This is a genomic window from Sorangium sp. So ce385, assembly GCF_051474135.1.
Taxonomy (GTDB): domain Bacteria; phylum Myxococcota_A; class Polyangia; order Polyangiales; family Polyangiaceae; genus Sorangium; species Sorangium cellulosum_D.
On the sequence record NZ_CP150337.1, the window covers coordinates 3,282,265 to 3,339,935 of the forward strand.

Genomic DNA, 57,671 nt, shown 5'->3' on the forward strand with positions numbered 1-57,671 from the left:
TCCTCCGATCTACGCGTCTTCGAGGCGGTCGCCCGCGCGGGCGGCATCGGCAAGGCTGCGCTCGAGCTGCGCACCGTGCAGTCCAACGTGACGGCGCGGGTGCGTCACCTCGAGGAGGAGCTCGGCGTCCGGCTCTTCGAGCGGCACCGGCGCGGCGTGATGCTGACGAGCGCGGGGAAGCAGCTCCTGCCGTATGCGCTGCAGATCGGGCGGCTGCTCACCGAGGCGGAGGAGAGGGTCCGGCGCGGCGACGAGCCCGCGGGGACGCTCGCGATCGGCGCGATGGAGACGACGGCGGCGCTGCGCCTCGCGCCCGTCCTCTCCGCGTACCACCGCGCGCATCCGCGGGTCGACATCGCGCTCCGCACGGGCACGACGGCCAGCCTGACCGCGGACGTGCTCGGGCGCCGGCTGGAGGGGGCGCTCGTCGTCGGCCCCGTTCGCCACGAGGAGCTCGTCGAGGAGCGGCTGATCGAGGAGGAGCTCGTCATCGTGGCGCCCGCCGCGTGGCCCACGTGGGTGCCGCGCGAAGGGGGGGCGCGGATCGTCGTGTTCCGGGCGGGGTGCTCGTACCGCCAGCGGCTCGAGGCGCTCCTCGCGGGAAAGGGGCTCGTGGCGACGCGCCTGCTCGAGTTCGGGACGCTGGACGGCATCCTCGGATGCGTGGCGGCCGGCATCGGGATCACGATGCTCCCGCGCGCGGTGGTCGCGCGCAGCGCGCTCGGCGCCGATCTCTCGATTCACGCCCTCCCGGCGAACAAGGGGCGTACGGCGACCGTGTTCATCCGCCGGCGCGACGCGCTCGTGTCCGCGGCGCTCGACGCGTTCCTCGCCCTCGCGCGTGCGATCCACGCGCCGGCGCGGCGCTCGGCGAAGCTTGAAAGAGAGATGGAGTAGCCGCCAAGGCGAAAGGGAGAGAAGAAGATGCGAGAAAAACTCTTCAGGCTCTCCTTCTCTTTTTCTCCTCTTGGCGTCCTTGGCGGTTCAATCTTCTCGGAGGGCCCGGACGCCCCTCAGAACGCGTTGTGCCCCGTGATCGCGTTCCCGAGGATCAGGCAGTGCACCTCGTCGGTGCCCTCGTACGTGTACACGCTCTCCAGGTTGAGCATGTGCCGGACCACCGGATAATCGAGCAGGATCCCGTTCGCGCCGAGCACGCTCCGCGCCGTCCGCGCGATCTTGAGCGCCCAGCCCACGTTGTTCCGCTTGCACAGCGACACCTGCACCGGGCTGATCCCGCCCGCGTCCTTCAGCCGCGCGAAGTGCAGCGCCATGATCTGCCCCTTCGCGATCTCCGTCGCCATCTCCACGAGCTCCGCCTGGATGAGCTGCCGCGACGCGATCGGCTGGCCGAACTGGACGCGCTCGCGCGCGTAGGACACGGCCGTCTCGTAGCAGGCGCGCGCGGCGCCGAGCGCGCCCCACGCGATCCCGAAGCGCGCCTGCGTCAGGCAGCCGAGCGGGCCCCGCAGGCCGACCACGCCCGGCAGCACGTTCTCCTCCGGGACGCGCACCTCGTTCAAGACGATCTCCCCGGTCGGGCTCGCGCGCAGGCTCATCTTGCCGTGGATGAGCGGCGTCTCCAGCCCCTTCATCCCCCGCTCCACCACGAAGCCGCGGATCGACTCGGGGCCTCCGTCATCCACCTTGGCCCACACCACGCAGACGTCCGCGATCGGCGCGCTCGTGATCCACATCTTCGTGCCGGTGAGCACATACGAGCTCCCGTCCTTCCGGGCGCGCGTCTTCATCGAGCTCGGATCCGAGCCGCTGTCGGGCTCCGTCAGGCCGAAGCAGCCGATCAGCTCGGCCGAGGCCATCCTCGGCAGCCAGCGCTGCTTCTGCTCCTCGGAGCCGTACTTCCAGATCGGATACATCGCCAGCGAGCCCTGGACGCTGACGAAGCTGCGCAGGCCGCTGTCGCCGTACTCCAGCTCCTGCAGCGCGAGCCCGTAAGCGACCGAGTTCATGCCGGCGCAGCCGTAGCCGGTCAGCGAGCCCCCGAGCAGGCCGAGCGCGGCGATCTCGGGGATCAGGTCGGTCGCGAACTCCTCCCGCGCGAACAGGTCCGCGGCGCGCGGGAGGTACCGCTCGCGCACGAAGCGGCGGACGGAGTCGCGGACCATGCGCTCCTCGTCGGAGAGCAGCGGATCGATCGCCATGAGCTGATCGAGCGAGACGGGCTCCTGCGTGGCCATGAGGCCAGCGTGTAGCGTGCCTTCGGACCGCGCGGAAGACGGAAGGGCAGAGCGCCGGCGCGCGCCGCCGGATCAGGGGCGGATGGAGACGAGCGTGCCCTTCCGCAGCGAGAGCGCGCCGTGCCAGTCGGCCGGCACCTCGGGGGTCGTCCACTCGAACAGCCAGGCGGCGTCGAGCGGCGAGAGGTTCACGCAGCCGTGGCTGCGCGCGGTGCCGAAATCGTCGTGCCAGTAGGCGGCGTGGAACGCGAAGCCCCCGGTGAAGTACTGGACGAACGGCACGTCGCGGAAATCGAACGGATCCTCTTCCTCCTCGTCGCCATCCATTGTGACCGTGACGTGCTTCGTGTGGATGCGGAACAGCCCCTGGATCGTCGAGCGCGTCGTCTCGGGGTCGCCGAGGCCGTCCGCTCCGGTCGAGACCAGGGTCACGTAGACAGGGCGAGCGCCCTCGTAGGCGACCAGGCTCTGCTGGTTGATCGAGACGTCGATCCATTTGCGCCCGCGCACCGCCCACGCAGGCGTCCTCGGGAGCGGGTCGACGCGCACGACGTCGTCGGCGCGGACGAGCGAGCCGTCCCGGGCCTCGAGGTAGTCGACGCCGGCGACGCGCCGGGAGGCGCCGGACAGCGGGATCGCCTCGCGGAAGCGGAGCGGCGCGCGGGCGAGGCCGCCGCGCTCGCCCGGGACGAGGCGCGCGGCGTGGCGGCGCCGGGCGAAGGCGACGGGCAGGGCGACGCCCTCGGGGAGCGAGAGCCCGGAGAAGGCGCTCGGCCGGATGACGCGGGTGCGATCGAGCGGCAGGACGGCGAGGTCGGTGGTCAGGCCGAAGCGGCGCTCGTCGTGATCGAAGGTCGAGAGCAGCGCGAAGCCGGAGCGCGTGCGGGCGCGGCCGAGGACGAGCGCGTCGGGCGAGCGGCGGTCGCCGGCGAGGCCGGGCGCAGGACGGCCGTAGAGCAGGACCGAAGGGGTCGCGTCGGGGGGCGGCGGGGCGACGAAGTCCGGCGCGCGCGCGGCGGCCGCGGCGCGGAGCAGGTGCGCGCCGAGGTCGGGCTCGGCGCTGCGCTGCTCGTCCTCGCTCGGCAGGCGCGCGTAGAGCGGCGGGGTGGGGGAGCGCGACATCACGTACGTGTAGGGCAGCCCGCCGAGGAGGGCCGCGGGGTCGCGCGCCTCCGGCGCGGCGGGCGCGGACTCGCCGCTGGCCGGCAAAGCGGGCAGAGCGAACCGGCGGACCGGGCGGCGCGACGAGGCCTCGACCGCGAGATCGTGGATGTTCAGCGTCGCGCTGGCGCCGATGCAGACATAGCCGTTCGGCTCGATGCGGTACCAGCCTCCGCCGCACGACTCCCTGCCGGACGGCTCCGGCCGGCGCGCGACCACGGCGCCGGCGCGCAGGTACCCGATGCGCCGGCTGGTCCAGCGCGGCTCGGCGAAGATCCAGGTCTCCCGGGCGATGCTCGCGAGCTCGTGGACCTCCTCGGCCGCCGTCGGCGAGGTGGCCGGGGGCGGATCCAGCTCGGGCAGCCTGTCGGATCCGTCGTCGACCAGCTCCGGCGGCAGCGCCGGCAAGGCGAGCGGGTCGCCGCTCGGCGCCGCGGCGTCAGCGCCCGGCGCCGCCGTGACGCCCGCGCCGGCCGGGGGCTCCGGGGCCTCCGCGGCGGCCGGGGGCTCCGGGGCAGCGACCCGGGGCGCCGCCCCGGCGAGCGGCGCGGTGACGGCGGACGCCGGCGCGGGCGCCGGGGACGCCGCCGTCGGCTCGGAGGCAGGGCGCGGGCAGCTCACGCTGAGCGTCGAGAGCGCCATCGCTGGCAGCAGGAGAAAGCCTCGCACGCGCATGGAGCGCGCGTATCAAGAGGCGCGGGGGAGGGCCAAGTTCGAGGGATTCTCGCGAATGCGCGGGCTCGGAGCGGGCGCCTCGCCGGCCGAGGCGCTCGCCTGGAGCTCCGGGACGGCCGGCGGCGGGGACACCGGCGGAGGCGGGGATATCGGCAGAGGCGAGGGGACCGGCGCGGCGGGCCCCCGCCCGGCGGACGTCAGCTCACAGATCGCGCGCGCACATCGCGGTGACGTAGTAGCGGCGATCGTCGTTCCGGTAGGAGACCTGATAGTCCGTCGTTTGCTTGTACCCGGCGGCCAGGAAGCTGCCGCCGTGCATGAAGCGCGTGGGGGAGCTGTTGTCGAGCCGCGAGCAGTCGTTGCAGGGCACGAGCAGCTGATAGATGGCCGAGCCGTCGCGGGTGGCCTTGTACGCATTGCCGGCCAGGTCCATGTGGCCCCAGCGCCCGGCGCCGTGCGGGAATTTGCCGACCTCGGTGAGGTCCTTCTCGCTGCACGGGTAGAGCGAGGGATACGACGTCTTGCAGGCGCCCGCGACGCTCCCGTCGCCCTGGCAGCACCACGAGGCGTCGTCGAGCGCGATGTCCTCGACGCTCTTGCCGCCCCAGGGATAGATGCGCTGCTCGTTGCCGCCGGCAGACACATAGTTGATCTCCGCCTGGGTCGGCAGCCGGCCGCCGTCCCACGCGCAGAACGCGAAGAGCTCGTACCACGTCGCGCAGACGATCGGCTTCTTCTCCTCGGATCCGGGGGTGTTGGTCCACGACGGCCAGTCCCACTGCTCGCAGATGAGCGCCGTCCGGAGCGCGTCCGAGCTGGTCGTGAGCTTCTCGTTCCACGCCGGATCCCAGCCGCTGTTCGGGATCTTCGGGTGGGCGCCCGCGCCGGCGGGCGGCGGGTTGGCCTGCGTCGGGCCGCCGGTCCGCTCGATGTACTGCCGGAAGCGCCCCACCGTGACCATGTACTTGTCGAGGTAGAAGTCGCTGACCGTCGCGGGGTAGTTCGGATGGTTGAGCCGGTTGAACGCCCCACCCGGGACCGGCAGGGTCGAGCAGCAGTTGTCGCTGCCCTCGAGGCCGCAGTTCGCGCCGGCGCCCGGCGTGTTGCTGCTGCAGCTGATCGGCAGGCCGGGCACGCCGCCCCCGCCTCCGCCGCCGGCACCACCCGCGCCGCCGGCACCACCCGCGCCGCCGGCACCACCCGCGCCGCCGGCACCGCCCGCGCCGCCTGCGCCCCCGGAGCCCGACGTGGAGCTGCTGGTCGTGGAGGAGGTGGTGCTGGACGTCGCCGTGGTGGTGCTGGTCGTGGAGGAGGTGGTGCTGGACGTCGCCGTGGTGGTGCTGGTCGTGGAGGAGGTGGTGCTGGACGTCGCCGTGGTGCTGCTCGTCGAGGAGGTGGCGCTGGACGTCGCGGTGGTGCTGCTCGTCGAGGAGGTGGAGCCCGTCGCGTCGTCATAGCAGACTCGGAGAACCGGCTGCTGTGCCGCATCGATCTCGCTCGTTCTGAGCTGGGTGCGATTCGTGGTCTGCTCGAACATGATGCCGTGGTTCGGGACGCTGCCGTTCACCCAGCTCTGCACGAGCCCCGTGAGGCTCACCGTATACCGGCCGGAGCTCCCGACCATGAAGTAGCCCTCGACCGCGTCTCCCTTGGCCTCAGCATGCGAGCTCCACGTGATCGTGTACTGATTCCAGGGCGCCGTGATCCGGCGCACGCGGACCGTATCGGGAGTCCATGATTTGACGGACAGGGTGAGATCCGCCGAGACGATCGTGGCGCCGGCGGGAATCTGCGAGAGGTTGGCTTCCAGCACAGCATTCTGCACGCTCTGCACGCCGTCTGACACGTGGATGCCGGCATACATGTCCGGCCCCCAGCCATAGTTGGTGGTGGGATTCCCTTGATGCAGGAACGCATCCTTGAAGGCGGCGGTCCCCTGGATCTCGACACACGCGGTCGCCGCCTGCTGCGCTTCGTCGACGAGCTCGTCGTCCGCGCCCGGCGCGCTGACGCACCCGGCGGCCGCCGCGCCGGATGCCGCGGCGAGGTAGGCCAGGAGAAGATGCCGATTCCCTCTCACGAACGTGCGATTCCTCATGATGCTCTCCGATCCGCATCGCCGGGCGAGCCCGCCAGCGAGGCCAACTGTGACGCCGTCGCGCTGGAGCGCAGAGAGCGCCCCCCGCCAAAATCATCCTCTGCCCGCGCGCCGTGAATGATCACCTATGTCAGGCCAACGGTCGGATCGTTCTGGGTTCGATCAGCGCGCGAGGAAAACGATACCGTTGTACGGCTTTAAAAGGAATACGTCAATCGCGAATCGAGATTTGTGATGAGAAACCTTGTGAGAACACGAATTGTGTTGAGACAAAAGGAGACATTATTGCGCTAATCGCTCGCGCTTGTCGAGCCCCCGTTTGCTCGTTTTTGTGGTGCGGCTCACAGGCGCGTGCTTGGCTCGTGAGGGCTTGGCGGAGCGCGCGCGCCGCTGGATTTTTACCGACTGGCCGTGTGTGAGCGGGGGTGCGGGAGCAGGCCTGATTGCCTCTGCCTACCCGCGTGCCTGCACGACCACGTACCTGTTCAGGCCGCCGATTTACGGGTTACGGGACGCCGCCCTGTCCAGGCGCGGAGTCGGGGCCGGCAGCCCGGGAGAGGCCCTCTTCGACCTCGGTGACGATCATCGCCGCGAGGAGATCGAGCAGCGCGCGGCCCTCGTCCTCCGAGGCCTCGCGCGGAGCGCCGGTGTAGGCGGCGTCCATACCCAGATCGCTGAACCGCTTCACCCCTGCCTTGATGCCCTCCGACAGGCTCACCGCGAGATCGGGCAGGCTCCTGGCGATGTCCCTCCGGACGAGCGCGGGGGCCGCGGCGAGGACGAGCGAGGTCTCGTAACGGCCGGCGTGACAGGCGCCGCTCCGGAACTCGGCGGAGAGCGTCCGCGCCCAGCGGCGCGCGAGCGGGCAGGCCACCGAGCCGCGGCCCGGAGGCAGGTCGCCCACGGCGGCGCGCACGGCGCGGTCGTGCTCCGGCTCGAGGTGGTTGTTGATGAAGCAGACGTGCGCCAGGCCCGCCGACAGGTAGGCCTCCGCGACCGCGCGGAGGAAGGCGGTGAGCGCGGGCGCCGGGATCGAGATCGCGCCCGCGAAGCCCGCCGCGAAGTCGGTCACGCCGTAGCCGATGGGCGGCGCGAGGAGCGCGGCGACGCCCCGCTCCCAGAGCCGCCGGCCGGCACGCTCGGCCGCGGCCTCGCCGATGAGCGTGTCCGTCCCGAGCGGCAGGTGCGGGCCGTGCGGCTCCACCGACCCGACCGGCACGAGCGCGACGCACGGCGCGCCGCCCGACAGGAGCGCGGCGAGCTCGGACGTCGTGAGGTCGGCGAGGCGCGGCGCGGCCTGCACGCCTACAGGCCCGCCGGGTTCTCGCCGGCGGCCTCGCGCTGCCGGAGCGCCTTGCGATCGACCTTGCCGCGGTCGTTCCGGGGGACGTCGTCGACGAAGACGACCCACCGCGGGTACTTGTGCTTGCTCAGCCGGTCCTTCACGAACGCCTTGAGCTCCGCGGCGAGCGCGGCCCGCCCTTCCTCGGCGGCGACGCGGCCGCGCGCGTCGTCGCGGACCACGATGAACGCCTTCGGCTTCACGAGGCCCGCCTCCTCGGCGCCGATCACCGCGGCGAGGCTGACGGCGGGGTGCTCGGTCAGGCACTCCTCCACCTCGGTCGGCGCGACCCAGACGCCGCCCACCTTGAGCAGCTCGTCGGCGCGGCCGCTGAACCAGAGATAGCCCTCGGCGTCCATGCGGAAGAGATCCCCGGTGCGGCACCAGTGGCCGTGGAAGGTGCTCCAGCTCTTGTCGCGATCCTGGAAGTAGCCGAGCGCGACCGAGTCGCCCTTCACCCACATCACGCCGGTCTCCCCCGGCGGGAGCTCCGGCGCGCCCGGGCCGACCGCGTCCGAGGGGAGGATCTTGAGCGTGTACCCCTCCACGACGCGGCCGAGCGACCCGGGGCGCACGTCGCCGGGGCGGTTCGTGCAGTAGATGTGGAACATCTCCGCGGAGCCGATGCCGTCGTAGACGTCGGCCTTGAACCGCGCGCGGAAGCGCTCGAGGAGCGCGGGCGGCAGCGCCTCGCCCGCGGAGAGGTGGAAGCGGACGCTGGAGAGGTCGAGGCGCGGCTCGCCGCGCGCGGCGAGGGCGTCGTCGTGGTCGAGCAGCTTGCCCATCATCGTCGGGACGTTCGTGACCACGGTGGGGCGGTAGAGCTCGATGTACCGGGCGAGCGACTCGGGCGTCGGGCGCTCGACGAAGAGGCCGGCGGTCGCGCCGACCGCGAACGGGAACATCAGGTTGGTGCCCGTGGCGTAGCCGAAGAAGAGGCGCGGCACCGAGACGGTGACGTCGTCGCTGCGGTAGCCCACGGTCGCCTTGGCGTAGCGCTCGGTGTTGAAGGCGAAATCGCGGTGCGTGTGGATCGCCGCCTTGCTCCTGCCGGTCGAGCCGGACGTGAACAGCCAGATGGCGACGTCGTCGCGCCGCGTGGGGCGGGGGACGACCGGGGCGCTCCGCGGCACGAGCGCGGCGCGCCCCTGCGCGAGGGCGTCGCGGAGCGAGATGCCCCGCAGCCGATCGAGGGCCGGCGAGAGGGCGAGGTCGGCCTCGAGGTCGCCGCCGGTCGGGACCTCCGGCGCGAGGACGAGCGTCCGGAGGTCCGCGGCGGCGAGCGCGCCCTGGATCGCCTCGGCGACGCGCGGGATCGTGACGACCGCCGCGGCCCGCGTGTACTCGACGAGGTACGCGAGGTCGGCGGCCGGCGCCTCGGGGTTGCCCATCGCCACGACGGCGCCGTGGTGGAGCGCCGCGAAGAAGGCCCAGACGAACGCGGGCGAGTCGTGCAGGACGATGAGCACCCGCTGCTCGCGCGCGACGTCCTCGACCGCGAGGTGCGCGCGGAGCCGGCGGACCTGCTCGGCGACGTCGGCGTAGGTGTGCCGCTGATCGCCGAAGAGCAGGGCGACCTTGTCGCCGAGCCCCTCGCGCAGCCGGTCGAAGAGGTAGTAGTCGGCGAGGTTGAACTCTTCGGGAAATGTCGGTGCGCTCATGGTCACGCCTCCTCTCGCCTCCACCGCGGCGCCGTGAGCCGCCGCTTCCCCCCGTCCGTCGTCGCGACGCCGGGCTCGTCGAGCCCCTCGCGATCCCAGAGCTGGCACGTGACGGGCCGGTGCCGCTGATCGAGCGCCTCGCAGTAGTTGGAGTAGATGCAGCGGCGCACCTCGCCGCCGCGGCCGAGGCGCAGCTTCAGGAACCAGTCGGGATCGGCCAGCGTCTGCCGGGCGGCGCCGATGAGGTCGGCGTCGCCGGCCGCGAGGATCGCCTCGGCCTGCGCGAACGTGCAGATGCCGCCCGCGACCACGACCGGCGTGTCGAAGCCGGCCTCGCGCACGGCCCGCCGGACCCGCGCCTGCTTCGGCACCTGCCGCCCGAACGGGCCGGCCGCGTCCGAGAGCGCCGTCGGCATGCACTCGTACCCGCTCGGGCCGGTGTAGGGATACGCGGCCTCGCCGACCTTGGGCTGCTTCGCGTCCTCGAACTTGCCGCCGGTCGAGAGCGAGAGGAAGTCCATGCCGGCGCGCGCGAAGGCGATCGCGAAGGACGCGGCGTCGTCGACCCGGTTGCCGCCGGCGATGACGTCGTCGCAGAGGAAGCGGCAGCCCACCGTGAAGCGGGAGGACACGGCGGCGCGCACGGCCGCGTAGACCTCGAGCGGGAGGCGCGCGCGGCGCTCGCGGTCGCCGCCGTAGCCGTCCGTCCGGGTGTTCAGCGCGGAGAGGAACGAGGCCATCGTGTAGGCGTGGGCGTAGTGGAGCTCCACCCCGTCGAAGCCCGCCTCGCGCGCCCGCGCGGCGGCCGCGGCGAAGAGGCCCGGCAGCGCGCGCGGCAGGTCGCGGATGTGGGGGAGCGCGACGTCGGTCACGCGCTCCCGCTCGCCGAAGCGCAGCGCCTCGAGCTCGCGCGGCGCGAGCACAGCCTCGAGCCGCGCGTCGTCGAGCGCGAGCAGCCGCTCGCGCACCTCGGGCTCCGGGGCGCCCTCGAGCCGCGCCTCGCCGAGCGCCTCGGCGAGGGCGCGCCGGTGCGCGCCGGTGACCTCCAGGAACTGCCGCAGGAACCTCTCCCTGGTCGGGCGCCTGCGGATGCGGAGAAAATCGATGAGCTGGAGGAACACGCGCGTGCGGCCCGCGCTCCTCGCGCGCACCGTCCGGACGAGCTCCGCGAGCCCCGGGATGAACCGATCGTGGCCGGCGCGGAGCAGCGGCCCGCTCGGCACGTCGCGGATGCCGGTCGCCTCGACCACGAGGGCGCCGGGCTGGCCGTCGGCGAAGCGGCCGTACCAGTCGAGCACGTCCTGCGTGACGAGCCCGTCCTCCGTCGCCCGCCAGGGGACCATCGCCGGCACCCACGAGCGCTCCGCGAGCTCGAGGCCCGAGGCGAGCCGGAGCGGCGAGAAGAGGCGCGCGCGCGCCGCCTCGCCCGCGGTCGGGGGCTCGTCGCGGGGCAGGGCGTGGCGGATCCTCTCCGGCGGCTTCCACATCGCTACCGCGCCTCGCCGCGGGCGGGCTCGCCCGCCGCGAGCTCCGCGGCGGCGCGATCGAGGATCCCCTTCGCGATGATGAGCTTCTGGATCTCGGTCGTCCCCTCGTAGATGCGCAGCGGCCGGATCTCGCGGTACAGGCGCTCGACCTCGGTCCCCTCGATGACCCCGAGGCCGCCGTGGAGCTGGACCGCGCGATCGATGATCCGCTGCGCCGCCTCGGTGGCGAACATCTTCGCCATGGCCGCCTCGGTCGAGACGCGCGCCGCCGCGCCGGCGGTGTCGCGCTTGTGGGCGGCGCGGGCCACGAGCAGGCGCGCCGCGTCGAGCTCGGTCGCCATCTCGGCGAGGTAGGCGCGCACCATCTGCTGCTCGGACAGCGGCGCGCCGAACTGCCTGCGGCGCGTGACGTGCGCGATCGCCTCGCGGAGCGCGCGCGCCGCCATGCCGTTCGCCGCCGCGCCGACCGAGATCCGGAAGGCGTCGAGCGTCTGCATCGCGAGCTTGTAGCCGCCGCCCACCTCCCCGAGGCGCGCGCCGTCCGGCACGCGGCAGCCGTCGAAGCGGAGCCGGCCGATCGGGTGCGGGACCGACATCGGGAGCGGCTCCGCGGCGACGCCCGGCGCGCCGCTGTCGACGAGGAACGCCGTGATCCCGGCGCGCCCGACGCCCTCGCCCGTGCGCGCGAAGACGACCAGGTGGTGCGCGAGCGGGACGTTCGAGATCAGCACCTTCTCCCCGTCGAGGACCCACCCGTCGCCCTCGCGCCGGGCCTCGGTCCGGAGCGAGGCGACGTCGCTGCCCGCCTCGGGCTCGGTCAGGGCGAAGGCGCCGATGCGGCGCCCCGAGAGCACGTCGGGCAGGATCGCGCGGCGCTGCGCGTCGCTGCCGGCGAGCACGATCGGGTACGAGCCGAGCCCCTGCACCGCGAAGATCGCGTCGGCGAGCGGCGAGACCTGGCCGAGCGCCTCGCGGATGAGCACGAGCGATCGCACGTCGACGGCCGCGGGGTCCGCGGCGGGGCCGCCTCCCGCGGGCGCGCCGCCGAGCGCCTCCGGGACGAGGTGCGCGTAGAGCCCGAGCGGCTCGCCCATGCAGCGCGCCACCGCGGCGGGGCCCTGCGCGCCCGCGAGCGGGGCGAGCGCCTCGGGGGTGAGCCGCGCGGCGAGGGCCGCGTGGCGCTCCTCGAAGAAGACCGGGAGATCGGCCGAGGAGAGCGCGAGCCTCGTCATGTGCGGGGCGCCGACGGGCCGGTGGCCCGGGGGGTGGGGGCCGCGTCGTCCTCGGCGGGCGCCGCCGCGGCGTCGCCCAGGGCGGCGCCCTCGAAGCGCGGCGGGCGCTTCGCCTTGTTCGCCTCGTAGGCCTCGCGGAAGTCGGGGTGCGCCATGCAGAGCGCCTGCGCCTGCGCCTCGGCCTCGATCGCGGCGGCGAGGGGCATCGTGCGCTCGCTCTCGAGCATCTGCTTGGTGATCGCGTGCGCGAACGCCGGCCCGTGCGCGAGGCGCTCGGCCCACGCGCGCGCGAGCGGGAGCGCGTCGCCGTCGGGGACGACGCGGTTCACGAGGCCGATGCGGAGCGCCTCGTCGGCGCCGATGAGATCGCCGAAGAAGAGCAGCTCGGCGGCGCGCCCGTGGCCGACGATGCGCGGCAGGAGGTAGGAGGCGCCCATGTCGGCGCCGGACAGGCCGACCTTGGGGAAGATGAAGCCGAAGCGGGCGCTCGCCGCGGCGATGCGCAGGTCGCAGGCGGCGGCGATCACCGCGCCCGCGCCGACGGCGACCCCGTTCACCGCGGCGATGACCGGGCGCCGGAGCTCGCAGATGCTCTGGATGAGCGCGCCGGTGACGCGGGTGAACTCGAGCAGCCCCCGCGCGTCCCGCGCGAACAGCTCGGCGATGATCCCCTCGACGTCGCCGCCCGAGCAGAAGCCGCGCCCCTCGCCGGTGAGCACGACCGCGCGCGCGGCCGAGCGCTCGAGCGAGCGGAACGTGGCCGTGAGCTCGCCGTAGATCTCGAAGGTGAGGGCGTTCAGCCGGTCGGGGCGGCTCAGCGTGATCTCCGCGACGCCGCGGGCGATCTCGAGCTGGAAGGAGCGGGGGGTGAGGGTCATCGGGGCCTCTCGGGTTCGGGTGCGCTGCGCTGGGACGAGGTCTCGCGGTCAGGGCTTGGTCCGCGTGCGCCGCGGCGGGCTGCGGGCGCTGCGATCGGCGTGCGCGCGGGCGCTGCCGGGGCGCGACGGGACGGGCAGGTCCGGCTCGCGGAGCGTGGTGCGCAGCTTGTCGAGCAGCCGCGTCAGGGTCGAGAGCTCGGCCGGGCTCAGCCCGGAGAACACCTTCGCGACGCGCGCCGCGTGGCGCCGCTCGGCGTCGCGGAACGCGCGCTGCCCCTTGGGGGTGAGGTGCACCCGCCAGGCGCGGCGGTCGCTCGGGTCGGCCCGCCGCTCGACCATGCCGTCGCGCGCCGCGCGGTCGACGAGCCCGGTGAGGTTGCCCGCCGTGACCAGCATGCTGCGGGAGAGCGACGCGAGCGTCTGCCCGTCGCTGCGCACGAGGTTCGCGAGGAGGTCGAAGCGCGGGAGGGTCATCTCGTGCTCCAGGTCCTCGCGGATGGCCGCGAGCGCGCGCTTGTGGACCGCGAGGATGCGCACCCAGGCGCGCACGGCGGCCTGATCGCCGCGCGCGCTCTCGGGCGGGGGCGCCACGGCGAGCGGGCGCCTCGCCGGCGCCCCGCGCCTCACGGGCCGCCCTCGTTCCCGCGGGACGCGGAGGCCGCCGCGGCCCCGCCGCGCGCGCGCGGCTCGACGAGCCCCGCGACGGCCTCGATCTCGACGAGCGCGCGCGGCTCGACGAGCCCCGCGACGCCGACGAGGGCCATCGCCGGGAAGTGCTTGCCGAACCGCGCTCGCCACGCGGCGCCGATCGCGGCGCGCGAGCGCCGGTACGCCTCGAGGTCGGTCACGTAGACGGTCATCCGCGCGACGTCGCCCGGCGCGCCGCCGGCGGCCGCGACGACGGCGAGCACGTTGTCGAGCGCGAGCGCGAACTGCTCGGCCAGGTCGTCGCTCGGGATCTGCCCGGACGCGGCGTCCCACCCGATCTGCCCCGCGACGTGCAGCGTCGGGCCGCGCGTCACGACGCCGTTCGCGTACCCGCGTGGCGCGGGCCACCCGGCCGGCTGCACGATCTCGAGGCCGCCCTTCACCGCATCACCTGCCCGCCGTCGACCGGGATCGCCTGGCCGTGGATGCTGCGCGCCTCGTCGCTGCAGAGCATCGCCACGACGAGCGCGACCTCCTCGGGCTCGACCATCCGGCCCTGGGGCGACATCGCCTCGAGCGCCCGTCGCGCCGCGTCCTCGCCGCGCCCGGTCTTCTCGGCGATGCGGGCGATCGCCTCGTCCGCCATCCTCGTGTTCGCCCACCCGGGGCAGACGCAGTTGATGGTGACCGGGGTCCGGGCGATCTCCAGCGCGATGGCGCGGGTCATCCCGACCATGGCGTGCTTCGACGCGCAGTACGCGGTCGAGTAGGCGCAGCCGGCGAGCCCCGCGGTGGAGGCGACGTTGACGACGCGCCCGAACCCGCGCGCGATCATCTTCGGGATCAGGGCGCGGCACAGCGCGAAGGCGCCGGTCACGTTGACCGCGAGCATGCGGTCCCAGAGCGCGTCGGTGGTCCTGTCGAACGGCGCGCTCTCGGCCGCGCCCGCGTTGTTGACGAGCACGTCGACGCGACCGACGTCGGCCTCGAGCGCGGCGAGCGCGGCGAGCGCGCCCTCGCGATCGCCCACGTCGAGCCGGACGGCGACGCCGCCGACGGCCGCGGCCGTCTCGTCGATCTCGGCCTGCGTGCGGCCCGCGACGGCGACGCGCGCGCCGTCCCGCGCGAGCCGCTCGGCGATCGCGCGGCCGATGCCGCGACCCCCACCCGTGACGAGCGCGATCTTGCCTTCCAGGGACATGTGGAGCACCTAAATCATATATATATGAAGCACAGGCCGAAGTCACCCTCGACGCGGCTCGCTGCCGCGCCGCGGCGCGCTGTCCTGCGCGTCGGGCCTGCGCGTCGGGCCTGCGCGTCGGGCCTGCGCGTCGGGCGCGCCGTTTCGGGCGCATCGTTGCTCCGCCCGCACGAGGGGGCGGCTTGCCCGGCTCGCCCGAGTTGTCCGACGCGCCGGCCGGAACGCGGCTGCGCGGAGCGCCTGAAACGCGGACGGCGCGGGCGTGTCGTGCGCTGTGCAACGATCGCGTCCGAGACGCAGGCGATCGCGTCCGAGACGCAGGCGAGCGCGTCCGCGGCGAAGTGAGCCGATCAGCGCGTCGCGCTCCGCTTGTCCGGCTGCTTCGCGCGCGCTACGGCCGTCGATCTCGACGAGCGCGTGCGCCACTATCTCCGCATGCGTGCCTCCTCCGCCGCGGCGACGATCGCGGCATCGTCCCTCGTCGCAGCGCTCGGCTGCGGCGACGCGCGCCCGAGCGTCTCGTCGATCTGGGTCTCGCCGGCGCACCTCGGCGAGCTCCGCGGAGCGCGGTTCTTCGACGCGCCGTGGCCGAGCGATCTGCGCCGCGAGGGCGGCGCGGTGCGGCTCGACGGTTACCCCAACCCGCGGCGGCTCAGGCTCCTCGACGAGTACGTCGGCGAGATGGACGCGGTCCTCGACGGCTTCTCGCCGGCCGCAGCGGGGTACCTGCGCTTCGCCGGGCCGATCGACGTCTCCTCGCTCCCCGAGACGCCCGCGTTCGCCATGAGCCCCGTCGGGTCGGTGCAGCTCATCGACGTCGATCCGGGCTCGCCGGCGCGCGGAGAGCGGCGCCCGATCTCGGTCCAGTTCCGGCGTGAGGCCGGCGTGTACTGGCCGGAGAACACCCTCGCCTTCATGCCCCTGATGGGCTTCCCGCTGCGGCCGCGGACCCGGTACGCGCTCGTCGTGACGGACGCGCTGCGCGGCGAGGGCGGCGGCCGCGTCGAGGCGAGCCCCGAGCTGCGGCAGGCGCTCGGGATCGACCCGGCCAGCGCCGACGTCGAGGCCGCGCGGGCGGCCCTCGCGCCGGCGGTCGACGAGATCGAGGCGGCCGGCGTCGAGCGCGAGCGCGTCGTCCACCTCGCGGTCTTCACCACCTCCGACCCGACCGCGGAGCTCTTCGCGCTGCGCGATCACCTGCGCGCGAGCGTCCCGCCGCCGGAGGCGCGGCCCGAGCTCTGGCGCCTCGTGAAGCGCGCGCCGTCGTGGGACGAGTACGCCGGCGTGTACGGGCCGTCCCCGAGCTACCAGATCGGCCGCGCCCCGTACGCGACCCACGCCGATGGCGGCGGCTTCGCGAGCAAGGCCGGCGAGCCGGTGATCGCCGGCTATTTCGACCTGCGCTTCTCGATCACGGTCCCCGCCGCGAGCCGCTGCCCCATGCCCGAGGCCGGCTACCCCGTCGTGCTCTACGCCCACGGCACGGGCGGCGACTACCGCTCCTACGTCCGCAGCTACACCGGCGCCGCGCTCGCCGAGCGGTGCCTCGCGGTCATGGGCGTCGACCAGATCTTCCACGGCGCGCGCCCGGAGGCGCCCCGGGACGCGGCGCAGGCCGGGCCGCTGTTCTACAACGTGCAGAACGTGTCCGCGGCGCGCACGAACGCGCGCCAGTCGGCGCTCGACGAGGTGCAGCGGGCGCGCCTCTTCACCGAGTCGCGCATGACCGTGCCCGCCGGCGTGTCCAGCACGGGGGAGGAGATCCGGTTCGACCCGTCGAAGATCCTGTTCTTCGGGCACTCCCAGGGCGGGCTGAACGGCCCGCTCTACCTCGCGGCCGACGACTCGGCGCGGGGCGGGGTGCTCTCCGGGGCGTCGGCGGTCATGTCGATCACCCTGCTCGAGAAGACGAACCCGCCCCCGAGCATCGCGGCGCTCGTCAAGTCGGTCTTCCTCGGGCTCACGGGCGACGAGGAGGGGGAGGTGAACGAATTCCACCCCGCGATCTCGCTCGCGCAGTCGATCGTCGACGTGGTCGATCCGATCCACTACGCTGCGCGGCTGTTCGTCGCGCCCCGCGACGGCTTCGCGCCGAAGAGCATCTACATGACGGAGGGCATCAACCCGGACGGCAGCGGCGACACGTACGCGCCGCCGCGCGGCATCGAGGTGCACGCGCTGGCGATGGGCTTGCCGCTGCAGTCGCCCGCGCAGCGCTGGATCCGCGAGTACGGCTTCGGCGGCCCCGCGCCCGTCGAGGTGCCGCCCGAGGGGCTCGCCGGGAACCTCGCCGGCGGCCGCGCCTCGGGGGTGCTCGCGCAATGGCCGGTCGCCGAGGGGAGCGACGGTCACTTCGTGGTCTTCGACGTGCCCGCGGCGGCCGCCCAGGCGCACGGCTTCCTCCAGGGCCTCGCGGACGCGCCGCGCGGGCGGGTGCCGGCGCCGTGAGCGCGGCCTCGGATCTGGCGTCGCGCGTCGCCGCGCTGCTCGCGCACCCCGGCGTGGAGGCGCGGCCCCCGGCGGCGTCCGCGGGCGCGTGGCCGCTCGATCTGGCCGAGCCGCCGGACGTCGCGGCGCTCTACGCGGCGGCGGACGGCCTCGCGCTCCCGGACGGCACGCTGATCCTGCCGCGCGGCGAGCTCGCGCGGGCGACGGCGTGGCTCACGGAGGAGCGCTCGCTCGACTGGGAGAGCGACCTCCTGGTCGTCGGGGAGCGGGAGGATCTCGTGATCGTGCTCGACCTCGACGCGGCGGGCGCGCGCGCCGGGGGCGGGGTGCTGGAGGTGCCGACCGACGGGCTCGCCTCGTTCCAGCGCGTCGCCGGCTCGCTCGTGGGCTACCTGGAGCGGCGCCTCGGCCTCGCGGGGGCCGAGGCCGCGTCGCCCGAGGTGCGGGCGCGCGAGGCCGCGGCGCGCCGCGATCTGCCGGCGCTCGCCGGGGCGCTCGCGGAGGCGATGTACCCGGGCGCGGAGCGGCAGGTCGCGCACGCGGCGCTCACGCTGGGCGTGCTCCTGTCGGAGCGCGGGGATGAGGCGGCGCTCTGCGCCTTCGCGCGCTCGGTCGAGGCGCGGGTCGCGGCGGCGCCCCGCGGCGCGGCGGCGCCGGAGCGGCTCGCGGCGTGGCGCGCCTGCGAGATCGCGGCGCGGGAGGCCGGGGCGGAGGCGATCGCCGCGGCGTGCGCGGCGCGGGGGCGGGGCGCAGGGGAGGGGCGGGGCGGGGGGTAGGGACGAGGGGCGCTTCGCCGCTCAGCGGCCCGCGCTCAACGCCTGCGCCGCTCCCGGAGCATCGCTCGCCACGCGCGCACCACGGCCGTCTGGTCCCCCTGGCGCACCATGAACTCCGTCAGCGCCGTGATATCGAGCCCGGGCAAGAACCGGCTTCGCTCCGCCTCGGCGTAGCCGTCCGGGCCGAGGACGTGAAGGGAGAGCTTCCCCTTCTTCAGGAACCAGACCTCGGGCACGCCGAGCCCCGCATAGACGGAAAGTTTGTTGATCGTCCCGCTCTTCTCGATGACCTCGATCGCGAGCGCCGGGATGTCCCCGTCCTCCACCGTCCCGAGCACGTAACACTCATCCGGCTCGGCCCCTCGCGCCGCGAGCTGATTGCGGACGGTCATGCTGCCGTACCCGCTGAGGGGCAGCTCCGCCTCCTCCGCGTACGCCTCGACGAGACGGGCCAGGATCTTCTTCCGCCCTTCGTGCGGTCCGCCCGGGCTCATCAGCTCCAGCACTCCCTCGCAGTACGTCACCCGCACGCCCGCGCGATCGCCGAGAACCGCGAGGAGGGCCTCGTACTCCTCCCACGAGACGTCATGGACGACGAAGAGCTGGTCTTCCGAGCCGCCTGCCGCGACCGCTTCGGCGCGTTCGGCAGGGGGGGCGAGGAGGGGTGCAGCGGCGGCCATGACAGCGTGCTCTTCCCCAGAGTATCCCCGCGGCGCCGCCGGTTAGCAACCGCCGACCCGAGCGCGCGGGTGCGCCCCTCAGAACACCCGCCCGAGCCCGTCGAGCGCCGCCACCCGGTAGGCCTCGGCCATGGTGGGGTAGTTGAACGTCGTGTTCACGAAATACCGGATCGTGTTGTTCGGCGCCGGCTGCGACATGATCGCCTGCCCGATGTGGATGATCTCCGCGGCGTTCTCGCCGAAGCAGTGGATCCCGAGCAGCGCGAGCGTCTCGCGGTGGAAGATCAGCTTCAGCATCCCGACCTGCTGGCCCGTGATCTGCGCGCGCGCGAGCGTCTTGAACGTCGATTTCCCCACCTCGTAGGGCACCTTCGCCGCCGTGAGCTCGCGCTCGCTCTTGCCGAGCGACGAGATCTCCGGCGTCGTGTAGATGCCCGTGGGGATGTCCCGGACCAGCTTCTCGTCGGCGTCGCCGCAGATGTGGCTGGCCGCGAACCGGCCCTGGTCGTAGCTCGCGCTCGCGAGCGCCGGGAAGCCGACGACGTCGCCGACCGCGTAGATGTGCGGCTGGCTCGTCTGGAAGCTCTCGTTCACCTCGAGCTGACCGCGCTTGTTCGGCGTGATGCCGAGGTTCTCCAGCCCGAGATCGGCCGTGTTGCCCGTCCTCCCGTTCGCCCACAGGAAGACCTCGCTCCGGAGCTTCTTCCCGCTCTTCAGGGAGAGCACGACGCCCTCCTTGGTGGCCTCGACCTTCTCGTGCTCCTCGCCGTTGAGGACGCGGATCCCCTTGTCGCAGAAGTGGTACCCGAGCGCGTCGGTGATCTCGTCGTCGAGGAACTCCAGGAGATGGGCGCGCGTGTTCACGAGGTTCACGGCGATCTGCATGTTGCGCAGCATCGACGCGTACTCGCAGCCGATGACGCCCGCCCCGAAGATCGTGATGCTGCGGGGGGTGTGATCCATGCGCAGCAGCGTGTCGCTGTCGAAGATGCGCGGGTGGCTGAAGTCGATGTCGTCCGGCCGGTACGGCCGCGAGCCGGTCGCGACGACGAAGGTGTCGGCGGTGAAGCGCCGGCGCTGGCCCCCGTCGCCCTCGACCTCGACCGTGTGCGGATCGACGAACCGGGCTTGCCCCGGGATGAGCTGGACGCGGTTCCGATCGTAGAAGCTCTCGCGCAGGTCGACCTGCTCGTCGATGACGTGGTTCGCGGTCGCGAGCAGCTCGGCGAACGGGTACTCCGGGACCACATCCATCCGCTTGTAGATGGGGCTCTGGTTGACCAGGTTCATGTGGTAGATCGCGCGGCGCAGCGCCTTGCTCGGGATCGTCCCCCAGTGGGTGCAGCCCCCGCCCACCCGCGTGTAGCGCTCGATCGCCGCGACCGATTTGCCGTGCTTCGCGGCCGTCATGGCGGCGCCTTCGCCGCCCGGCCCCGTTCCGATGATGATGAGATCGAAGTGCGGGGTGGTCGCCATCGCGTTCCTCCGAGGCGCGTCGCGCGCCCCGGCAGAGGCTACTCGAACTGGAGCGGCTCGTCGTCGTCCCCGACGCCGAGCATCTCGAGGATCTGCCGCACCTCCATCGCGGCCTCGACCTCCGGGCCCGCGTCCAGGAAGCCCTGGAGGTGCTTGCGAGCGAGCGCACGGTTGCCGCGCGCCGCGTAGGCGAGCCCCATCGCGTGCATCGCGTCGCCGTCCTTCGGGAACCGGCGGAGCGCCTCCTTCGCCTGCGCGATCGCCCCGTCGGTGTCGCCGAGGCGCCGGAGCGCGTGCGACAGGGCCACCCGCGCCCCGAGGAAGCTCGGCGCGAGCCGCACGGCGGCGCGGTAGGCGTCGCGCGCCGGCTCGAGCTGGCCGAGCTCGTAGAGCGCGTGCCCGAGCAGGTTGTACGCGTACGGGTTCGACGGCGAGGCCTTGATCACGTCGCGCAGCGCGACGAGCGCCTCCTGGAGCTGCTCCTCCTGAAGGAGCTCGGCCGCCTCCTCGACCGCCTCCCAGTGGGCGGCGTCCACCGATTCATCCACCACAGCCCTGAGCACCATGGCCCGCAGTCTAGCCAGAATTGCCGCCCGGTCCCGGCCCCTTCGTGGTACCGGCCGGGCCGTGAGGCGCGCGCCTTGGATCAGGCTGCTCCTGTGGCACGCGAGCGCCGCCATCCCGGTCCTCGGCGCGGCCGCGGCGTTCTACGGGCCCGCGCTCGAGAGGACGGGCGGCGCCTGGCCGGCGCCGCTCGACGACGTCTACATCCACTTCGGCTTCGCCCGCGCCGCGGCCCTGGGCCACCCGTTCTCGTGGATCCCCGGCAACGGCTACTCGTCGGGCGGGACCAGCCTGATCTACCCCCTCGCCCTCGCGCCCGGGTACCTGCTCGGCTTCCGCGGCGCCTGGCTCGGCCTCTTCGCCGCGCTCCTCGCCTGCGCCGCGCTGCTCGACCTGTGCCGCTCGCTCCGGCGGCTCCTCGAGCCGCGCGGCGGGGCCGGCGCCGCCTCGTCCCGCTGGGTCGCGTGGGTCGCGCCGCTCTTCGTCGTGGCCGTGCCGCTGCTCGACTGGAGCTGGTTCTCCGGCATGGAGGTCGCGCTGCTCGGCGCCGTGCTGGGCCGGGCGCTCGTCGCGGTGCGGCGCGCGGAGCTCGCCCCGCCGGCGCGGCGCCCGGCCGAGCAGCTCCGGGCGGGGCTCCTCGCCGCGCTGCTCGTCGCGACGCGGCCCGAGGCGATCGCGCTTGCGGCGCCGCTCGCCGTCGCCGTCGCCCACGCCGCGGGCTCGCTCGGCGCGGCCGCCTCGCTCGCGCGCGCGTCGCTGCCCACCGCGCTGCTCCTCGGCGCGCACGCCGCCGCCAACCGCGCGCTTACGGGCGAGTGGGGCGCCGCCGGGGCCGTGCGCAAGCTCCTCCTCTCGAACCCGTACCCCACGCCGCTCGAGAAGGCGGTGGAGGTGATCAAGAACCTCGCCGCGCTGCGGGTGCAGGCGCTGGAGAGCGCCCTCGGCGGCCCGTGGCTCTCCCTCGTCCTGCCGGCGCTCGGCGCCGTCGCGGCGCTCGATCGCCGCTCGCGGCGCGTCGCCGTGCCGCTCCTGCTCGGCGCGTACGGCTCGCTGCTGCTCGTCGCGCTCAACGCGACGGCGCGTTACCAGAACCTCCGCTACGCCGCCCCGTCGCTCGCGATGCTGCTCCTCGCCGCGGCGCTCGGGGCCGAGGCGCTCGCGCGACGGGGCCGGCTCGCGGCGGGCGTCGCGGCGGCGCTCGCGGTCGCGGCGCTCGCCGCGCCGTCCGGGGGGTTCGCGCGGCAGATCGATCACTTCGCCCGCGCCTCGGCGAACATCGCCGGCCAGCACGTCGAGGTCGCGCGGCGGCTCGCCGCGCGCGCGCGCCAAACCGGAGCGCCGCGGCGGGTGCTCCTCGGCGACGCGGGCGCGATCCCGTACCTGTCGGGCATCCCCGCCATCGACGGGCTCGGCCTCGGCGGGTACCGGGGGATGCCGTTCGCGCGGGCCTCGGTGCACGGCGTGCCCGCCGTGGTCGAGCTCATCGAGCGGCTCGACCCCGCCGAGCGGCCGGACGTCTTCGCCCTGTACCCCTCCTGGTGGGGCGGCCTCGCGGATGTCTTCGGCCGGCGCGTCGACGCGGTGAAGATCGACGACAACGTCATCTGCGCCGCGGACGAGAAGGTGATCTACGAGGCGGACTGGTCGGCGCTCGCCCCGCCGGGGGAGCGCCGCGCCGGGGTCATCGACGAGGTGGACATCGCCGATCTCGTTGACGAGCGAGCCCACGGCTACGCCTTCCCGTCGCCGCGCGGCGGCTGGGTCATCGGCGCGGTGCTGCCGGGCGGCGGCGACGGCGCGGGCGGCGACGGCGCGGGCGGCGACGGCGCGCCGCGGTTCGACGCTGGCAGGCTCATCCCCGAGGGGCGCGAGCAGTCGTTCACGGTCGGCGCCGCCGCCGCGATCGCCCGAGGGCCTGCCGTGCTCGCGCTGCGCACCGACGGGGGCGGTCCGATCGCGCTCGGCGTCGCGGCCCTGCGCGACGCAGGCGGCGAGGCGCGCGTCGAGGTGCCCGAGCGCCCGGCGGGACGCTGGTTCGAGATCCGCGTGCCGCTGCGCGACGTCGCGCCGGGCGATCGGATCCGGATCCGCTCGCTCCTCGGGACGTTCCGCAGCTTCCACGTCTGGCTGCTGCGGCCGTGATCGGCCGGGACGCAGCGCGTCGGGAGGGCGCGGGGGCGCCGCGCGACGGATCCATGGTAAGAGCCACCACGTGGTGAGGTGGTTCCGTGCGTCGGCCTTCGCGGCGACCGCTGGCAGGGAGGTGGCCTCGTTCGCGCGGCAGGCGGTCCTCCTGCCGTACGACACCCTCGCGCCGGTGCTCCCTGCCGGGACGCGCGACGGCGACGACGTGGTGATCATCCTGCACGGCCTCTTCGCGTCGGCCGGCGTCCTCCGGCCGTTGCGGACGGCGATCGAGCGCCACGCATCCGCGTCGCGGGCGAAAGGCCGGCCAATCCCGGCGCGGGCCGAGCCTCCGTCGGGGGCGGTGCACACCGCGACGATGTCGTACGCGCCGGGGCCTGGCGTCGAGGAGCTGTCGGCGCGCCTCGGGGCCCTCGTCGCGGCGCTGCCGGGCGGGGCGCGCTTGCACCTCGTCGGCCACAGCATGGGCGGCATCGTGTGCCGCTTCTTCGCGCAGGAGGTCGGCGACCCGCGGATCGTGCAGACCATCTCGATGGCGAGCCCGTTCGGCGGCATCCCGCGCGCCGCGCTGCTCGGCTTCGGCGGCGCGCGCGATCTCGACGCCTCGAGCCCGCTCCTCCGGCGCGTCCTCCTCGGGACGGCGCGGTCGAGCGTTCCGCACCTGTCGATCGTCGCGGGGGCCGACACGCTGGTCCGCTCGCCCATCGCGCACGCGCTGCCGGGCTTCGAGGTGCGCGTGATGGAGGCGCGCGGGCACAACACGCTCCTCTTCGACCCCGAGGTGGCCGCGCTCGTGGCGCGGCGGATCGTCGAGCGGCGGGGCGGCGCGCCCTGACCTATCGCCGCTCGGCGCTTCGTGGTAGCTCGCTCGCGTGCGCTCGCCGATCGCCTGCCTCGTCGCCCTCGGGGCGTTGCTCGCCCCGCTCGCCTGGTCCTCGCCCTCGCGCGCGGACGCCTCCGCGTGGACCTTCGTCGGCGCCGGCGCGGTCGGCTGGAAGCAGGGGGACAGCGATCTCGTCCTCGACGGCGCGCTCTCGCTCGACGTCGGCGTCGGGACCACGCCGGACGCGCCGGTCATCGTGGGCGGCCTCGTGCGCGCGACCCCGCTCCTCGACAGCGGGATCGATCTCGCGCTGCTCGCGCGGGTCGCGACGCGCGGCTTCCAGGCCGGCCAGCTCGGCCTCGCCCTCGACGTGGGCGGCTACCAGCGCTTCTGGGGGGCGGGCTCCACCGGCGTGGCCGGCGCGCTCACGCTGGGGGCGCCGCTCGGGATCAGCCTGTCGCTCCAGGGGAGCTACGGGACCGACGACGCGATGGCGTTCGGCGCCATCGCGGGGATCGATCTGCTGCGGCTCACCGTGTACCGACAGGCGCTCCTGCCGGTGTGGCCGAACCCGTTCCCCGCGCAGCAGCGCGGGCGGGACGTCGCCTCGCGGTGAGGGGCGCGCGAGCGTCTCTCCGGACACGATGGGGAGCGATCGAGCTGGGAAGTGGGTCGTCGAGGATCGGGCGCGCGGCGCGCATCGGCGCCGCGGACGCCGATGGACGGGCGAACTCGTACCCCGGTACGCGGCGAGCGCGTGCTGCTGGAGGGGCGCAGGGGACGCTGCTCGACATCGATCACGGCACGTTCCCGTTCGTCACGTCGTCGGCGATCGTCGGGGGCGTGTGCGTGGGCGCCGGGGTCGGCCCGACGCGCATCCGCCGGGTGCTCGGCTTGGCGAACGCGTACTGCACGCGGGTGGGCAAGGGCCCTTTTCCGATGGAGCTCGGCGGCCAGCTCGGCGCGCGGCTGTGCTCGGTCGGCGCGGCGTACGGCGAGCTGCGGGCGGCTGCGCGGAACTACGTGGAGCTGGTGGAGAAGGAGACCGGCGTGCCGGTCGACGTCGTCTCGGTCGGCGCGGACCGCGAGGCTACTATCGTGCGGCGCAACGCGTTTGCGTGATGCGGCAGGGCTGAGGGCGCGCCGCCTGCGCGGGCGCCCCGCCGGGAAGTCCGTCGCTGGGGGCGGTGCGGGCGGGTGTGGGGCCCCCGCGGCCGCGCGGCCGGCGTTCGTGCGTCGGTGACGGCTTAACGCAGCCGCAGCCCGTGGTAGCTCATTCCTGGTCGGAGGGGTTGGAAGAGCGGGCTACGTTGAAGAGGTAGGCTTCCTGCTTCTCCCAATCGAGTATCAAGCGCCGAGCGATGGCCCGTCCATTGGCCAGGTGATAGGCGACCCATGCATCGAGGCCGTCGGCAGTTTTCTCACTGGGATCTAGCCAACTCCTAAAGCCACCAGATACGGAACCCGCTGACTCCTCCAGCTCGCGCTTGATCGATGCCGGATCAACTTGGACCCGAGCGAACAACGATTCGAGGTAGTCGGCCAAGGCGGTGCATGGATAATTCCCGGTGGCCCGCAGTCGCTCGACAGTCTCGGCGTCGCTCAGCGAGAGGATCCAGACCTCCTCTGGACCATACCAACTGGTGAACTCAGCAAGAATCTCGTCGATCGACTTGTTCATCTCTCGCTCGCAGTGCTCATGGCGCCATGCATTGAGCAAAGCAAATGCTACTGGTGGCCTCGCCAAGATCGCGTGCGTCGCACGCATCCGTGCAGCATCTGACGCGTTCGGCACCGGATGAAAGAACGCGATGTGGGGCTCATGTGCTTATTGTATCAACATCGAGCGTCCTGCCCGCCACCGTCACTTCGAACTCGATCCGATCGAGGGTAGGGGGTACGGATGCCGTCGGCGTGACGTGCTCGCTGCGCTCGGCGTTCCCGAGCCGCACGAGGGGTGGGACCGATCCGAGGGGCACGACGGGCCGAGCTCGCCGTAGCGGGCGCAGATAAGCTCGCTCGACGTCGAGCACGCCGCGCCTTCGCCGCCCGCCGCTCTCACTCGGCCGGCCCCCCACCCGCACCGCCGTCGACCCACGCCCGCGCGAGCTCCAGCGTCCTGGCGTTCTCCTCCACATCGCGGAGGAACCTCTCGCGCATCCCGGCATCCGCGATCCGCATCGCCACCTCGAGCAGCCGCTCGCGCGCCTCGGCGATCGCCGCGCGCGCCCCGGCGCGATCCCCCGCCGCGAAGAGCGCCTCCGCGTACACGAGGCGGGTCATCGCGTCCCCCTCCTCGACCCTCTCCACCGCGTCGAGCTGCGCCACGGCCTCGCGGCTCTCCGCGAGCGCCTCGGCCGACCTGCCGCGGGCGAGCAGCACGGACGCCAGCGTCGCCCGGGCCGCGACCTGGGCCTGTTGCGCCGTCTCCAGCAGCGCCGCCGCGCGGCGGGCCTCGACCTCCGCCTCGTCGAGCCGGCCAGCGTCTCGCAGGATCCCCGCGAGGTACGTCCGAGACCAGCCCTCCCCGCGCCGGCTGCCCTGCGCCGCGCACAGCGCCGCGGACCTCGCCTGCACCACGCGCGCCTCCTCGAGGGCGCCGGTGCGCCAGAGGACACGACCCAGATCGTGCAGCGTGAAGCCGAGCACGTAGTCGAGCCCCATCCGCTCGGCCTCCGCGACCGCGGCGCGCAGCCGTACCATCGCCTCCGCATAGGCGCCGAGCAGCGACTCCCGGAACCCGAGGTTGCAGCGCTCGATGCACGCCCGCCGCAGATCGCCGACCTGCTCGTAGCAACGGAGGGCCTGCGCGGCCATCGCGCAGCTCTCGTCGAGGTGCCCGGCGAAGAGCTCGCGCATCCCGCGCTGCCGGTAGATCGGCCCGCTCACGCTCGGGTCGTCGCGGAAGCGCTCGGCGACCGCCTCGATGCGCCGATGGAGCGCCTCGGCCCGGTCGTGAAGACCCGCGAGCAAGAGGTCCAGCGCGATCGACGCCGCCGCCGTCACCGCCGGAGCGGACGCCTGCCCCTCGGGCCACGCGTCGGCGAGCGCCGCGTCGAGCTGGAGGAGATCCTCGGGCTGCCCGAGGTGCCTCGCCGCGCGCCCGGCCTCGGACAGCGCGGCGTACCAGGCCCCGGTGCCCTTCGGCAGCACCCGCAGCGCGACCTGCGCGCAGCGGCCGAACTCGGCGAGATCCCCGCGCCACCTGCGCGCCTCGGCCCGCAGCAAGAGCAGCTCCCCCTGAGCGTCGCCGCTCGCCCCGAGCGAGAGCGCGCGCTCGGCCCACCGGACCACCGCGCCGAAGTCGTTCGCGGCGAACGCCTGCGCCGCCGCTCGCTGGTAGAGCTCCGCGGCGCGCGCGCGCTCGCCGCCCCGATCGAGGTGCTCGGCGATGACCGCCGCCGACGGCTCGGCGGCGCGCTCGAGCCACGCCCCCGCCAGCCGATGCCCGAGCGCGCGATCCTCCTCGGTCAGCATGCCGTAGGCCGCCTCGCGCACGAGCGCGTGCCGGAACGCGATCTCCCGCTCGCCCTGGAACCTCGACGCCGACCGGGTGACGATCCACTCGAGCCGCTCCAGGCGAGCGAGGTGGCCGTCGATCTCCGCGCCGCCCGCGCCGCCCGCGCCGCCCAGCAGCGCGTCGAGCGCGCCTCGCCAGAAGACGTCCCCGAACACGCTCCCAGCGCGCAGCAGCCGGCGCGCCACGTCGTCCAGCCCCTCGAGCCTGGACCGCACCATGGCCAGCACCGTCTCCGGCGCGTCCCGCATGTCGCCTTCGGCGGTCGCGCGGATCAGCTCCTCCAGGTAAAACGCGTTGCCTTCGGCCTGCGCCACGATGCGCTCCAGCGTCGCGTCGCTCACCCGATCGCCGAGCACCTGCCGCACGAGCCGCGCGCTCGCCTTGGAGGTCAGCGGCTCGAGGCGGATCTCCTGGAGCCCCCGCTCGGCCCACAGCCGGGGGAACTGCTCGTGCACGTCCGGGCGCGCCAGCGAGAGCAGCATCCACGGCTTGTCGCGGACGCGGCGCAGCGCCTCGTCGATGTACTGGACCGTCGGCGTGTCGCTCCAGTGCAGGTCCTCGAGCACGAGGAGCAAGGGGCGCTCGTCGCACGACGCTGCGAGGAAATCCACCCAGGCCCGCTGCATCTGGTCGCCGAGGAGCCGGACGTCGCCGCGCGCGGCGCGCAGCTGGAGGCTCTCCTCGTCGGGGAACGGGGTGTTCAGGAGCTCTCCGAGGAACTCCGACACGCGCTGCGCGTCGGCCCCGCCGAAGTACCTGCCGACGTGGGCGCGGAGCTTGTCCCGGCGCGCCTCGAGCGGCTCCCCGTCCTGAATGCCGCCGCACGCCTGCCGCAGCGCCTGACCGAGCAGGCCGAGCGCGGCGCCCGCGCGCAGCGGGTCTCCTCGGCCGACCCACAACGCGAACGAGGGCTCGCGCTGGCGGGCGCGGAGCAGCATCTCGTAGGCGATGCGCGACTTGCCCATGCCCGCCGGCCCGGTCACGAGCACCGCGCGCGCCCTCGACTCCTCGATGCACTGGGCGCGGAGCGCCTCGAGCGCCGCGATCACCCAGTCGCGCCCGACGCACGCGGTCGGCCTGCCGAGCAGCGTCCGCGCGCCCTTCGCGAGCGCCTGCTCGCCGTGGAGCCACAGGCCCGCCTCGGTCTCGACCACATCGAAGCGGGCGTCGAGCAGCCCCGCCGTCACCTCGTCGATCGCGATCGGCCGCGCTTGCCCCGCGTCCTGCGCGGGCTGCGCCAGCGTCCGCGCCACCCGGTCCATGAGGTTGCTGGCGGGCAGCCTCCCCGAGAGCTCGGCGGTGCCCGTCGCGAGGGCGATCGGCCGGTCGCCGGCGTGCTTGCGCAGCGAGAGCGCGCAGCGGGCCGCTCGCACCGCCTGATCCGTGGCCAGGCCCGTCCCCGTGAACGTGACCAGGATCGAGCTGTCCAGAAGGAGGTCGAGCTGACACCCGAGCCCGGCGACCTCCCGGGTCACCTCGTCCGAGGCCGAGGCGATCTCGGTCTCCGCGTCCGGCCTCCCCGCGCCGCTGGCCGCGCCCGGCTCGGGGGCCATCAGCAGCACGCACTGCACCCGCCGCTCCCTGTGGGTCAGCGACAGCGGCGACGACGGCGCCGAGCTCGCCGGCGCCGCCGCCATGGAGAGCGTCGCGCCCAGGCCGACCGCCTCGAGCGCCGCGGCCACCGCCGCGCCGTCGCGCGGGCGCTCCGCCGGGTTCTTGGCGAGCATCCGGGCGCAGAGCGCGTCGAGGTACGGCGGCACCTCCGCGCGCAGCTCGCTCGCCCGCGGGACGTCCTCCAGCACGATCTTCAGCAGCGTCGCCATGAAGCTGTCGCCCCGGAACGCCTGCACGCCGGTGAGGCACTCGAACAGCACGCAGCCGAGCGCGAACACGTCGGCGCGCGCGTCGATCGCCGTCCTGTTCCGGGCTTGCTCGGGGGCGATGTAGGCGGGGGTCCCCACGATCACCCCCGACTGGGTCATCCGCGTCACCTCGGAGAACCGGGCGATCCCGAAGTCGAGCAGCTTCACCCGCGCGACGTCGCGATCCACGAGGAACAGGTTGGAGGGCTTGAGATCGCGATGGACGATCCTCCGCGCGTGCACGACCGCGAGCGCCTCGGCGGCGCGCGTCACGAGCGTGACCGCCTCGTCCACGCTGAGATCGCGGCGCGAGAGCCGCGCGCCGAGGTCCTCTCCCTCGAGCCACTCCATGGCGAGGTAGGGCGCGCCCTCCGCCGTCCACCCGTGCGCCACATAGCGGCAGATGCCCGGGTGATCGAGCTCGGCGAGCAGCGCGGCCTCGCGCATCAGGCGCTCGGCGTTCCGCGGGTCGAGCTGGTAGAGCACCTTGACGGCGACGGTCCCGCCGGACGCCCGATCGCGCGCCTGGTAGACCTCCCCCATTCCACCGGCGCCTCCGAGCTTTTCGAGCTCGAATCGCCCGGCGATCACCTCTCCCCCGCGCATAGCGGCGAAGTATCGCCCGGTTCGAGGCGCGTTTGCACCGGGGAGCACGCGACCGGCGCGGCCTCCAGGCGGCGACGAGGTCGCCGGGGGGCCGACCTGCCGCGGCCCCGTACCCTTCGCCCCCGCGCGCCCTTCGCCCCCGCCTGGGCGCCGCCCGGGCGTCAGCCCGAGAAGCCCGCGAGCGCCTCCACGAGCCGATCGAGGTCCGCGCGGCTATGCCGCTCGGTCACCGCGACGAGGAGCTCGTCGCGCCGCCGGGCGTCGATGCGGCCGAGATCGAGCCCCGCGATGATGCCCTGCTCGGCCAGCGCCCGCGTGAGCTTCCCGGCGTCGCCGCCGCGGACCCTCACGACGAACTCGTGGAACGTCGGCGCCGCGAGCGGCAGCGCGTACCCGTCGAGCCGCGCGATCTCCCGCTTGAGGTGCTCCGCCTTCGCGAGGCACTGCCGCGCCGCCTCGACGAAGCCGCGCTTGCCGAGCATGCACATCCGCATCGTGACCGCCGTCGCGCACAGGCCGCTGTTCGTGCAGATGTTGCTCGTCGCCCGCTCCCTCCGGATGTGCTGCTCGCGCGTGGCGAGCGTCAGCACGTACCCCCGGGTCCCGTGCTTGTCGACCGTCTCGCCGACCAGCCTGCCGGGCACCTGCTGGAGGTACTTGCGGTCGTTCCTGCACGCGAACAGCCCGACGTTCGGCCCGCCGTACTGCGGCGGCAGCCCGAGCGGCTGGCCCTCCGCCACGGCGATGTCGGCGCCGAGCGCGCCCGGCGACTCGAGCAGCGCGAGCGCGTACGGGTCGAGCGTGACCGTGATCAGCAGCGCGCCCTTCTGGTGGCACGCCTCGGCCACCCTCCGGATGTCGCCCACGACGCCGAAGAAGTTCGGATAGCCGACCACCACGCACGCGGTCGTCTCGTCGATCGCCCGCGTCAGCGCCTCGACGTCCGCCGTGCCGTCGCGGCCGACGTCGACGCGGGCGAGCGACGCCTTGCCGCTGCCGATGCCGTGCACGTACGTCTCGACCGTGCCGACGTAGTCGGGGTGCACGCCCTCGGACAGCACCGTGCGCTCGCGCCCCGTGAGCCTGCGGGCCATCAGCACGGCCTCGGCGAGCGCGCTGGCGCCGTCGTACATCGACGCGTTGGCGACCGGCAGCCCGAGGATCTCGCTCACGATCGTCTGGAACTCGAAGATCACCTGGAGCGTGCCCTGGGAGACCTCGGGCTGGTACGGCGTGTAGGCGGTGTAGAACTCGCTCCGGAGCAGCAGCTGATCGGCGGCCGGCGGGAAGTGGTGCTCGTAGGCGCCGGCCCCCAGGAACGAGAGCATGCGCCCGGCGCGGTTCTTCTGCGCGAGCTCCTCGAGGTGCCGCATGAGCGAGGCCTCGTCGAGGGGCGGATCCATCGAGAGCGGGCGCGTGAGGCGCGCCTCCTTCGGGATCGCGCTGTAGAGCTCCTCGAGCGACGACAGGCCGACGGCCTGCAGCATCTCGCTGATTTCCTCGGGCGTGTGGGGCAGGTAACGCATGGTGTTGTGCAGCGGGCAGGGTGATGCGGGGGGCGCGGCGCTCAGTGCGCCGCGGACTTCAGCAGCTCGGCGTAGGCGGCGGGGTCCATGAGCGCGCCGAGCTCGCCCTGGTCCGAGGGCGCGACCTCGATCATCCACGCCTTGCCGTAGCAGTCATCGTTGACGAGCTCGGGGCGGCTCTCGAGCTCGCCGTTCACGCGCACGATCTTGCCGCTCACCGGCGCGAACAGGTCGCTCAGCGTCTTGACGCTCTCGATGGTGCCGAACGCCTTGCCCGCGGCGATCGTGTCGCCGGGCTTCACGTCGAGGTTGACCAGCGTGATGTCGCCGAGCTGATCGACCGCGAAGGCGGTGATCCCGACGAAGACGTGGTCGTTCTCCTGCTTGGCCCACTCGTGGTCCTTCGTGTACCGCCGGTCCGTCCGGACATCATCGCTCGCCATGGACTTCTTCTCCCTTTGCCAACCTGGATCTCTGCTCGTCTCGCGGCCGTTCGGTCCGCGCGCCCGCGCGCCCGCGCGTCAGGCCCGCTTGTAGAACGGGGTCTTGACCACGACGGCCTCGACCGAGCGCCCGCGGCAGTCGACCTGGAACGCGGTCCCCACCTTGGCCATCGACGCCGGCAGGTAGCCGAGCCCGATGTTCTTGCCGACGGTCGGCCCGGGGCTGCCGCTCGTGCACACGCCGACCTTCGCGCCGCCTTCGTCGAGCAGCGGGTAACCGTGGCGCGCGATGCCGCGCCCCACCATCTCGAAGCCGATCAGCTTGCGCGCGGGCCCCTCGTCCTTGACGCGCTGGAGCGCGCCGCGCCCGACGAAATCGCCCTTGTCGAGCTTCACCACCCAGCCGAGGCCCGCCTCGATCGGGTTCGTGGTCTCGTCGATGTCGTTGCCGTAGAGCGACAGCCGCGCCTCCAGGCGGAGCGTGTCGCGCGCGCCGAGGCCCGTCGCCTCGATGCCGAGCGGGCCGCCGAGCTCGACCAGCGCGCGCCAGAGCCGCTGCGCGTCGGACGGGGAGCAGAAGATCTCGATGCCGTCCTCGCCGGTGTAGCCGGTGCGGGCCACGGTGCAGCGGACGTTGGCGAGCGTCGCGTCGCGGAAGTGGAACGACGGCAGCTCGCGCAGCGTCGGGCCGTCGCCGCCCGCGAGCGCGACGATGTCGAGCGCCTTCGGCCCCTGGAGCGCCATCATCGCCGTGCGGTCCGAGGCGTCCTCGAAGCTGCAGTGTCCCTGCGCCGCGCTCCGGAAGTGGGCCGCGATCTTGTCGCGGTTCGACGCGTTGCAGACGATGAGCCACTGCCGCGCGTCGATCCGGTAAACGATGAGATCGTCGAGGATCGTGCCGCCCTCGTTGCACGCGCACGTGTAGAGCGCGTGTCCGTCCTCCAGCTTCTTGACGTCGTTCGTGACGAGGTAGTCGACCACCCGTCCGGCGTGCTCGCCGCTCAGGATCATCTCGCCCATGTGCGAGACGTCGAAGAGCCCGGCGGCGGTGCGCACCGCCCGGTGCTCCTCGGTCACGCCTTTGTACTGGACCGGCATTTCCCAGCCGGCGAACGGGACCATGCGGCCGCCGAGCTTGATGTGCTCGTCGTAGAGCGGGGTCCTTCGGAGCGGAGCGGTGGGGAGCGGCTTGGTCGACACGGGCGCGATCTACTTCGAAAGGTCGGGGATGTCGACTGGCGTGGCGGCGTCCCGCGGCGCGCCACGTCGAGGCCGCCGGCGGCGCGCGCTCACTCGAGGCGGGTGGGATCGAGCACCTTGCCGTCCGGCGTGAGCCCGTTGCGACGCCAGCGCTCCTCGACGGAAAGCCCCCGCTCCGGGGGCGGGCGGGTCTCGTCGCGGACGACGAGCTCCGAGACGTGCGCGCGCGAGACGACCTCGACGCGGAGCACCCGCTGCGGCGCGCCCTTCACGGTCGCGCGCGAGAAGATCGTCTTCGCCGGCCCGGTCTCGACGTTGCCGGCGAGCACGCGCGTGCGCACGTAATTGGCCACGCGCTCGGCCGGGATTTCCCCGACCGCGAAGACCGCGTCGGAGAAGCGCGCGCGCACCTTCATGCGCCGCGGGATGGGGAGGCCGAACGCCTGCTCGGCGCCCTCGGCGAGCTCGCCCGGCTGCACCTGGTCGACGGGCGGCCTCGGCGCCGAGGCCTCGCTCGCCGGCGGCGGCGGCGCTGGCGCAGGCGCCTCGCTGCGGCAGGCGGGCGCGGAGGACGCGGCGGACGCGCAGATGACGGCCGCGGCGAGCGCCGCGGCGGCGCGCGACAGGCCGCCGCGCTTCATTCGAGGATGGTCGCCCACGAGTCGATCTTAACGACCTTGCGCGGCGTCGGCAGCGTCGTCGTGCTCGTCCGCGTCTCGCCCCCCTGGGCGTCCTCCTGGCCCGCGGCGCCGGTGTGGAACACGAGCTGGTACTCGGGCGGGGTCGACTGCCGGACGATCGTCTGGGTGCCGAAGTGCGGATCGGTGTACTCCTCCGTCTCCGTGCACGTCGGCTTCTGCATCACGGCGACGCCGAAGACGACCGTCCCCGGCGCCTGATCCTCGAAGGGAGGCGCCATCGGATCGTCGACGAGGCAGCCGCTCCCGCTCGGGTACGCGGCCGGGGTCGCCGCCTGGCCGCGCAGGTAGTTGACGCCCCAGACCGAGCCGAACCCGTCCGCGCACGCGAAGGTCCCGGGCGCCACGGGCGTGAACGTCGCGAAGTACGCGCAGCCGTTGAAGAGGGCGATGGGCCCGGTCACGCGCTTGCCGTTCGTGAGGGGCACGACCCAGTTCTCGGAGATGCGCACGCTCGTCTCGTGCGGCCGCTCGATGATCGACCAGACCCGCGTCTCGACCCCCGGCGTGAACGACTCCTGATCGCCCGTGGAGAACAGGACGACCGTGTTGCCGAGCGGGTCGGTGCTGACGATCGGCGTCGTCTGGATCGGCTGGCTGCTCGCCGCGGTGTCGCTCGCGAACGAGTACGCGTCCCAGGCGAGGGACACGCTCCACTCGTCCGGGTCCGTGCTCGACAGGTTGACGCGCCAGAGCGTCCCGTCGGCGTCCCCGACGTAGATGCGCTCGGCGACCTCGCCGACGCCCGCCGGGAACGGCACGGGGACGCCGGTGATCGGCGAGTCGAAGTCGACCTCCGTGGTCCGAGACGAGAGCCCGGCCGGCGCCTCGGAGGGGAGGCCCCGGAACGTGCGGAGCACCTCGCCGGTGTCGAGCCGGACGATCGTGAGCGAGCGCGCCGGCCCGACGGGGCCGCCGCTGCCCGCGGTGCCCCAGCACCGCACCGAGCTGCGGACGGACAGGCTGCCCGTCGGATGGAAGAGCGGGTTCGTCGTGCCCTTCCGGTTGCACGCGCTCTGGCTGGTGTCGAGCGGGGCGGAGCCGCCGGGCAGGATGGCGACCGCGATCTCGCGGACCTCGCCCTTGTACTCCATCTCGACCATGCCGATCGCCGGCGTCGGGGTCGACGCGCCGAAAAGCCGGTTGTCTTCGTCGTCGGTGGAGAGCTGCCAGAGGAACCGCGGCGCCGCGGGGTTCGTCACGTCGAGCGCGTAGTAGAAGCCGCCGCCCGCGCCGCCGCCGGCGAGCAGCACCGTGCTCCACGACGCGGTCGCCTCGCTGATCTGCGCCGACGTGCGCTCGAAGACGACGTTCTTCACGACGGGCGCGCCGTCGAGCAGGATCGATTGCTGGTTGAACGTATCGAGGAGGCGAGGGAGGACGTAGGGCGGCAGGAAGGACCAGAGCTCGTTGTTCTCGACGCGGTCCACCTTGAGCGGGTCGGCCGCGGTCGCGGCCGTCACCTGGAAGGCGTGGAGCTGCCCGTCGGTCGTGGCGGTGTAGAGCACGAGCGGCCGGTTCGCCTGGGCGGGCTGCTCCGCGAAGAGCCGGTACGACTCGTCGGGGATGTAGTCGCGCGGCGGCCCCACGATGACCGGCGTGGAGTGGTAGATGCTGCCGAGCTCGTTGCCGTCGCGGGAGGGGACGTTCGCGGGCATCGGCTCGCCGGTCTCCCACTCGATGATGCGCTCGGCGCAGGCCTCGGCGGTGGTCGCCTGCAGCCCGCCCGAGCACTGCGCGGGGACGCTGCCCAGGCTCGGATCGAGGCCGAGCGCGCGCGGCGCGCTGGAGAGCGCGTCCGCGAACCCCTGCGCCGCCTCAGGCACGCCGCTGCCGGTCACCGTGCCCGTGTAGTCGCTGAGCCCGTCCTCGGAGGCGGCCGCGGGGCGGATGGTCCGCTGCGACCAGATGCGCTGCTCGTCGACGTCGAGCTCGCCGATCACGCTGAGGAACCTCCGCGGCCGCGCCAGATCGTTGGAGCTCACGTTGGCGGCGAAGTCGTCGCCCTTGCTGGGGTCGATGTCCTCCAGCTGCGTCGTCATCACGCCGTTCACGGACTCGCAGACGTAGCGCTTGCGCTCGAGGTTGCCGCTCCAGAGCGAGCCGTCCGCCGGCGGGCTGAACGACGAGCCGAACTGGTAGGCGACGCCCGCGGCCTCGCTGCCGTTGTTCACGGTCGAGGACGCCGTCGCGAAGACGGGGAGGGTGCGGCTCGTCGAGTTCGCGGAGATGCGCGCGAAGATCTGCGACATGACCGCGGACAGCTCGTTGGCGTCGTCGGGGAAGTAGCCGCGGTCGGTCCCGCCCTCGATGGCGATGCGCGAGAGCGTGCAGCACGCCTTGACCGCGCCGGTGGCGTTGTCGCAGCGCCCGGCGGGCAGGAAATCGGTGCTGGAGATCCTCGCGCAGTCGAAGGTCGGATCGCTGAGCTCCTGCCGCGCCTGGGTGGTGAGCCCGAACCCGACGGCATAGGTCCGCACGCGCCGGTTCGGGTTCACGTGGGTGTTGAGCGAGTGCGCGATGACGTGCGGCTCCTCGTACGGGCAGCCCGTGCCCTCGGGGCCGGGGCCCGGGCCCTGCGCGCAGGTCGGGCGCAGATCGAGGTTCGGCTCGCCGTCGGAGACGAGCACGATCGAGGTCTTGCGGCAGCCGCCGCTGATGTACGGATCGTCGCGCGGCCCGAGCGGCTGGCCCTCCCAGAGGGAGGCCTCGTTGAGGATGTAGTCGCGCGCGTCGGACAGCATCCCGGCGAGCGGCGTGGCGCCGTACGGCCGCGTCGCGAGGAGCGCCTTCTGGATCTTCAGGTTCTTCTCGCGCACGGCGTCGATGGGCGCGTCGAAGGTCGGGAAGGGGATGAGCGGCCCCTCCCAGAGCGGCGCCGCCGGGTTCTTGGCGCCGACCTCCATGTCCGCGACGGCGCAGTCGGGCGGGTTGCCCCGCGCCGGGTAGCCCGCGCCGCTCTGGAACTCGAGGAAGTAGCTCCACATCCCGCGCATGCCGCTCTGGGCGTTGCGCACGCCGCTGACGAGCCCGGTGCGCGCGTCGGGGAGCGTGTCGAACGTCATGAGCGAGAACCGGATCCGGTCCTGGTAGACGTCGAGCAGGCCGTTGGGAGCGTCGTAGGGGAACGTGCAGCCGATGGCCGCATCGTCGTACCTGTGCCCGACCACGTCGTCGTGGGTCGCCCCGGGGGTCGGCGTGCAGCCGTTGGAGAGCAGGCGATGGAACGAGAGGTAGTAGTTCGCGTCGTACGGCGGCTCCCCATCGATGGTGAACTCGTCGATGAACTCGGGCTGCGTGCGGGGCTGCGCGTAGCAGGAGAAGTCCGGGATCGGACCGGTGAGCGACTCGACGAGCTTCGTCCAGCGGCTCTTCTGGGCCTCGGAGGCGGGGGGCGTGAGCGGGTTGCAGTCCGGCTCCCCGCCCGCCACCGTCTTCTCCATCGAGCCCGACGTGTCGACGAGCAGGAGGACGTTCGGCAGCGGCGGCTCGACATCCATGGCCTGCGCGCGCGCGCGGGCGGCGACGAGGCCGACCGTCGCCGCGGAGCCCATCGTGACAAGGACCTTCGTCAGGTTTCGCATCGTGCGCTCCGGTTCGTCACTTCGAGCAGAGGATATCGGCAACGACGGACATGGATTCCTGGCTGCCCGTCGCCGCCATGACCGCGCCGTTCGGCCAGGCGATGAGCCGCGCGTTGATGGTGACCGTGCAGTAATCGGCGCTCACGGCGTTCGGGCCGCCCTGGTCGCTGCCGGCGCGATTGCCTATCGCGGGGTAGATCCTGTCGGAGATCTCCACCTTGGCGGCCCAGTCGATGTCGGCGCGGCCGAGGCTCCCCGGCGAATCGGGCGCGGGCAGCTCCACGAGATCTTCCGCCGCGTCGAGGGCGTGCGGGAAGAACAACCAGCATCGGAAGGGGGGCTCTCCCGGGGGTCTGCGGACCGAGCACCTGTCTGGATCCGCCTCGGGGAAGGTGTCCAGGCCGCCCTTCTGCTCGATCTCGGCGATCACGAGCTGCATCGCGTACTCGGTGAGGTAATGCGTCTGCGTCATCCGGCGCTCATGGCCGGTGGCGATGGTCGACAGCGTGGCGACGTTGACCGCGAACAGGCCGATGGCCGTGAGCATCGTGATGACCAGCACGACGATGAACACGGCGGCGCCCCGCTCGTGGGCGCGCCGGCGGGACCGGGCGATGCTTGCGTTCACCATTTGACGTAGGCCTGGTTCGGGAGCGCGATGTCGGCGTAGAGCGTGCGCATCCGGGCATAGGTGGCCTCGGAGACGATGTCGGGGATCAGGAACCTGAGCCTGCGGCCGTCGGAGCGCTCGGGGTAGCCGACGTCGCGGTCGGGCGCCCGGGTGCGCGTCGAGAGTCGGACCTGGACCGACCGCACGCGCTGCGGGGCGGCGCTCGACTGGTCGTTCGAGGCGGCGATGTTGTACACGGCCGCGTTGTCGGTCGACATGATCGGAAACCGCTGGATGAACGGGTCGGTCACGCTCGGATCGGTGCTCTCCTGCGCGGTGGAGATCCCGAACTTGAGATCGACGGCGTACTCCGCGATGACCTCGAGCGTCTCCGGGATCTCGTTGTCCTCATCGTCGAGCTCGACCCGCACGAGCTCGGTGCGGCCGTCGTCGCCGCTCTGCTCCGGCGAGATGGGCGCCACGAGGGGGGCGTAGGGCGTGTCTTTGCCGACGAGGCTCCGGATGTTGTAGCGGACGCGGTTGACGACGTTCACCCATCCGCCGTCGCCGGTGGCGCCGCCGGGGGTCACGCCGCACCGACCGAGCCCCGAGAGGAGCGGCAGGCCGGGAGACGGCTTGAGGGTGATGGCGATGACGTTGGGCGGATCGCCCTGCACGTTGGTGCCCTGGATGACCCCGTAGAGAACCTGGGTCTGGCCCCGGACCATGACGCGCAGGATGCGGTTCGGCGCGAAGATCTGGGACAGCCCCTGTCCGCTGCCGTTCGCTCGCTGGAGCGTGCGCTGCACGGCGGCGCTGCTCGGATTGAGCTCGACGACCATGGCGCCGGTCGCGTTGCTGATGCTCCTGAACTCGAAGAGCTCGTTGCTGCTCAAGCTCCCACCGATGATGATCGAATCCGGATACAGGTCGTTGGCGACGCTCTGGGCGAGCTCCGCCCCGCCCTCGAACACCGATCCTTGCCGCCGGATCGAGATGCCCGCGAGGCGATTCAGGCCGAGCGGCGCGGGCGGGACCTCGCAGACCTCCGGATCGGCGCGGATGTTGGGCGTCGAGAGGTACGCGGCGCGCTGCAGGTCCGCGGCGAGCCGGTTCAGCCCGACGGTCGCCGCGAGGTGCGAGGCGGACGCCCTCGCCTCGTTCTGGAAGAAGCGCGTCGCGTTCTTCGAGAGCAGGAATGCGGCCAGCGACACGACGAGGCCGGCGGCCATCGCCACGAGCAGCTCCACCAGCGTGAAGCCTCGCTGTCCTGAGGCGCGCGCCCGCGCGGGGGAGATGCGGCGGTCCGTCGTCATCGTAGGTCCTCGCTCGTGTTCCGGAGGACGCCGGTCGTCAGGTAGACCGCGCCGAACCGGTCCGGGTGCTGGTCCACGAGGATCGGGTCGACCGTGCAGTCGATCGGGTTCCCGTTGCGCTCCCAGATGACGCGGATCTCGGCGCGGATGAGGCTCTCCCAGAGCCGCGTCCCCGACACGGGGTCGGTGAACTGGCGGAAGCGAACGTGCGTGCAGAACGCGGGCTCCGACGTGTCGCCCAGGTGGATGTCGGTCCCGAACACGTCGGCGCTCGGCGCCCCGAGCGCGTCGACCTGCGTGGGCGTCACCTTCACCGGGAACGGGCTGGTGGTCGCGAGCCTGATCCACTGGGTGTCGCCGTCGAGGTCGGGGACCCGCCGGGGCTCGTTCCACTGGAGCGCGTCCACCCGCAGCCGCTCCGCCCAGGTCATGGCGATGTTGTTGGCGACCGCGATGTTGCGCGCGTTCGTGTTGCTGATGAGCGTGGCCTTCTGCAGCGCGAGCACCCCGGTGGCGCCGATGGCGAGCACGCCGAGCGCCGCCATGACCTCGATGAGCGTGTAGCCGGAGCGCCCCGCTCGCCTCACCCGCGCCGCGCTCACAGGCCGAGCCTCGCGACGCCGTTCGGCGGGACGAAGACCGAGCGCAGGAGGCCGGTCCTCGTGTTGGTCACGTTCACCCGGATCGCGCCGAGCAGCGGCACGAAGTCCCCGGAGGCCGCGTAGCGCACGTACGTCCGACCCCTCGGCGTGAAGCAGATGTCGGCGTTCGCGCGCACGGCGCCGTCGGGGGCGGTCGGATCGCGGAGCTCCACGGCGGCCAGCGCGACGCCCGCCGTTTGCAGCGTCGTGACGGGGTCGGTCAGGGCGGGGCTCGTCCAGTCGGCGATGCTGCGGCAGCTCGTCGAGATGAGCGAGCCGGCGCCGATGTCCTGGGCCCGCGCCTGCCGCACGTCGAACTGCCCCGTCGCGGCCGTCCACCGCACGAGCACCGCCGCCCCGCGCCCCAGCGCCTGGTAGCGCGCGAGCCGGTACAGGCCGCTGATCTCCATCGCGGCGCGGTTCACGCGGCGATCGCGCATGCCGTTCACGAAGCTCGGCGACGCGGCGGCCGCCAGGATGCCGATGAGGACGACCACCGCGAGCAGCTCCGGCAGGGTGAAGCCGCGCCCGTTGCGTCGTCGCCGCGCGCGCTCTCGCGGCGACGACGCCCGCGGTCGATCGGGATCTCGAAGAGGAGGTCGCGAACAGGGGAAGGGACGCACCAGATGGCCGGCAAAGGCAAGCCGCATGCCCTCGGCGGTGCGCGCTAAACCATGGATTTGCATGATGAATCTCTCAAAGCGGTCCGGGACGGGCGCTAACGATTGCGGCGCTATGAAAAAAGGTGCAAGGCGATCGGGCCATGCGATTCCCGCCGGAAAGGTGTTCATCGAGAGTCCCGTCTGCCCACAGCGCGCCTGTTGCGTGCGGCGAGAGGCCCCGGCGCGGAAGCGCCGGGCGCTGTGCGCTGCTCGCGGGCGCGCTCGCGGCCGCGCTGTCCGCGGGCTGCAGCAAGAAGGAGGAGCCCATGGGCGCGCCGCCGCCGCCGCCGCCGGCCGCGAAGCCGGCCGCGTGCGCGGAGGGCGGCGGGACGATCAGCGACGCGGCGAGCGCGCCGTTCTTCCCGCGCATGACGGGCGGGTTCTGCCTCGACCCGAACGGCGCCGAGAAGACGTTCGGCGAATCGGCGCCCCTGCCGCTCGACAGCATCTGCGACATGTTCGACGGGGAGTGCGAGATCTACAAGGGATTCGGGGTGCGGCGGGTGGTCGAGGCGCGCTACGTGAGCGGCGCCGGCGGCTCGGCGACGGTCGACGTGCACCTCTCGAAGTTCGGGTCCACCGAGGGCGCCTACGGGATGTTCACGAAGCGCACCGTGGGCGACGGCGACCCCTCCGACGAGGCGACGCCGCGCCAGATCGACGGCGGCGGCGCGGCCGCGATGGGGGTCGGGAACGCGTACCTCTGGCGCGGGCAGTACCTCGCCGAGATCACGTACAACGACGAGGCGCTGGCCGAGGCGGCGCTCAAGTCGTCGAGCGAGAAGGTCCTGCCGGGGCTCGTGAAGGAGATGGGCGCGAAGCTGCCCGGCGAGCCGTCGCTGCCGCCGGCGGCGGCGGCGCTCCCCAAGGACAACATGATCCCGCTCGGGGTCCGCTACGAGACCAAGGACGTGCTCGGGGTCGACGGCGCGGGGCCCGGCGCGTTCGGCTACTACAAGGAGGTCGACAAGCGCTACCGGGTGGCCGCGATCGTGCGCGCCGACGTCGATCAGGCCAAGGACGTGCTGTCGACGCTGGCGAAGCTGCCGGGCGCCGTCCGGGAGAAGGGCATCGGCGACGGCTCGGTGCGCCTCATGCACAAGGAGGGCGAGAGCCCCGCCACCGAGTGGATCTTCGCCCGCGCCGACAAGACCGTCTACGGGGTCGGCGACGAGGCCCGCGTGCTCCGTAGCGGCATGACGGCCGACGAGCACGCGAAGCTGACGCTGACCAAGGAAGAGAAGTCGGCGAGGCTGAAGAAGATCGTCACCGCGCCGGCGCGCTGAGCGCGCGGGCGAACGGGTCGCTCACGGCGCTGCGGCGCCCGGGCCTGCGGCCGCCCGGGCCTGCGGCCGCCCGGGCCTGCGGCGCCCGGGCCTGCGGCGCTGCGGCGCCGCGGGCCGGGGGCACCGCGCGCTCACTGCGTGCGGAGGATGACGTGGAAGCCGAACGGCGTCTCGACGAGGTCGCTCACCTCGCCGACCTTGATCTTCTCGAGGCCCGCCTGAAACTCCGGGACCATCGCGCCCTTCGGGAACTTGCCGAGGTCGCCGCCGCGCCGGTCCGCGCCCGGCTCGTCCGAGTACTCCTTCACGATGTCCGCGAACTTGCTCGGGTCGGCCTTGGCCTTCGTCATGGCCTCGGTCGCGCGGGCCTTCGCCTCCTCCTTCGTGCGCGTGACCGTCGCGGGCGCGCGCCGGCTCCCCTGGTACATGACGAGCAGGTGCTTCGCGCCGAACATCTCCCGGGGCGGCTGCGCCGACTGCGCCGGACGCGGCGTCGGGGCGGGCGCGGGAGGCGCGGCGGCGGCCGTGTGCGCGTGATCGTCCGGCTCCGGGGCGACAGGGGCGGCGAGGCGAGCGAGCGGCGTCTTGTTGAACATGCCGAAGAAGCCGAGGAGCCCGATCAGCACGAGCGCGCTGAGCACCGCGTGCGGCGCCCACCAGTACGGATCTTCCGGATCGGCGCCGTCGTCGTCCGCGTCATCGTCGTCGTCGTCGTGCGCGTGGCCGCGGCCGCGGACCGCGGTGGCCTTCGCCTCTTCCTCCTCCCCGTCGTCGTTGCCTTCGTCGGTCGACTCGTCCTCGTCGAGGTCCTCGTCGTCCTTGGCCCTGTCCTTCTCGGTCGTCTTGCTCATATCGCTTCCCTGATCCGGGGCTCGGCCTTAGCACGCGGCCGCGCCGGCCGTCAGCCGATCTCCGCCCACGCGCTCGTGAGCACGGGATCGGGGCGCTCTTTGACCGAGGTCACCAGCGCGACCTTGCCGCCCTCGAGCATGTAGCCCCGCGTGATGAGGGTGTCGCCGGGCCAGACCGGCTTGCGGAACTGCGCGCCGTAGGCCCGCAGCCGGCTCGCGTCGCCGCCCGCGGCCTTCTGGATGATCGCGCGCGCCGCGAAGCCGTACGTGCAGAGGCCATGCAGGATGGGGCCCTGCGCGAAGGCCGCCTTCGCCGCGACCTCCGGGTCGGCGTGGAGCGGGTTCTCGTCGCCCGAGAGCCGGTACAGGAGCGCCTGCTCGGGCGCGGTCGCCTGCTCGACCACCCAGTCGGGCTCGCGGTCCTTCGGCACCGAGGCCGCAGGCTCGCTCTGCGGCGGGCGCGGCCCGCCGAAGCCGCCGACGCCGCGCACGATGATCGACCACACCGTGTCGAAGAGCGGCTCGTCGTCGAGGGTCGTCTTCGTCTCGACGATCACCTGCGCGAACTTCTTGAGGTCGTAGATGCCGGACACGGTGGCGGTCGTGAACAGCGTCCCGCTCGTCGGGAGCGGCCGGTGCACGCGGAGCGTCTGGCCGCCGTGGACGATGAGCGGCAGCTCGGCCCCGGCCGCCTCGAGCGCCGCGAACACGGCGTCCTGCGAGGGGATGACGCCGAACGTGGGGTACACCTTCATGCCGCCGGGCACGCCCTCGTAGAGGTACTCGAGCTCGTCGCGCCGGGCGCCGATGCCGAGCGCGTAGGTGGCGAGGGTCTTCCAGTTGAAGGTGAAGGCGCTGGGCTTGGTCGTGTGGCCGACCGTCGAGAGATTCAGCGGCATCGGGGGCTCCTCGCAGGATGGAAACGGTCGAGGAGGCGTACAGACCTGGCGATGTCGCGTCAACTGCCGCCCGCCGCGCGAACACCGTGGGCGCGTGCGCCGGCTCCACCCCGCGCACGGCGCGGCGCGCACGCGCGCCGTGGCCATCCCGCGCGCGAGATCAGAGCGCCACGCGGTAGGCGATGAGCACGCCGATGTTGAACATGTCGACGCGCTCGGAGAGCGACGCACGATCGCCGGTCGGCGAGATCTTGCGCTGCTCCGGGAGGAACCAGCTCGAGTAGCGGAGGTGGCTCCCGACGCTCCAGTTCTCGGCGAACGCCCAGTCTCCGCCGATCGCGAGCCCCGCGGCGACCCCTTCGGTGCCGATCGTCGCCGCCCTGGGACCGACGTACGCCGTGTCCGAGTACGGGTTGCGATCGGCCTCGACCGACCACGAGTCGTTGACGACGACGCCGCCGACGGTCGCGCCGACCCACCACTCCGTCTTGGGCGTGCGGAGGGCGTAGTAGCGGAACACCCCGTCGAGCATGAAGTAGCGGCGCGAGTGATCGCGCTCGAGGCTGCTGGCCCCGTGCGCGGCGTCGGTGCTCAGCGACGCCGCCCAGAAGATGCCCGCGCCGAAGCCGATGTCGCCCCAGCGGTAGAGGTTGTGGATGCCGAAGGAGACGCTCGTCTCGCCCTGCTCGCACGCCTCCGGGGCCAGGACGGGGCAGACGTCGGCGCCGGGGAGCGTCATCACGCCGCCGCTCATCTCGACCATGGTGTAGGGGCGATCCCGCTCGCGCGCGGCGGCGGCGCGGCGGGCCGCCCTGCTCTCGTCGGCGCGGCCGGGGGCCGCGAAGAGGAGCAAGGCGAGCGCGGCGGCGCCGGCTGCGCCCGCGGCGCGGCGCTTCGATCGGGCGCTGTCTCGGCGCGGCGGCGCTGCTCGGTCGCCCTCCCCAGCGCGGACGTTGGTGGGCGCGCGCGACGTCGGGTACCAGCCGCCTTGATTCACCTTCGTCGAATTATAGCCACGGACCGGTGGACGAGGGGAGCGGCGAGGAGCCCTCCGTGGGCAGCGGGGGCGGCGACGGCGGCAGGACCGGCGCGTCGCTGGCCGGCGGCGGGGCGGCGCCGGTCTTCGCGGGCGCGGCTGCGCCTCCCGACGCTGGCGGCGGGGCCGGCGCGCCGCGGGGACCCGGCGCCGGCGGCTGGCCGGGGGTCGAGCCGCGATGGCCGTCCGGCGCCGGACGGCGCGGGGGCGGCCGGCGATCCGGGCCGGCGTTCCGGAGCCCGCTGCTCTGCGGGGAGACCTGCGGCGGCGGCTCTTCGGGGGGGTCTTTCGGCGGGGCCGAGAGCTCGGCGACGAGGTGCTGGGCCGTGGTGAGCTCCGGGTGCAGCTCGATCGCGAGCGTCGCCAGCCGGATGGCGCCGGACCTGTCGCCGGCGTACTTCCGCCCGAGGGCGTCGGCGACGATGCGCTCGGCGGACTCGCGCCGGAGCGCGACCAGCCGCGCGTCCCTGGGCCACCGCGCGAGCGCCTGCGCGATGATGTCCTTCACGTTCTCGCCGGGCGGCGTGTCCCACGCGTGCCTGCCCATGCAGTCGCGCGCGCGGTCGATGTGCCCTTCCAGCGAGTCTCGCGCGGTCTTTCCCCCGAAGGCGCCGAGGTGCCGCCCGCCGAGGAACGCGACGAGCCCCACCGCGCCGGCGCACGCGAGGAGCGCGGTGGCGCGGGCGATCACCGCGCGGCGGGGGAGCTGCGGCGGCGCGGACGCGACGCCCTGCATGGTCGAGGGGGCGGGCGCGGAGTCGCGCGCGGGGTCGATGCCGAGGCCGACCGCCGTCCGCGCGGGCTCGTCCGGCGCGCCGCTGAAGTCCGCGCTGCTGAAGGAGGAGCGCTCGACGCCGCTCGCTCGGGGCGACGAGGAGCGCTCCGCGTCGCTCGCGGAGGAGCGCTCGACGCCGCTCGCTCGGGGCGACGAGGAGCGGTCGCCGCCGCTCGAGGAGTACCGCTCGACGCCGCTCGAGGAGTACCGCTCGACGCCGCTCGCTCGGGGCGACGAGGTGCGCTCCTCGTCGCTCGCAGAGGAGCGATCGTCCTCGTGGCGAGGCGACGCGGGGCCTCCGTAGAGCGCCGCCTCGCTCGCCGGGAGGAGCGGATCGAGGTCGCTGACGCGGGCGCTCTCCAGCGTGGGCGCGGCGATGCCTCCGATCTTCGCGGCGAGCGCGGGGGAGAGGTCGAGCGACTTGGTGCGCGACTTCGACGCCAGCTTCATGACCGCGCTGGCGCGCAGGAGCCCGGGCTGGGCGGCGATCTCGTCGGGGTCGAGGCCGCTCGCGCGCACGGCGAGGGCGAGGTCGCGGCCGAGGGCGCGCGCGTCCGGGGCGCGGTCCGAGGGCTTCTTGGCGAGGTTCTGCATCACGACCTGCGCGATCGGCGCGGGCACGTAGCTCGAGCGCGCGACGCTGCGCAGGTCGGCCGGCGGGGCGTGGGTGTGCTGGACGAGCAGCGCGACGGGCGAGTCGCCCTCGAACGGCGCGCGGCCGGCGAGGCACTGGTAGAGCATCGTCGCGATCGAGTAGACATCCGCGGGCGGGCCGACCCGCTGCCCCTCGGCGCCTTCGGGCGAGATGTACTTGGCCGTGCCGAAGATGAGCCCGGCCTGGGTGGTCATCGCCTTGTCGGCCCAGTCGAGGCGGGCGATGCCGAAGTCGAGCACCTTCACGTAGTCCGGGTCCTCGCCGCGGCGGACGAGCATGATGTTCTCGGGCTTGAGATCGCGGTGGACGATGCCCTGCGCGTGCGCCTCGCCGACGGCGTCGCACACCTGGAGGATGATGTGGAGCGCCCTCGGGAGCGGGAGCGCCTCGCTCTCGCCCGCCGTGCCGGCGGCGGCGAGCGCCGAGAGCAGCGAGATGCCGTCGAGGTGCTCCATGACGAGGTAGAGCTCGCCGCCGATCCGGGCGTCGGCCGTGGCGGGGATGCTCCCGGTCATGAGCACCTGGACGACGTTCGGGTGGACGAGCCGGCTCGCGATCTTGGCCTCGCGGTGGAAGCGGCTCACGAGCTCGGCGTTGCTGCTGAGCTCGCGGTGGAGGACCTTCACGGCCACGTCGCGCTCGATCCCTGCCTGGAAGGCGCGGTAGACGCGGCCCATCGAGCCGATGCCGATGAGGTGGCGGACCTGGATCTGCCCGCCGAGGGTGAGGCCGACGTACGGATCGCGCTCGGCGGCGCCGAACGAGGCGCTCTTGCGCGAGCTCGCGAGCGGGGTGCCGTCGCGCGGGCAATAGAGCACGCCCGCGTCGTAGCGCTCACCGCACGAGGGGCAGCTCTTCGCGGGGGACGGCTTCATCGACCGCGCTGATCCTAGCACCGCTCCCGCGATAAATTCTCGGAGGGAGCGGCGTTTCGGCGCGTCGCGCCGCCGGGGGACGCTCGGACGTGGACCGACCGGCGCCTTGCGACTACGGTCGCGGCGTGAGCGGTTCCAAGGCGGGCGCGGCAAGGGCGCGCGGCGGCAAAGGGCGCGGCAACGCGGGCGCCGCTCCTGCGCCCGCCGCCGGCCAGGGCGCCGCCGCTACCTCGCGCGCCGCCTCGCCCGCCCGGGAGGCGGCCTCGGCTCGGGAGGCGGCCTCGCGGGCCGAGGCCGCCTCCCGGGCCGAGGCGGCGGACGCGGGGCCGCGGGAGGGCGAGTACGTCGTCACGCTTCCCACGTTCGAGGGTCCGCTCGACCTGCTGCTGCACCTCATCCAGCAGCACGAGCTCGACATCCTCGACATCCCCGTGGGCTTCGTCACGGAAAAGTACCTCGAGTACCTGAAGCTCATGCGCTCGCTGTCGATCGATCTTGCGAGCGAGTACCTCGTGATGGCGGCGACGCTGGCGCACATCAAGTCGAAGATGCTGCTGCCGAGCGTCCCTGCGGGGCAGGACGACGACGGGATGCCGGGCGAGGAGGAGGATCCGCGTGCCGAGCTCGTCCGGCGGCTCCTGGAGTACCAGAAGTACAAGATGGCCGCGGGCGAGCTGGCCGAGCGCGGCACGCTGGGGCGGGACGTGTTCACGCGCGGCATGAGCGAGAGCGAGGTGCCCAAGGGCCCCGCTCCGTTCGCGTCGATGCCCATCTTCGGCCTGCTGGACGCCTTCGAGCGGGTGCTGAAGCGGACGAATGTCCAGATTGATCACGAGGTCGTCTTCGATCGCATCAGCATCACGGATCGCATCGTGGAGCTCACGGAGAAGCTCTCGGCGCGGCGGTCGATGCGCTTCGAGGATCTGCTGCTCGACAGCGTCTCGAAGGGGGGCGTCATTCCCCGCTTCGAGGTCGTCATCACGTTTCTGGCCGTGCTCGAGATGTGCAAGCTGAGGCTGATCCGGGTCCACCAGACGGATCCGCTGGCGCCGATCCACATCCAGCTCTCGGTGCCGGACGGCACGCCTCCGCCGGATTTCGAGGTCGACGAGGGGGCGCCGGCGGCGGCGCGGGTCGAGGCGGCGGGGGGCGAAGAGGCGGGCGCGCCGCCTGCTGCCGGCGAGGGTGGGGGAGCGGAGGCCGCGAGCGTGGGTGGCGGCGAGCTCGCGGAGCCGGAGCTCGTCGAGGCGGCGGAGTTGGGGCTCGTCGAGGCGGCGGAGCCGGAGCTGGTCGAGGCGGCGGAGCCGGAGCTGGTCGAGGCGGCGGAGCCGGAGCTGGTCGAGGCGGCGGAGCCGGAGCTGGTCGAGGCGGCGGGAACGGAGGTCCCGGAGGCTGCGGAAACGCTGAGAGGCGAATCGGCGAGCCCGAAGCCGCTCGAGTCCACGGAGGACGTGGAGGACAGGAGCGTCGAGGCGGAGGAGCCTGAGCCGGCGGAGACTGCGGAGGCGCCGAGCGAAGAGCCGGCGTGGCCGGAGCTGGTCGAGCCCGTGGAGGACAGGAGCGTCGAGGCGGAGGCGCCTGAGCCGGCGGAGACTGCGGAGGCGCTTGAGCCGGCGGAGACTGCGGAGGCGCCTGAGCTTGCGGAGGCTGCGGAGGCACCGAGCGAAGAGTTGGCGTGGCCGGATCTGGCCGCACCCTTGGAGGACAAGAGCGTCGAGGTGGAGGCGCCCGAGCTTGCGGAGGCTTCGGAGGCGCCCGAGCTTGCAGAGGCGCCTGAGCTTGCGGAGGCTTCGGAGGCGCCCGAGCTTGCGGAGGCTTCGGAGGCGCCCGAGCTTGCAGAGGCGCCTGAGCTTGCGGAGGCTTCGGAGGCGCCCGAGCTTGCAGAGGCGCCTGAGCTTGCGGAGGCTTCGGAGGCGCCCGAGCTTGCAGAGGCGCCCGAGCTTGCGGAGGCTTCGGAGGCGCCCGAGCTTGCGGAGGCTTCGGAGGCGCCCGAGCTTGCGGAGGCGCCGAGCGAGGAGCCGGCATGGCCGGAGGTTGCCGAGCCCGTGCAGGCCATGAGCGTCGAGGAGCGGGCTGCGGAGGCGCCGAGCGAGGAGCCGGCGTGGCCGGAGGTTGCCGAGCCCGTGCAGGCCATGAGCGTCGAGGCGGAGGCGCCTGGGCCTGCGGACGCTGCGGAGGCGCCGAGCCACGAGCCGGCGTGGCTGGAGCTGACCGAGCCAGCCGAGCCATCGCGCGGCGAACCTGCAGGGCCGGAGCGCGCCGAGCCGGCGGAGGAGACGAGCCGCGCGCACGACGTTGTGGGGGGCGAGCCAGCGGCGGAACCAGACGCCGGTCCCGCCCCGGAGCAGACGGAGCGCGATGCGGCCGCGGATCCGAGCGACCTGCCGGCCTCGGAGGAGGCCGCGACACCGCCGGAAGAGGCTGCGCCGGCGGAAGAGGTGGATGAGGTAGACGCAGGGAGTGGCCGTGACGGTGGCTGATGCCGCGGCGAAGCGGCGGCGCGTGGCGAAGACGACAGGACAGAGCGCGCCGGCGCAGCTGAGGGCGGCGGCGCATGCGTGGTTCGGCGGAGCGAAGCGGTCGCGAGGAGCAAAGAAGGAGCCGCGCGCGCCAAAGACGCCGGGGCAGGGCGCACCGGCGAAGGCGAACGCGCAGGGCACGCCGGCGCGGTTGAGGGCGGCGGCGCACGCATGGCTCGGCGGAGCGAAGCGGCCGCGAGGAGCAAAGAAGGAGCCGCGCGCGCCGAGGACGCCGGGGCAGGGCGCGCCGGCGAAGGCGAACGCGCAGGGCACGCCGGCGCGGCTGAGGGCGGCGGCGTACGCGTGGCTCGGCGGAGCGAAGCGGCCGAGGGGGGCGAAGAAGGAGCCGCGCGCGCCGAAGACGTCGGAGGGCGCGCCGAAGACGTCGGCGCAGGCCGCGTCGGCGCGGGCGAGCACGCGGGGCACGCCGGCGCGGCTGAGGGCGGCGGCGTACGCGTGGCTCGGCGGAGCGAAGCGAGCGCGCGGCGCGAAGAAAGAGCCGCGCGCCCCCAGGGCGACGCGGCAGGATCCGCTCGCTCGCTTCCGTGCGGGCGCCTGGTCCCAGCTCGGCGATCCTGCGCGTCGCGCCGATGCTCCCGTCCGGAGCGCGACCTCGGGGCCCGCGCAGGTGCCCGGGCTCTCTGCGGTCGCGCGCAAGCATCTGAAGGGCGTGCTGGAGGCGCTCATCTTCGTGGCGGAGCGACCGGTGCCGGCCCGCGAGCTCGCGCGTTCGGCGAACGCGGAGCACCGCGTCGTGCGCGAGCTTTTGGCCGAGCTCGTCGCGGAGTACGACGGGCGGGGGTTCCGGCTGGACGAGGTCGCCGGAGGGTACGTCTTCCGGACGAGCCCCGCATTCGCGCCATTCGTTCGCGAGGTGACCGATCAGAAGCCGGTCAAGATGTCTCGTGCCCAGACCGAGACGCTCGCGATCGTGGCCTACCGGCAGCCGATCACGCGGCCTGAGATCGACGAGATCCGCGGCGTCGATTCCGGCGCGGCGCTCAAGTCGCTCCTGGAGCGAGACCTCGTGAGGATCCTGGGCAAGAAGGACGAGCCCGGGCGCCCGATGCTGTACGGCACGACGGCGCAGTTCCTCGAGTTCTTCGGCCTGAAGGCGCTCGGCGAGCTGCCGACCCTGCGCGAGTTCACCGAGCTGACCGAGGAGTCGCGACGCGCCTACGAGCGCGAGCTCGGCGAAGAGCCGCCGGAGACGGCGGTGGCGACTGCGGGACAGGAGAGCTTCGCCGGTGCGGAGGGATCAATCCGGACGACGGTCGCCGCCGCGGCCGAAGATCTACCGGAAGACGTCGGCGCGTCGCCTACTGCGCCGCGGGAGGGAGATGTTGCGATGGAAGCCATGGAAGACCACGTGCGTGAGGGGAGCTCGGTCGTTGGGGAGGATGCTGGGGCTGTCGAGAAGGCCGCCGTCCGGCGCGACAACCCTGCCGAGGAGGATGCGTTGCGCGACGAAGAGGACGAGGACGAAGGCGAAGAGGGCGAGGACGAAGAGGACGAGGACGAAGAGGACGAGGACGAAGAGGACGAGGACGAAGAGGACGAGGACGAAGAGGACGAGGACGACGAGGGCGAGGACGAAGGCGAAGAGGGCGAGGACGAGGACGAAGAGGGCGAAGACGAGGACGACGAAGAGGACGAGGACGAAGAGGACGAGGACGACGAGGGCGAGGACGAAGACGAAGAGGGCGAGGACGAAGAAGACGATGATGAAGAAGACGATGACGAGGACGACGAGGACGACGCCGACGACGACGACGAGTGAATCGTCATCTCCTCCTGGCCCTCACGCCCTTCGGCCCGTCGTTCACGGCGGTGGGGCGTCCGTCGGATCCGGGTAGGTTTCGGCCAGCTTCATCGCTGCGCTCCTCAGCTCGGGGTGGGCGAGGAGCTTGCGGAAGAGCCGCCAGAGCTCGGGGTCAGAGAGCAGCTGGAGCGGCGAGGCGGTCGCCTGCTTCTTCTTCTTGCGGGGGATCGCCTCCGGACCTCTGCGCCGCAGCTCCTCCATCATTCCGACGAAGCGCTTGGTCGGGAACAGGTCGCCGTGCTCCCAGGCGAGCACCGTCTCCTGCTCGATGCCCAGCGCTCCGGCGAGCTCGCGGGCCGTGCACCCAAGCTCCTGCCGGAGCTTCTTGATGTCCTCGGGGGCCATGCGAGGCGAGGGTAGCGGCCTCGAAAAAAAAAGCGACGTCGAGCAACCGGCGGCGAGCTCCTGCCGAACTCCGCGTCATGACCCAGCACCCGCCGACTCGCCCCTCGTGCACCCCCCGCGCTCGCCGCGCCCTGCCGCTCGCGCTCGCGCCGCTCGCGGCCTCCGCCCTGTCCTGCGCGCCGGAGCTCGCGGCTCCCCCTCGCTCCCCTCCTGAGGAAGCGGACGCCGAGCTCGCCGACCCCGCGGACGCGGGCCCCGAGCTCCACATCGAGCCCGAAGCGCCCCTGCACGCCGCGCCGCCGGTGCTGCGGCTGCGGGTGCGCCTCCCGGGCGCCTCGCTCGAGGGCGTCGATCCCGCCCGTGCGCTGGTCGTCCGCGGCAAGCTCGGCGCGGCGCACCTCCGTCAGATCGAGCAGGGCGAGCTGTCGAAGGCGCTCTCGGAGCGCGTCGTCCCGTCGATCGCCTGGCTGGACGGGACCCCCCCGGGGGACCTCACGCTGACCGTGGCGCCGCTCGTCCCGCTCGCGCCCGGCGAGACCTACGCCGTCGCGAGCGGCAGCCCCGTCTTCTCGCACCACCTCCAAATCGCCGCGGAGGGCTTGCCGCCCGTGCTCCCGCGGATCTGGCCGCCGCCCGACGTCGGGGCGAGCCTTGGCCTCGGCGTCTGGTGCGGCGATGCGCCGCTCCCGGAGACGATCGTCGCGGCGACCCTCGAGCCGAGCGGGCCGGCGGGCGAGCTGCGCCGCGGCGCCGTCGAAGGCATCGGCGCCCGCTGCCTGCGCTTCGAGGGGGAGCCGCCCCCGGCGCCGGGCGACGCGGACGAGCTGCGCCTCGTGGGGCCGCCCGTCGCGTTCGAGGGCGAGCCGGCGGCCGTGAGCCTCGATCCGCGTCCGTTTGCGCTGGAGTCGGAGCCCCTCTCCGCCGTCGCCGCGGTGTGCGCGCCGGACGAAGTGCCTCTCGGGCCGGGGTGCGCCCAGGTCGCCGACGATCGGATCCGCGTCCGGTCGGCGGACGCGCCGCTGCTCTGGGCGATCGCGGGCGAGGGGCTGGACGAGGTCCTCGCCCTACGGCCGGGCGAGCCGTTCGTCCTCGGACCCTTGCCGCCCCTCACCGCCGTGGAGCTCGCCATCGCCACCATCGACAACGCCGGCCGCACGGAGCGGCGGACGTTCTCGGCCATGACGCGCGAGCCCATGCCCCACGTGATCATCAACGAGGTACTGGCAAATCCCGTCGGGCCGGAGCCGGGGCAGGAATGGGTCGAGCTCTACAATGATGGCGACGTCCCAGCTGACCTTACAGGGTATGTGTTGGCCGATGTGGGCGGAGAGACTGAATTGCCCTCCATTTCGCTGGCGCCCGGCGTGTACGCGCTGGTCGTCAACGAGGGATTTGTCTCCGATGATGAGCTCGATCCTCCGGCTCCTCCCGAGGCGCTCCTGCTCCGCGTGCCAAAACTTGGCAACCATGGGCTGTCGAACTCGGGAGAACCGCTCAAATTGATGGATGGAGGAGGTGCAGTCTTGTCCAGGTCGCCCGCCATGCCCGAGCCGAAAGCAGGGATGAGCTTGGCCCGCGTAGGGCCGCGCGCTCCCGACGGCTCGGCTGGCTCCTTCGTGACCAGCTGGCCGACGCCCGGGCGCGTGAACATAATGAACCAGGAGATCCCCTGAAGGATGGGGAGTTTGCCTCCGTACAGGGCGATCTCTCCGAGGGGCCGAGAAAATTCGAGCAAAGCGGGTGACGGACCCGTCTGTGAGAGCTAGGTTTCAATCGAGTAGACAGACGGGTGGGGGGGGCCGCCACCTGAGGAGACGCTGCCGCGCTGTGAACGCGAGCTGTGCGGCAGGTGCCTTTCGCGTGGAGTTCGGCGATGGCTGGTGTTCGTGAGAAGCTGTTGACCGCATCCGACCTCGCAGCCCTGTGCGAGGTCGACTTGAAGACAATCCATAACTGGGTGGATCGAGGGAGGATTGCCCATTTCCGTACGCCAGGGAGACACTTGCGCTTCAAGGCGGCGGACGTGGCCGAGTTCCTCCGTGCATGGGGCTATTCGGTGCCCCGGGAGCTCGCCAAGGCGACCTCCAAGTCGATGATGGCCATCGGCACCAAGGACACGATGGCCCACGTGGCGCGAGCCCTCGGGGAAGGCGTGCCCATCCGGCACGCGAGTCACCCGTACGACGCGCTGATCTACGCGGGGGCGGACCCCGCGGACGTGTACATCATCGACGTCCGGGCCGTGTCCGGCGACGTGGACGTCACCTCCCTCTTCGAGGCGCTCCACCGGGCGAACTCGCAGGGGACGTTCGTCGCGCTGTCGGACGAGCCGATCAGCCTCCCGCAGTTCGTGGGGAGGATCGGCCGCAACGACGCGCAGCAGCTAAGGGCATTCCTGATGCCTGAAGCGGCTGCGCAGCCGGGCGCGCCCCTCCAGGCGAGCGCCGGCGCAGCCTCGGAAGAGCCGCCGCGGAGCCTGGCCGCGGGCGGGTCCTCGCGCTGAGCGAGGGCCGCGGCCGTCCTGCGCCCAGCTCGACAGGCTCGGCGAGGACGGCCGCGGGCGACGGAGGAGAGCCCGCCACCGAGCGCAGCACTGCAAGCACGACCCGCTGCGGACAGAACCCCCCTCCGCAGCGCAACCTGGGGCCGGTTGAAAGGTCGCTCGCAACCCAGCTGCCGAGTCCGCTCCCGCGCTTTCCTGGATGAGCTGGAGAAGAAGAGGCCGAGGAGCGCGCGGGCCGCTCGAACGGTGGCGGCTCGGCGCGCTCAGCTGCCGGCGATGGTCATGGCGGAGACCCGGAACGTCGGAGATGACGTTGCCGTCCGGAGATCGAGGTCGTTCCCGACCGCGTCGATCCGCTGCAAGAGCTCGTCGAGGTTCAGCGAGATGGTCACCTCGCTGACCGGGTAGGTCAGCTCACCATTCTCGATCCAGAAGCCGGCGGCGCCGCGGGAGAAATCGCCGGTCACGGCGTTGAAGCCGAAGCCCATCATCTCCGTGACGTACAGGCCGCGCGGCGTGGAGCGGACGATCTCTTCCGCCGGCGTGGAGGTGGGCTGGAGGATGAAGTTCGAGGTCGACGGGCCCACGCCGCCGCCGGCGCCGCGCGAGGCGCTGCCGGTCGAGGAGCGCTTGAGCTTCCGGCCGCTGTAGCTGTCGCAGAGGTAGGTCTTCAGGATGCCCTGCTCGACCACGACGTTGCGCCTGGACGGGAGACCCTCGCCGTCGAACGGGCGTGAGCCGGGGGCGCGCGGGATCAACGGGTCGTCGACGACGGTGATGAGATCGCTGGCGACGCGCGTCCCCTCGCGGCCGATGAGGTAGCTCGACTTGCGCCAGATCGCGCTGCCCATGAGGCAGGAGCCGAGCAGCCCGAGCATCGAGCGGGCGACGTCCGGGTCGAAGACGACGGGCGCCTCGCAGGTCGGCACCTTGCGGGCGCCGAGCTTGCGCAGCGTCCGGCGGGCTGCCTCTCGGCCCACGGCGTCCGGGGCGTCCAGGTCCGCGAGGTGGCGCCGGGCGGTGAAGTAGAAGCCGCGGCGCTTCTTGTCGTCGCTGTCGTCGGCGACGGGGGAGACCACGAGCTGGGCGTACGAGCCGGCGACGCCGCCGCGGAACCCGCCGGACAGGACGAGGGCGTAGGCGCCCGCGCTCCGCGAGAACGTCGCGCCCTCGCTGTTCGTGATGCGGGGGTCGGCGTCGCGCGCGGCCTGCTCGCCGCGGCGCGCGAGGTCGATGGCCTGCGCGGCCGTGACCTCGCCGCCCGAGGGATCGTAGAGATCGAGCGCGGGGAAGTTCCCCTTGGCGATGAGCTCCGGGTCCGCGGGGCCGGCGAACTCGTCCTCTTGAGAGATGTCGGCGAGCTCCAGCGCGTCCGCGACGAACCGATCGAGGCCGCGGGGCGTGAGGTCGGAGGTCGAGGTCAGCGCGACGCGCTGCTTCTTGATGATCCGCATGCCGAGGCCCTTGTGGACGGCCTCCTCGACGAGCTCGGGCTCGCCGAGCCGCACCTTGGTGGTGAGCTCGGAGCCGGAGCGGGCGATCGCCTCCGCGACGTCGGCGCCGCCTTTCCTGGCGCGGGTCACCACCTGCTCGGCCAGCTCCATCAGTTCTTCGATCTGACGATCCATGCGGGCTCGTTCGGACATGAGGCGACAGGGTGGTGGAGCGCGGTGGCTCCGTCAACGCGGTGACGCGGCGGGCCGGCCGCCGCGGCGGTCCGCCGACGCGGTGACGCAGCGGGCCGCGCCGCGGCGGCGGTCCGTCGACGCGGTGACGCAGCGGGCCGCGCTCGCGAGCGCGCCTCAGCCCGGCCGGTTCGAGCGGCCACCCTTGCCGAGGCCGAGCCGGCGCTGCGGGCGCGTCGAGGCGGGCCGCGGCGGCTCGACCGCGGGGGCCGGCGCGCTCGGGATGGCGCGGGGGCGCGGGCCGGCGGGGGGCTCACCCTTCTGTCCGCCGCCCGGCGGCTCGCGCCGGAGGAGGGCGCTCACGGTGACCGCGAAGCCGGCGGCGAGCATGGTGTGCATCCAGAGGAGCGCGTAGCCGAGCGGACCGCCGGCGATCGGATGGACGCCGAAGTCGCCCTCGACCTGCCGGTAGGTGCCGTCGAGCGCGAGGCGCCGGGACAGAGCGAGGACGGCGATCAGGGCGATCGCGAGCGGCGCGCCGGCGAAGACGGCCAGCGCGCGAATCGAGCGCTGCGCGGTCGGCCGGCCGCCGGCGCTCGCGGCGAAGCGCTGCGCGGCGACGAACCCGGCGGTCACCGAGGCGGCGTCGAGGAGGAGCAGCACGAGGTCGACGGCGGACGGGATCCGGCGGGTGTCGACGAGGTACGCGAAGCTCCAGTCGGGTGCGAAGACGAGGAAATAGGCGCAGACCGGGGCGAAGACGAGGACGGCGAACAGGGAGACGAGGGCGAGCGGCCGATCGGGCGGGCCGGACGCGAGCCGTGGCTCCGCCGCGCGCAGCGCGCCTGGGCGGTGAGGGGCTGCTGCGCTGAACCAGGCGAGCAGCGCGCCGAGAGCAAAGCCGACGAGGGGAGCGACGAAGGCGGGCACGCGGCGCGGAACGTAGTCCTGTCGCCCCCTCCTGTGCAAAGAGCCTGGAGAGTTTGCGTGGTGCGGCACAAGGACGCGCGAGGGGAGCGCGCCGGGACGGCGCGCCTGAGGACGGCGCGCCGAGCGAACCGAGCGAGCGGAGCGCGCGCCGAGCTGCCGGAGGCGCACGGTCAGGCGCCCGACGGGTTGGCCGGGCGCCCGGCTGGGCCCGACGGGCCTGGCTCGAACGAGCAGACGGGGCGGAACGTTTGCTCTGGCGGCGCCGCCGCGCTAAGCGGCTGCGCACATGGAGCCGCGCCTCGTCCGGGAAATGCTTGAGCGCGTTCGCACCGGCGAGCTCGCCGTCGAGGAGGCGCTGGAGGCGCTCCGAGGCCTGCCTTTCCGGGATCTGGGCGTCGCGACCGTCGACCACCACCGCGCCCTCCGGCAGGGCGTGCCCGAGGTGATCTTCGGCGAAGGGAAGACCCCCGAGCAGATCGCCCTGATCGCCCAGGAGATTTCGGGGGCCGGGCAGAACGTGCTCGTGACCCGGGTCGACGCCGCGAAGGGCGCGGCGGTGGCGTCGCTCTTGCCCGCGTTTCGCTACGTCCCCCTGGCGCGGACCGGCACCGTCGAGGTCGCGCCGACGCCGAAGCGCTCCGCCGGTCCGGTCGCGGTCGTGACCGCGGGCACGAGCGACCTCCCGGTCGCCGAGGAGGCCATCGAGACGCTGCGCGCCGTGGGGCTCGAGGCGAAGCGGCTGTACGACGTGGGGGTCGCCGGGCTGCATCGGTTCCTCCATCGCGTCGAGGAGCTGCGCAAGGCGTCTGCCGTGATCGTGGTCGCGGGCATGGAGGGCGCGCTGCCGAGCGTGGTCGGCGGGCTCGTGGCGGCTCCGGTCGTCGCGGTCCCGACGGCGGTCGGCTACGGCGCGGCCCTGGGCGGCTTCACCGCGCTCTTCTGCATGCTCACGTCGTGCGCCTCCGGCGTCGCCGTGGTCAACATCGACAGCGGCTTCGGCGCGGCGATGGTGGTGCACCGCATGTTGCCGAAGGAGTGAGCGCTCGACGAGCGCGACCGCGGGAGCGCCGCGAGGCACAGACGCCCGGCGAACGGAGCAGGCGAGACATGGGACACGGGCACGATCACGACCATGCGCATGGGCACGATCACGACCATGCGCATGGGCACGGTCACGATCACGACCACGACCATGCGCACGGGCACGACCATGCGCATGCGCACGGTCACGACCATGACCACGGGCACGACCACGCGCACGGCCACGACCACGCGCACGGTCACGACCACGATCGCTCGCACGGCCACGCGCACGATCACGACCCTGCGCACGGGCACGATCACCCGCGCGCGCCGCTCCTCGAAGAAGGCGCTGGCGCCGGCAAGATC

The 57,671-nt window shown here is 73.3% G+C and carries 44 protein-coding genes and 1 pseudogene (1 of these 45 running past the window's edge); 13 read left to right on the forward strand and 32 right to left on the reverse strand.

Annotation, left to right across the window (positions count from 1 at the left end; translation table 11 throughout):
* Positions 1-897, forward strand: partial view of a LysR substrate-binding domain-containing protein gene (locus tag WME83_RS12270; RefSeq protein ID WP_437319463.1) — the 3' portion only. 6 nt of this gene lie to the left of the window's left edge; only the last 897 of its 903 coding nucleotides appear in the window; its start codon lies beyond the left edge, outside the window; its stop codon occupies positions 895-897.
* Positions 898-1,013: 116 nt separating this feature from the next.
* Here the strand turns inward: WME83_RS12270 and WME83_RS12275 are convergent, their stop codons facing one another.
* The 11 genes from WME83_RS12275 to WME83_RS12325 form a co-directional block, all read right to left on the reverse strand.
* Positions 1,014-2,198 (reverse strand): acyl-CoA dehydrogenase family protein, encoded by a 1,185-nt coding sequence (locus WME83_RS12275; RefSeq protein WP_437319464.1) that lies wholly within the window; start codon positions 2,196-2,198, stop codon positions 1,014-1,016.
* Positions 2,199-2,270: 72 nt separating this feature from the next.
* Positions 2,271-4,034, reverse strand: coding sequence for a L,D-transpeptidase (locus WME83_RS12280; RefSeq protein WP_437319465.1), 1,764 nt, complete (start codon positions 4,032-4,034; stop codon positions 2,271-2,273).
* 202 nt (positions 4,035-4,236) lie between these two features.
* Complete coding sequence (locus WME83_RS12285) at positions 4,237-6,132, reverse strand: DNRLRE domain-containing protein (RefSeq protein ID WP_437319466.1); 1,896 nt, start codon at positions 6,130-6,132, stop codon at positions 4,237-4,239.
* Positions 6,133-6,637: 505 nt separating this feature from the next.
* Positions 6,638-7,435, reverse strand: a complete 798-nt coding sequence (locus tag WME83_RS12290; RefSeq protein ID WP_437319467.1) for a creatininase family protein — start codon at positions 7,433-7,435, stop codon at positions 6,638-6,640.
* Positions 7,436-7,437: 2 nt separating this feature from the next.
* Positions 7,438-9,135, reverse strand: a complete 1,698-nt coding sequence (locus WME83_RS12295) for a benzoate-CoA ligase family protein (protein WP_437319468.1) — start codon at positions 9,133-9,135, stop codon at positions 7,438-7,440.
* Between the two features lie 2 nt (positions 9,136-9,137).
* Positions 9,138-10,622: an NADH:flavin oxidoreductase gene (locus WME83_RS12300; RefSeq protein ID WP_437319469.1), complete on the reverse strand. Its 1,485-nt coding sequence runs from the start codon at positions 10,620-10,622 to the stop codon at positions 9,138-9,140.
* A gap of 2 nt (positions 10,623-10,624) precedes the next feature.
* Positions 10,625-11,854 carry an acyl-CoA dehydrogenase family protein gene (locus WME83_RS12305; RefSeq protein ID WP_437319470.1) on the reverse strand — a complete coding sequence of 410 codons (1,230 nt, stop codon included), beginning with the start codon at positions 11,852-11,854 and terminating at the stop codon, positions 10,625-10,627.
* On the reverse strand, positions 11,851-12,732 hold the full coding sequence (locus WME83_RS12310; RefSeq protein ID WP_437319471.1) for an enoyl-CoA hydratase family protein: 882 nt from the start codon (positions 12,730-12,732) through the stop codon (positions 11,851-11,853). The genes WME83_RS12305 and WME83_RS12310 overlap by 4 nt, the downstream gene beginning before the upstream one ends.
* A 48-nt stretch (positions 12,733-12,780) precedes the next feature.
* Positions 12,781-13,359, reverse strand: a complete 579-nt coding sequence (locus WME83_RS12315) for a MarR family winged helix-turn-helix transcriptional regulator (protein ID WP_437319472.1) — start codon at positions 13,357-13,359, stop codon at positions 12,781-12,783.
* Complete coding sequence (locus WME83_RS12320) at positions 13,356-13,823, reverse strand: RidA family protein (RefSeq protein WP_437319473.1); 468 nt, start codon at positions 13,821-13,823, stop codon at positions 13,356-13,358. The genes WME83_RS12315 and WME83_RS12320 overlap by 4 nt, the downstream gene beginning before the upstream one ends.
* Positions 13,820-14,581 carry an SDR family NAD(P)-dependent oxidoreductase gene (locus WME83_RS12325; RefSeq protein ID WP_437319474.1) on the reverse strand — a complete coding sequence of 254 codons (762 nt, stop codon included), beginning with the start codon at positions 14,579-14,581 and terminating at the stop codon, positions 13,820-13,822. Before WME83_RS12325 ends, WME83_RS12320 begins: the two co-directional genes overlap by 4 nt.
* Positions 14,582-15,016: 435 nt before the next feature.
* On the opposite strand from WME83_RS12325, the gene WME83_RS12330 reads away from it, so the two are divergent.
* Together WME83_RS12330 and WME83_RS12335 are read left to right on the forward strand one after the other, a co-directional pair.
* On the forward strand, positions 15,017-17,029 hold the full coding sequence (locus tag WME83_RS12330) for a hypothetical protein (protein ID WP_437319475.1): 2,013 nt from the start codon (positions 15,017-15,019) through the stop codon (positions 17,027-17,029).
* Positions 17,026-17,805, forward strand: coding sequence for a hypothetical protein (locus WME83_RS12335; protein ID WP_437319476.1), 780 nt, complete (start codon positions 17,026-17,028; stop codon positions 17,803-17,805). The genes WME83_RS12330 and WME83_RS12335 overlap by 4 nt, the downstream gene beginning before the upstream one ends.
* 35 nt (positions 17,806-17,840) lie before the next feature.
* Here WME83_RS12335 and WME83_RS12340 read toward each other — a convergent pair whose 3' ends face one another.
* The 3 genes from WME83_RS12340 to WME83_RS12350 form a co-directional block, all read right to left on the reverse strand.
* Complete coding sequence (locus WME83_RS12340) at positions 17,841-18,485, reverse strand: Uma2 family endonuclease (RefSeq protein ID WP_437319477.1); 645 nt, start codon at positions 18,483-18,485, stop codon at positions 17,841-17,843.
* 78 nt (positions 18,486-18,563) lie between these two features.
* Entirely contained in the window at positions 18,564-19,961 is a 1,398-nt protein-coding gene (gene sthA / locus WME83_RS12345) for a Si-specific NAD(P)(+) transhydrogenase (RefSeq protein ID WP_437319478.1), read from the reverse strand.
* Positions 19,962-19,999: 38 nt separating this feature from the next.
* Entirely contained in the window at positions 20,000-20,527 is a 528-nt protein-coding gene (locus WME83_RS12350; protein WP_437319479.1) for a tetratricopeptide repeat protein, read from the reverse strand.
* A 61-nt stretch (positions 20,528-20,588) separates the two neighbouring features.
* Between WME83_RS12350 and WME83_RS12355 the strand changes: the two genes are divergently transcribed.
* The 4 genes and pseudogenes from WME83_RS12355 to WME83_RS12370 all read left to right on the forward strand — a co-directional run.
* On the forward strand, positions 20,589-22,667 hold the full coding sequence (locus WME83_RS12355; protein WP_437319480.1) for a hypothetical protein: 2,079 nt from the start codon (positions 20,589-20,591) through the stop codon (positions 22,665-22,667).
* A 73-nt stretch (positions 22,668-22,740) separates the two neighbouring features.
* On the forward strand, positions 22,741-23,505 hold the full coding sequence (locus tag WME83_RS12360) for a hypothetical protein (protein ID WP_437319481.1): 765 nt from the start codon (positions 22,741-22,743) through the stop codon (positions 23,503-23,505).
* A gap of 37 nt (positions 23,506-23,542) precedes the next feature.
* Positions 23,543-24,109 carry a hypothetical protein gene (locus WME83_RS12365; protein WP_437319482.1) on the forward strand — a complete coding sequence of 189 codons (567 nt, stop codon included), beginning with the start codon at positions 23,543-23,545 and terminating at the stop codon, positions 24,107-24,109.
* A 102-nt stretch (positions 24,110-24,211) separates the two neighbouring features.
* Positions 24,212-24,615, forward strand: a pseudogene (locus WME83_RS12370) (adenylosuccinate synthetase); the annotation flags it as partial.
* Positions 24,616-24,766: 151 nt separating this feature from the next.
* Here the strand turns inward: WME83_RS12370 and WME83_RS12375 are convergent.
* The 11 genes from WME83_RS12375 to WME83_RS12425 all read right to left on the reverse strand — a co-directional run bounded on the left by WME83_RS12375 (position 24,767) and on the right by WME83_RS12425 (position 40,290).
* Positions 24,767-25,174: a hypothetical protein gene (locus WME83_RS12375; RefSeq protein WP_437319483.1), complete on the reverse strand. Its 408-nt coding sequence runs from the start codon at positions 25,172-25,174 to the stop codon at positions 24,767-24,769.
* 377 nt (positions 25,175-25,551) lie between these two features.
* Complete coding sequence (locus tag WME83_RS12380) at positions 25,552-29,481, reverse strand: serine/threonine-protein kinase (RefSeq protein WP_437319484.1); 3,930 nt, start codon at positions 29,479-29,481, stop codon at positions 25,552-25,554.
* Positions 29,482-29,642: 161 nt separating this feature from the next.
* Positions 29,643-31,007, reverse strand: a complete 1,365-nt coding sequence (gcvPA, locus tag WME83_RS12385; protein WP_437319485.1) for an aminomethyl-transferring glycine dehydrogenase subunit GcvPA — start codon at positions 31,005-31,007, stop codon at positions 29,643-29,645.
* Between the two features lie 41 nt (positions 31,008-31,048).
* Positions 31,049-31,450 carry a glycine cleavage system protein GcvH gene (gene gcvH, locus WME83_RS12390; protein WP_437319486.1) on the reverse strand — a complete coding sequence of 134 codons (402 nt, stop codon included), beginning with the start codon at positions 31,448-31,450 and terminating at the stop codon, positions 31,049-31,051.
* A 78-nt stretch (positions 31,451-31,528) separates the two neighbouring features.
* The gene (gcvT, locus tag WME83_RS12395) at positions 31,529-32,650 is read right to left on the reverse strand and encodes a glycine cleavage system aminomethyltransferase GcvT (protein WP_437319487.1); all 1,122 of its coding nucleotides are present in this window, start codon (positions 32,648-32,650) and stop codon (positions 31,529-31,531) included.
* A gap of 89 nt (positions 32,651-32,739) precedes the next feature.
* Positions 32,740-33,291 carry a hypothetical protein gene (locus tag WME83_RS12400; RefSeq protein ID WP_437319488.1) on the reverse strand — a complete coding sequence of 184 codons (552 nt, stop codon included), beginning with the start codon at positions 33,289-33,291 and terminating at the stop codon, positions 32,740-32,742.
* Positions 33,288-36,932, reverse strand: coding sequence for a hypothetical protein (locus WME83_RS12405; protein ID WP_437319489.1), 3,645 nt, complete (start codon positions 36,930-36,932; stop codon positions 33,288-33,290). Before WME83_RS12405 ends, WME83_RS12400 begins: the two co-directional genes overlap by 4 nt.
* 16 nt (positions 36,933-36,948) lie before the next feature.
* On the reverse strand, positions 36,949-37,563 hold the full coding sequence (locus tag WME83_RS12410) for a hypothetical protein (protein ID WP_437319490.1): 615 nt from the start codon (positions 37,561-37,563) through the stop codon (positions 36,949-36,951).
* Positions 37,557-38,858: a PilW family protein gene (locus WME83_RS12415; protein ID WP_437319491.1), complete on the reverse strand. Its 1,302-nt coding sequence runs from the start codon at positions 38,856-38,858 to the stop codon at positions 37,557-37,559. The genes WME83_RS12410 and WME83_RS12415 overlap by 7 nt, the downstream gene beginning before the upstream one ends.
* Positions 38,855-39,460 (reverse strand): type IV pilus modification PilV family protein, encoded by a 606-nt coding sequence (locus WME83_RS12420; RefSeq protein ID WP_437319492.1) that lies wholly within the window; start codon positions 39,458-39,460, stop codon positions 38,855-38,857. Before WME83_RS12420 ends, WME83_RS12415 begins: the two co-directional genes overlap by 4 nt.
* On the reverse strand, positions 39,457-40,290 hold the full coding sequence (locus WME83_RS12425) for a pilus assembly FimT family protein (RefSeq protein ID WP_437319493.1): 834 nt from the start codon (positions 40,288-40,290) through the stop codon (positions 39,457-39,459). The genes WME83_RS12420 and WME83_RS12425 overlap by 4 nt, the downstream gene beginning before the upstream one ends.
* Positions 40,291-40,427: 137 nt before the next feature.
* On the opposite strand from WME83_RS12425, the gene WME83_RS12430 reads away from it, so the two are divergent.
* Positions 40,428-41,447 carry a DUF6599 family protein gene (locus WME83_RS12430; protein ID WP_437319494.1) on the forward strand — a complete coding sequence of 340 codons (1,020 nt, stop codon included), beginning with the start codon at positions 40,428-40,430 and terminating at the stop codon, positions 41,445-41,447.
* Between the two features lie 131 nt (positions 41,448-41,578).
* Here WME83_RS12430 and WME83_RS12435 read toward each other — a convergent pair whose 3' ends face one another.
* The 4 genes from WME83_RS12435 to WME83_RS12450 all read right to left on the reverse strand — a co-directional run bounded on the left by WME83_RS12435 (position 41,579) and on the right by WME83_RS12450 (position 46,538).
* Positions 41,579-42,298, reverse strand: a complete 720-nt coding sequence (locus WME83_RS12435; RefSeq protein ID WP_437319495.1) for a peptidylprolyl isomerase — start codon at positions 42,296-42,298, stop codon at positions 41,579-41,581.
* Between the two features lie 50 nt (positions 42,299-42,348).
* Complete coding sequence (locus WME83_RS12440; protein ID WP_437319496.1) at positions 42,349-43,197, reverse strand: MaoC/PaaZ C-terminal domain-containing protein; 849 nt, start codon at positions 43,195-43,197, stop codon at positions 42,349-42,351.
* A 160-nt stretch (positions 43,198-43,357) separates the two neighbouring features.
* Positions 43,358-44,194, reverse strand: a complete 837-nt coding sequence (locus WME83_RS12445; protein ID WP_437319497.1) for a hypothetical protein — start codon at positions 44,192-44,194, stop codon at positions 43,358-43,360.
* A 10-nt stretch (positions 44,195-44,204) separates the two neighbouring features.
* Positions 44,205-46,538, reverse strand: a complete 2,334-nt coding sequence (locus tag WME83_RS12450) for a serine/threonine protein kinase (RefSeq protein WP_437319498.1) — start codon at positions 46,536-46,538, stop codon at positions 44,205-44,207.
* Positions 46,539-46,663: 125 nt separating this feature from the next.
* Here WME83_RS12450 and WME83_RS12455 point away from each other — a divergent pair, with 125 nt between their 5' ends.
* Positions 46,664-49,018: a segregation/condensation protein A gene (locus WME83_RS12455; RefSeq protein WP_437319499.1), complete on the forward strand. Its 2,355-nt coding sequence runs from the start codon at positions 46,664-46,666 to the stop codon at positions 49,016-49,018.
* A 709-nt stretch (positions 49,019-49,727) separates the two neighbouring features.
* Positions 49,728-50,837, forward strand: a complete 1,110-nt coding sequence (scpB, locus tag WME83_RS12460) for an SMC-Scp complex subunit ScpB (protein WP_437321989.1) — start codon at positions 49,728-49,730, stop codon at positions 50,835-50,837.
* 42 nt (positions 50,838-50,879) lie between these two features.
* Here scpB and WME83_RS12465 read toward each other — a convergent pair whose 3' ends face one another.
* Complete coding sequence (locus tag WME83_RS12465; protein WP_437319500.1) at positions 50,880-51,224, reverse strand: helix-turn-helix domain-containing protein; 345 nt, start codon at positions 51,222-51,224, stop codon at positions 50,880-50,882.
* A gap of 77 nt (positions 51,225-51,301) precedes the next feature.
* Here WME83_RS12465 and WME83_RS12470 point away from each other — a divergent pair, with 77 nt between their 5' ends.
* Positions 51,302-52,897 carry a lamin tail domain-containing protein gene (locus tag WME83_RS12470; RefSeq protein ID WP_437319501.1) on the forward strand — a complete coding sequence of 532 codons (1,596 nt, stop codon included), beginning with the start codon at positions 51,302-51,304 and terminating at the stop codon, positions 52,895-52,897.
* A 200-nt stretch (positions 52,898-53,097) separates the two neighbouring features.
* On the forward strand, positions 53,098-53,727 hold the full coding sequence (locus tag WME83_RS12475; RefSeq protein ID WP_437319502.1) for a helix-turn-helix domain-containing protein: 630 nt from the start codon (positions 53,098-53,100) through the stop codon (positions 53,725-53,727).
* A 263-nt stretch (positions 53,728-53,990) separates the two neighbouring features.
* Here WME83_RS12475 and WME83_RS12480 read toward each other — a convergent pair whose 3' ends face one another.
* Together WME83_RS12480 and WME83_RS12485 are read right to left on the reverse strand one after the other, a co-directional pair.
* Positions 53,991-55,355 (reverse strand): TldD/PmbA family protein, encoded by a 1,365-nt coding sequence (locus tag WME83_RS12480; protein ID WP_437319503.1) that lies wholly within the window; start codon positions 55,353-55,355, stop codon positions 53,991-53,993.
* Between the two features lie 174 nt (positions 55,356-55,529).
* A complete protein-coding gene (locus WME83_RS12485) occupies positions 55,530-56,282 on the reverse strand; it encodes a hypothetical protein (RefSeq protein WP_437319504.1) in 753 nt (250 codons plus the stop codon).
* A gap of 286 nt (positions 56,283-56,568) precedes the next feature.
* On the opposite strand from WME83_RS12485, the gene larB reads away from it, so the two are divergent.
* Entirely contained in the window at positions 56,569-57,321 is a 753-nt protein-coding gene (gene larB, locus WME83_RS12490) for a nickel pincer cofactor biosynthesis protein LarB (protein ID WP_437319505.1), read from the forward strand.
* The last annotated feature ends 350 nt before the right edge of the window (positions 57,322-57,671 follow it).

Coding starts and splice junctions, on each gene's coding strand:
- WME83_RS12465 (WP_437319500.1), bottom strand. CDS start 51,224: ATGGCCCCCGAGGACATCAAGAAGCTCCGGCAGGAGCTTGGGTGCACG.
- WME83_RS12300 (WP_437319469.1), bottom strand. CDS start 10,622: ATGTGGAAGCCGCCGGAGAGGATCCGCCACGCCCTGCCCCGCGACGAG.
- sthA (WP_437319478.1), bottom strand. CDS start 19,961: ATGGCGACCACCCCGCACTTCGATCTCATCATCATCGGAACGGGGCCG.
- gcvPA (WP_437319485.1), bottom strand. CDS start 31,007: ATGCGTTACCTGCCCCACACGCCCGAGGAAATCAGCGAGATGCTGCAG.
- gcvH (WP_437319486.1), bottom strand. CDS start 31,450: ATGGCGAGCGATGATGTCCGGACGGACCGGCGGTACACGAAGGACCAC.
- WME83_RS12295 (WP_437319468.1), bottom strand. CDS start 9,135: ATGAGCGCACCGACATTTCCCGAAGAGTTCAACCTCGCCGACTACTAC.
- WME83_RS12310 (WP_437319471.1), bottom strand. CDS start 12,732: ATGACCCTCACCCCCCGCTCCTTCCAGCTCGAGATCGCCCGCGGCGTC.
- larB (WP_437319505.1), top strand. CDS start 56,569: ATGGAGCCGCGCCTCGTCCGGGAAATGCTTGAGCGCGTTCGCACCGGC.
- WME83_RS12280 (WP_437319465.1), bottom strand. CDS start 4,034: ATGCGCGTGCGAGGCTTTCTCCTGCTGCCAGCGATGGCGCTCTCGACG.
- WME83_RS12405 (WP_437319489.1), bottom strand. CDS start 36,932: ATGCGAAACCTGACGAAGGTCCTTGTCACGATGGGCTCCGCGGCGACG.
- WME83_RS12430 (WP_437319494.1), top strand. CDS start 40,428: ATGGGCGCGCCGCCGCCGCCGCCGCCGGCCGCGAAGCCGGCCGCGTGC.
- WME83_RS12440 (WP_437319496.1), bottom strand. CDS start 43,197: ATGCCGCTGAATCTCTCGACGGTCGGCCACACGACCAAGCCCAGCGCC.
- WME83_RS12380 (WP_437319484.1), bottom strand. CDS start 29,481: ATGCGCGGGGGAGAGGTGATCGCCGGGCGATTCGAGCTCGAAAAGCTC.
- WME83_RS12350 (WP_437319479.1), bottom strand. CDS start 20,527: ATGGTGCTCAGGGCTGTGGTGGATGAATCGGTGGACGCCGCCCACTGG.
- WME83_RS12415 (WP_437319491.1), bottom strand. CDS start 38,858: ATGACGACGGACCGCCGCATCTCCCCCGCGCGGGCGCGCGCCTCAGGA.
- WME83_RS12375 (WP_437319483.1), bottom strand. CDS start 25,174: ATGAACAAGTCGATCGACGAGATTCTTGCTGAGTTCACCAGTTGGTAT.
- WME83_RS12435 (WP_437319495.1), bottom strand. CDS start 42,298: ATGAGCAAGACGACCGAGAAGGACAGGGCCAAGGACGACGAGGACCTC.
- WME83_RS12305 (WP_437319470.1), bottom strand. CDS start 11,854: ATGACGAGGCTCGCGCTCTCCTCGGCCGATCTCCCGGTCTTCTTCGAG.
- WME83_RS12470 (WP_437319501.1), top strand. CDS start 51,302: ATGACCCAGCACCCGCCGACTCGCCCCTCGTGCACCCCCCGCGCTCGC.
- WME83_RS12325 (WP_437319474.1), bottom strand. CDS start 14,581: ATGTCCCTGGAAGGCAAGATCGCGCTCGTCACGGGTGGGGGTCGCGGC.
- WME83_RS12330 (WP_437319475.1), top strand. CDS start 15,017: ATGCGTGCCTCCTCCGCCGCGGCGACGATCGCGGCATCGTCCCTCGTC.
- WME83_RS12340 (WP_437319477.1), bottom strand. CDS start 18,485: ATGGCCGCCGCTGCACCCCTCCTCGCCCCCCCTGCCGAACGCGCCGAA.
- WME83_RS12425 (WP_437319493.1), bottom strand. CDS start 40,290: ATGAACACCTTTCCGGCGGGAATCGCATGGCCCGATCGCCTTGCACCT.
- WME83_RS12475 (WP_437319502.1), top strand. CDS start 53,098: ATGGCTGGTGTTCGTGAGAAGCTGTTGACCGCATCCGACCTCGCAGCC.
- WME83_RS12275 (WP_437319464.1), bottom strand. CDS start 2,198: ATGGCCACGCAGGAGCCCGTCTCGCTCGATCAGCTCATGGCGATCGAT.
- WME83_RS12450 (WP_437319498.1), bottom strand. CDS start 46,538: ATGAAGCCGTCCCCCGCGAAGAGCTGCCCCTCGTGCGGTGAGCGCTAC.
- WME83_RS12480 (WP_437319503.1), bottom strand. CDS start 55,355: ATGGATCGTCAGATCGAAGAACTGATGGAGCTGGCCGAGCAGGTGGTG.
- WME83_RS12410 (WP_437319490.1), bottom strand. CDS start 37,563: ATGGTGAACGCAAGCATCGCCCGGTCCCGCCGGCGCGCCCACGAGCGG.
- WME83_RS12400 (WP_437319488.1), bottom strand. CDS start 33,291: ATGAAGCGCGGCGGCCTGTCGCGCGCCGCCGCGGCGCTCGCCGCGGCC.
- WME83_RS12285 (WP_437319466.1), bottom strand. CDS start 6,132: ATGAGGAATCGCACGTTCGTGAGAGGGAATCGGCATCTTCTCCTGGCC.